We start from the raw sequence: 57,671 nt of genomic DNA, 5'->3' as shown, positions 1-57,671 counted from the left end.
ATGATGCCCGTCTCGCGACGGCGGCTGTAGGCGCTCAGTCGGATCGTGTTGCCGATCAGCAGTGCCGCGGCGGCCAACTGCACCAGGGCGACGGTGAGGGCGGCCCACTTGAGGCCATCCAGCAGCGCGAAGAACTGGTCGAGCACGTCCTGGTCGTTGGAGATGCTGTCGACCCCGGCCCGGTTCTCCACCGCGCTCTGCACGGCGTCGTACTGTTCGGGATCGGCGAGCTTCACCCGGAAGTTGTCCGGGATGTCGCCCTCCTGGGCCGCCTCGACCAGAGCGTCCTGGTTGGAGAAGCGCTCCTGGAAGTCCTTCCACGCCTCGGCCTGCGTCACATAGGTGACCTCGGAGACCTGGGTCATGCCTTCCAGGTCGGCCTGGATGGCGGCCCGGTCCTCGTCGGTGGCGGGCCCGTTCTCGACACAGTGGTTGCTCTGCGAAGTGTCGGTGCACAGGTAGACCGTGATGGAGAGCCGGTCGTTCCAGAACCCGCGCATCTCCGAGACTTGCTGGTTGATCAGCATTCCCGCGCCGAACAGGGCCAGCGAGATGGCCACCGTGATGATGACCGCGATGGTCATCGTCAGGTTGCGTCGAAGGCCGATCCAGATCTCAGAAAGTACGAACTGTGCACGCATGATGTGTTAAGGGTCCATCCTTGTGGGGCCGCACCGTGCTGGCCGACCAGCACGGATTGATAGAGCCGCTAGGCAGTAAGTGTCGCTGCACAGGCTCCATGAGCCCGAGGTTCACGAGAAAGCGGGACCTAGTACGCCTGGCCGTAGACGCCGCGCGACTGGTCGCGCACGACCTCGCCGTCCTCGAGTTCGATGACGCGCTTGCGCATCGAGTCGACGATCGCGGCATCGTGCGTTGCCATGACGACGGTGGTGCCGGTCCGGTTGATTCGGTCGAGCACCTTCATGATGCCGATCGAGGTCGCGGGGTCGATGTTTCCGGTGGGCTCGTCGGCCAGCAGGATCTGCGGCCGGTTCACGAACGCCCGGGCGATCGCCACACGCTGCTGCTCGCCACCCGACAGTTCGTCGGGCATGCGGGTCGACTTGCCTTCCAGGCCGACCAGTTCGACGACCTCGGGCACCACCTTGCGGATGAAGCGCCGGGGCTTGCCGATGACCTCCAGGGCGAAGGCGACGTTCTCGAACACGTTCTTGTTCGGGAGCAGCCGGAAGTCCTGGAAGACGCAGCCGATACGGCGCCGCAGGTGCGGCACCTTCCAGTTGGACAGTCGGGCGAGGTCCTTGCCGGCGACGTGGACCCTGCCCTTGGTCGGCTTCTCCTCTTTGAGGACCAGCCGCAGAAACGTTGACTTACCCGATCCGGACGGACCGACCAGGAAGACGAACTCTCCCTTGTCGACGTCGATGGAAACGCCATCGAGAGCAGGGCGTTTCTGGGTCGGGTAGACCTTGGTGACGTTATCGAAGTGAATCACAGGCGCATCACAAGGATCTCGAAGGTTGGGGCCCCGAAGCGGTGGATCCGCTCAAGGCAGTACCGGCCACAGGGCCAATCGACAGTGTAGGGGGGAAAGCAACCCGGAATGTCCAGATCCGCACGCGGCAACTTCTGACGACTCTGAGTCGGTCATTGCCGGTCATTGCCGGGAATAACGCGTTCCCGCAGCCTCCACGGCCCCGCCGACTCAGCAGTAACATGAGCCGGCAGGCATGAGCATATCGGAACTGTCAAGCGGTGATAACGTTCACATATACCTAATCGTGCCGTGATCTCCGGGAAACGCATTTCGCCCCCTTGCCCCAAGCTGGATCCACCCTGCCTGACCAGTACAGACGGCCAAACGTGAAAATACCGCGTTTCGCGTCCGGGCAGGGGGTCTAGGCGTCGGTGTCGCGCTCCCGACTGCGCAGCCAGCGGATCTCGGCATCGATGAACTCATCGATCTCACCGTCGAGAATGGCTCCGGTGTTCCCCGTCTCGACGTTGGTGCGCACGTCCTTGACGCTCTGGTACGGCTGGAGGACATAGTTGCGCATCTGGGTCCCCCAGCTGCTCACCGAGTCGCCGCGCAACTCGTTGATCTCCGCCTTTTCCTCCTGGCGCTTGCGCTCAAGGAGTTTGGCCTGCAGAACCGACATCGCGGTCGCCCGGTTCTGCAGTTGGGAGCGCTCGTTCTGGCACGACACGACAATGCCGGTGGGCAAGTGGGTGATACGCACCGCGGAGTCGGTGGTGTTGACCCCCTGGCCGCCGGGTCCGGAAGAGCGGTAGACATCGATGCGCAGTTCGGTCTCGTCGATGTCGATGTGGTCGCTCTGCTCCACGACCGGCACCACGTCCACCCCGGCGAAGGAGGTCTGGCGACGGCTCTGGTTGTCGAAGGGCGAGATGCGCACGAGCCGGTGCGTGCCGTGCTCGCCGCGCAGCGTGCCGTAGGCGAAGGGCGCGCGCACCGCGAAGGTGGTGGACTTGATCCCCGCCTCTTCGGCGTAGGAGGTCTCGTAGACGTCGGTGGGGTAGCCGTGCCGCTCGGCCCAGCGCAGGTACATGCGCTGCAACATCTGCGTCCAGTCGGCGGCGTCCACTCCCCCGGCCTGCGCGTTGATGCTGACCAGCGCCTCGCGCTCGTCGTAGGGGCCCGACAGCAACGTGCGGACCTCAAGCTCGCCGATGTCCTTGCGCAGGGACGCGAGCTCTCCCTGGGCCTCGGTCAGCGTGTCGGCGTCGTCCTCGGCTGCGGCGAGCTCGAAGAGCACCCCGATGTCCTCAAGGCGCCGTCGAATCCCTTCGACCTTGGTGATCTCGGATTCCAGGAAGGACAGCCGACGCGTCACCTTCTGCGCGTTCTCCTGGTCGCTCCACAGTTCGGGATCACCCGCCTGCTCGCGAAGCTGCTCGATCTCGGTCCGCTTGGCGTCGAGGTCCAAAACGGACTCGACGCTCGCCAGCGTGGACGAGAGTTCCTTGATCTGCTCTGCGGGGTCTAGGTCAGCCACGCCCCAAGTCTAGGGCGTGACGGGGCGGCTGCCCGCCTACAGGCCCGCAGCGAGCCGTGCGGCCTCGGCCCTACGGCTCACCTCGGCCGCCGCGGGGGCGGCGTCTCCCAGGTCACGCACACCGCGGAGGCGGGCCAGAGCGAACGCGGCATCGGCGATCCGCCCCAGCCGCAGTTGCGCCTCGATCAGCTCGATCAGCGGCCAGGGGCCGCGCGAGCCGCTCCAGTGCGCGAGGACCAGCCGGGCGCACTCCTCGTCGAGTCCGGCACCCGCGAGGGCGCGGGCCGCGCGCAGGAGCGGCTCCGCTCTCCTGGGGGCCCGGTCGCAGGATCGCTCGAACAGTTCCAGGGCGGCGTCGGTACGGCCGTGGTGCAGCGCCCGCTCGCCGAGCATGAGGCCCGCCCGCCAGCCTGCCCCACTGCGGTCGGCCAGCCACTGGTCCGCGTGCTCGCCCCCGTCCTCGTGCTGTCGGGACTGGAACTTCCATCCCCAGGTCAGCGCGTCGGCGTGGTCGGGGTCGTGGAGCAGGGCATTGTCCAGGGCGGTGTTGACGTCGTTGACGCTGCCACGCCAGGAGGCCAACGGGGCCAGGGCGAACCACAGGTCGGCGCGCCCACCCCGGGCCTTGACGTGGGCGATCAGGATCTTCTCGGCCTGCTCGTGCCGGGCGCAGCCGCGCAGCGCCAGGGCGTAGAGCAGGACGCCGCGATCGAGGTCTGGGTCGATCTCGCGCACCCGGCGCGCCGCGGGCAGGATCTCGGCGCCGAAACCGTCGTCGAGCGCGTCGTGCACCAGTGCGCGCAGCCGTGCGGGGTCGCGCCAGGCGTCCTCAACCCTGGCCAGCAGCTCGTCGACGGTCGGGCGGTCCTTCTTGGCGTCCACGCCCTCATCAGACCAAGCCCGGCGTCTGCGAGCAAATCACCGTGTCCTCGCCCGAACCCCTCGTACGGTCTGCGCCGTGCCCGCACGGCCTCCGGGACGCCGGGTTCCCCGGACAGGGCCGAGGGCCACCGGGCGCCGAAGCTCCCGGTGGCCCTCAGGGGCGCGGCTAGTTGCTGGCGGCGACCAGCGAGCGGATGGAGCGGACCGCCACCGAGAGAGTGGAGAGGTCGAAACGCTCGGCCTCCCAGATCTCGGAGAGGATCTCCCCCGCCCTCTTGACCGAGGAGCGGTTCTGCTCGGTCCAGTGGGCGCGCAACTCGTCGGGGGTCTCCCCCGAGTGTCCGGACCGCAGGATGGTGCTGGACATGTCGGCCTGGGCGGCGTAGAGGTCGTCGCGCACCGCACCGCGTGCCATGGTGTTCCACCGGTCGTCGCGGGGCAGCGCGATGATGCGCTCCCGTAGCCGGCTCAACTGGAGCTGGTCGGCGAGGTCGAAGTAGACCTCGGCGACCTCCCGCAGGGGGCGGTCCGTCTCGGTGGAGACCCGGACGAGGTCGAAGGTGGAGTAGGCCGGCACCATCCCGGCCACCTGCTCCGCCAACTCCTCCGGGACGCCCCGGGCGATGAAGGAGTCGCGCCGCTCGACGAAGGCGGCGAGGTCGCGGCCCTGGAGCATCGCGGGAAGCTGCGGGACGATCAGCTTGACCCCCTCGGCGAACCGGGCGATCTCTGCGCCGAGGTCGGGCAGCGAGGACCGGTTGCGCATGAGCCAGCGGGCCGTGCGCTCGACCAGCTTGCGCGACTCCAGCAGCATGGCGAGCTGGGTGTCGACGTCGACCCGGTGTCCCAGTTCCTCGACCGCGGTCCAGAAGTCGCGCAGCCCGAAGACCTCGCGCACCATCAGGTAGGCGCGGGCGATGTCCTCCGCCCCGGCCCCGGTCTCCTCGTTGAAGCGGAACGCGAAGGTCGATCCGCACCGGTTGACCAGGTCGTTGACCACCTGGGTGGTGATGATCTCGCGGTGCAGCGGGTGCTGGGGCATGGCTTCGGCGAACCGCTCGCGCAGCTCGGTCGGGAAGTACTCGGTGAGCGCGCCGCGCAGGAACGGGTCGTCGGGGAGGTCGGAGGCGAGGATCTCCTCGGCCATGGTGATCTTGGTGTAGGCGATCAGTGTGCCGAACTCCGGACCGGTGAGGCCCTGTCCGGCGGAGCGCCGGGCCGCGATGGTCTTGTCGTCGGGCAGGAACTCCAGCTTGCGCTTGAGCTTGCCGCTGCGTTCCAGCCTGCGCAGGTAGCGGGTGTGCACGTGCAACATGCTGGTGGTCTGTTTGCGGGCCGCGGCGATGACCGTGTTCTGCTGGTAGTTGTTGTACAGCACCAGATCGGCGACCTCGTCGGTCATTCCGATGAACAGCTTGTCGCGGTCCTCCTTGGTCAGGCGGCCGGCACGGACCTCGCGGTCGAGCATGATCTTGATGTTCACCTCGTGGTCGGAGGTGTCCACCCCGGCGGAGTTGTCCACGAAGTCGGAGTTGACCCGGCCACCGGCGAGGGCGAACTCGATGCGGGCCATCTGGGTCAGTCCGAGGTTGCCGCCTTCACCGACGACTCCGCAGCGCAGGTCGGAGGCGTTGACGCGCACCGGATCGTTGGTCTTGTCGCCCACCGCGGTGTGGGATTCCGTCGACGCCTTGACGTAGGTGCCGATGCCGCCGTTCCACAGCAGGTCGACCGGGGCGCGCAGGATGCACTGGATGAGCTCGTGCGGGGTGAGCGAGGACACCCGTTCGTCGATGCCCAGCGCCTGGCGGACCTGCGCGGTCACGGGGATGGACTTGGCGGTGCGCGGGTGCACTCCGCCTCCCGCAGAGATCAGCGAGGTGTCGTAGTCGGCCCAGGAGCTGCGGTCGAGCGCGAACAGCCTCTGGCGCTCGGCGAAACCGGCGGCCGCGTCGGGGGCGGGGTCGAGGAAGATGTGCCGGTGGTCGAACGCCGCGACGAGGCGGATGTGCTGGGACAGCAACATGCCGTTGCCGAAGACGTCACCGGACATGTCGCCGATGCCCGCGACGGTGAAGTCGGTGGTCTGGACGTCCAGGCCCGTCTCCCGGAAGTGGTACTTGACCGACTCCCAGGCGCCGCGCGCGGTGATGCCCATGGCCTTGTGGTCGTAGCCGACCGACCCGCCGGACGCGAAGGCGTCGCCGAGCCAGAAACCGCGTTCGGCGGCGATGGAGTTGGCGATGTCGGAGAAGGTCGCGGTGCCCTTGTCCGCGGCGACCACGAGGTAGGAGTCGTCGGCGTCGTAGCGCACGACCTCCTGGGGGTGGGCGACCTCGCCGTCAACCAGGTTGTCGGTGACGTCGAGGAGCCCGCTGATGAAGTGCTTGTAGCAGGACACGACCTCGGCCATCACCGCGTCGCGGTCCCCGCCCGCGGGCAGGCGCTTGCAGACGAACCCGCCCTTGGCCCCGTTGGGGACGATGACGGCGTTCTTGACCATCTGCGCCTTGACCAGTCCGAGGACCTCGGTACGGAAGTCCTCGGGGCGGTCGGACCAGCGCAGGCCGCCGCGCGCGACCGAGCCGAAGCGCAGGTGCACGCCCTCGACGCGGGGCGAGTAGACGAACATCTCCAGCTTGGGCAGCGGGGCGGGGAGGTCGGGGATGCGCTGCGGGTCGAGCTTGTAGACCAGGTAGGGCTTGCCGCCGGTCGCGGCGTCCTGGAAGTAGTTGGTGCGCAGGGTCGCCTCGATGGAGGCCAGGAACGAGCGCAGGATGCGGTCGGAGTCGAGGCTGGCGACCAGGTCGAGTTCGCTGCGGATCTCTTCGGAGATGCCCTCGGTGCGCTCGATGCGCGCCACTTCGAGGGTCGGGTCGAACCGCGACTCGAACAGCCGGACCAGCAAGCCGGCGATGTGGGTGTGCGAGACCAGCACGTCGGCGAGGTAGGCCGGGCTGAAGGTGCTTCCGGTCTGGCGCAGGTACTTGGCGTAGGCGCGCAGGATGGTGACCTGGCGCCAGGTGAGGCCGCCCCGGACGACCAGGGCGTTGAACCGGTCGGATTCGACCCGGCCGTCCCACAGGGCGACGAACGCCTCTTCGAAGAGGTCCTTGACCTTGGCGGTGGTGTTCTCGTCCACCGGGAGGTCGGCCAGGCCGAAGTCGTAGATCCAGGCCCACTCGCGGCGCACGCCCGTTGCGTCGGGGCGCTCCAGGCCGTAGGGCCACTCGTCGACGATCTCCAGGCCCATGTGCTCCAGGAGCGGCAGCGCCTTGGACAGCGAGATGGGCGAGCCGGTGCGGTAGACCTTGCAGCGCCACGCCCCGGATCCGCCGTCGTCGGTGCGGTAGAGCTTGATGGAGAGGTCGTCGGCGCCGAGACGGTCGATGTGGTCGAGGTCGTCCACGGCGGTGGACGGGAGGACGTCCACCTTGTAGCTGTTGGTCAGGTTGTCGCCGTAGGCGGCGAGCAGGTCCGTGGCGCGCCCGGTGCCGAAGCGGGCGGCGAGCTCGTCGACGAGGTCGTCGTCCCAGGAGCGGGTGGCGCGCACGACCTCGGTCTCCAGCGCCGCGTGGTCGACGTCGGCGAGCGAGCTTCCCCGCTCGGCGCGCACCACGAGGTAGAGGCGGGCCAGGGGCGCGGAGCCGATCATGACGCTGTGGTCCATGGTGGCGCCCTTGAACGCCTCGGACAGGACCTTCTGGATGTCCAGGCGCACCTGCGTGCTGTAGCGGTCGCGCGGCATGTAGACCAGGCAGGACATGTACCGGCCGTAGGAGTCGCGGCGCAGGAAGAGCTTGGTGCCGCGGCGCTCGCGCAGGCGCAGGACGCCCAGCACGATGTCGTAGAGCTCGGGCACGTCCATCTGGAACAGCTCTTCACGGGGGAAGCCCGCCAGGATCTCGGCGACCTCCTTGCCGTCGTAGCTGTCGGCGTGGAACCCGGCGAGTTTGAGGACCTCGTGCTGCTTGCGCTGGAGGATCGGGATCTGCGAGACGGGGCCGGTCATGGCGTCGTGCGTGAACAGGCCGAGGAAGCGGCGTTCGCCGACGACGTTGCCCTGGGCGTCGAACTTCTTGACGCCGACGTAGTCGAGGTACTTGGGGCGGTAGACGGTGGCCTTGGAGTTGGCCTTGGTGAGCACCAGGACGTGGGGCTCACGGGCCTTGGCGACTCCGGCGGGGGGCAGCTGCGCGAAGCTCTGCCCGCTCTGGACGTCCATGCGCAGCAGGCCCAGGCCCGTGCCGGGCTTGGGGCGCAGTCCTTCGACGCCGTCCTCGCCGGTGGCGAGGTCGTACTCCCGGTAGCCCATGAAGGTGAAGTGCTTCTCGGCGACCCAGCGCAGGAACTGGGCGCTCTCCCCGATCTCGGCCCAGGGCACCCCGCCCGAGGCGAGGGTCTCGGCGGAGCCGGTGACCTCGTCGGCCAGCACGATGGCGCTGTGGCGCATCTTGGCGGCGTCCTCGTCGACGTAGCGCACGTCGGCGAGAACGTTCTCCAGGACGTTCTCGATTTCCTTGATCCGGGTGGGGTCGGTCTGACGGTCGATCTCGATGTGCATCCACGACTCCGCCAGGGGGCGCAGGGTGAACTCGTCGGGGTCGATGGCCACGATGGTGCCCATGAGGTCGCGTTCCACCCGCAGTTGCGGGTGGATGACCAGGTGCACGCGGATGCCGAGTTCGGCGAGCTGCATCGTCACCGAGCTGACGAGGTAGGGTGCGTCGTCGGTGACGATCTCGACGATGCTGTGCCCGATGTCCCAGCCGGCGGAGTTCGCGTCGGGGGTGTGCACGCGCACCTTGGCGCGGCCCTGGGGCCGTTGCTCGCCCAGTTCCCGGTGCCAGAGCGCAGGCCCGCAGATCTGGGCGGGGGTGCGCTGTTTGAGTTCCTCGGCGGCCACGTGGCGGTAGTAGAGCCGCAGGAAGTGGTCGATGCGCTCCTGGTCGGCCGCCTGGTCGGAAAGCTCCGACCAGTGGGTGACCGCGTCGCTCAGCATGTGGTCTTTTGCGGCGTCAGACTGCCCTGACATTGCGATCTCACTCCCTTGTGAGTCGTCGGGGGTACATAGGCGCCCGGGGCGGGGCCGTTACGTCGGATCATGTGAACTGTGCGGGCCTACTGGCGGCCGGGGGCGCGATGCTCTGCAATCGCCCAACGACCCGCTACCCGCGCACACGAGTCAATGCGTGTCAGAGGACTTCGTTGTCCTCTTGTGCACGCGTCCAAGGCTACTGGGATTCGTGGAACGGCACGGCGAGTGGCTCAGTCAACAGTGTGTTTCACCTGTTAAGAGTGGGTTGCACGGCGGGATTTTGCGCCCATAGGCAATAAACGCCAGTAAGTTTCACGAGCATGTCACTGACCGTATCCAGACGGCCCTCCTCGTGGGATCGACGCGCCGAGCAAGGCGAGATTACGTCGGGTCGGGACCGCGCGTCCAGCCTTGCCGGCGGTCCCGTGAGGTGGGGGAAGATCAGCCGGCGTCGGCGGTGGCCGCCTCGATCGCGGCGACCAGGGTCATGGGTTCGCCGAGATCCTGGAGGACGTAGCGGGCACCGGCCGCCCGGAGCTGCGACTCGGTGGAGGATCCGCTGGCCACCGCGACCGGACGGGCGCGGCCGATCAGGGCCGCCTCCACGTCGCGGGCGTCGTCGGTGACGTAGACGGTGGCGGCCTCGGGGAAGGGCCTGCCGTGCGCCTCGGCCGCACGCATGCGGGTGAACTGGATGAGGCTGGCCTTCGGGTAGTACTCGGAGCCGAACCCGCCGATGCTGAGGTCGAGGCGCCGGTCCAGGCCGAACGCGGCCAGTTTGGCCAGGGCGTTGGGCATAATCGTGCCGGTCACCACCGTCTGCACGGTGTCGGGCAGTGCCCGCACCGCGTCCAGGGCGGCGTCGGCGCCGGGCATCATGCGCCCCCGTGCAACGAGCAGGTCCCTGCGTGAGGCGAAGGCGTCGCCGAGCGCCTCGATGTAGCGGGGAAGCAGACTGTCGTCGGGGTCGTCGACGTCGTTGCGGGCGAGGAAGTCGAAGAAGATCTCGGAGTCGGTGCGTCCGGCGGTGGCGGCGAGGTACACCAGCGGTGTCCCCGTCACCTTCTCGAACGCCTCGGCATAGGCAGCGCGCGTCACCTGGGCGACATCGACGAGGGTGAGGTCGATGTTCCACAGCACCAGTCGGCTGATGGTGGACTCCTTCACGAATGGGCACGCGGGTTCGTCCTTTGTCCGACTATATTGCCGCACTTGGTGGAACCCATGGCCCCTTTTGACCGTCAGTCCTGACTGATGCCCGACCGGCAGTGCCCCGCGGAAGGCGGCACGACACGAGGGGGACGACGTGGACTGGACCGACTACCGGCAGAACCGCGAGATCGAACGGCTGAACGAAGAAGTCGGCCAGGCCATGGCCAGTGCGCACGCGCAGAGTTCGCGGCTGCGCTCGGAGCTGAGCCGGATCAGGGGCACGCTGGAGCAGCGGCTGGACCGGATCACCGCGAGTTTCGACGCCTTCGTCGAGCTCAGCGACGTGCGTGCGGGTCTACTCCCCTTCGGCGACCAGGCCCGGGTGCGCCACCAGGTTCGCCGGATGCTGGAGGGTCCCCGGCCGGGGCACCTCCCCCTCGACGACGTCCCCGGCTACTGGCTGGCCCCCGCGGCGAAGGGATTGCGGGCGGCGCTGGCCGAAGACGTCTCCGGTGCGCAGCGGCACTTCGCCGAGGCTGCCCAGCTCGACGCGGCCCGCAGCGGGGTGTTCGCCCTGTTGGCGACGGCGACCGCCGGGCAGGAACCGGACCGTGCCCGCGCCGAGGTCCACGCCGACTGGATCCTGCCGACCCTGATGCCGGAACTGCCCGCCCGGGTGTCGCGCCAGGAGCGCGCGCTGTGGCTGCTGGCCGCCGACGGGCTGTTGGGGGCGGGCGCACGCGACCACCTGCTGGGCTGCGCGCGGGCCGCCTTCCGGGCGCACCCCGACAGCGGCAGTGCCGCAACCGTGTGGGAGACGTTCCAGGGCGGGGCCGGGCCCCGACGCAGGGCCAGGAGCAAGGAGAGCCTGACCGGCACCGCGGCGGCGGAGGCCCAACTGGAGGCCGCGGCCAGGCTGGGCGCGCTGCGCGCCTGGCTGGAGGAGGGGGCCGCTTCCGCGTCCCCGGCGGATCCCGACCCCTACGCCGTGGAGACGCTGCGCCTGCTGGTGGAGGAGGGCAGCCCCGAGGAAGCGCCCCTCATCCACCGGGTCGAGCAGTTGCGCCGGGTCGTGGAGAGCAGCGGATCGGCCTCCTCCGAGGCCGAGACGGCCGGCTGGAGCGAGCCCGCGGGGGACCTCGTGGAGCTGCTGACCTCCGACGCGACCGGGGCCGAGACCACTCCCGGACGCCGGTCCTTCGCCGTCGAGGTGCTGTCCGATCAGGTCCAGGCGGGCGCGGCGCGGTTGGCCGAGCGGGCGACGGCGCAGCCCGCGGACGAGGCGCGTTTCCTCCACCGCCGCAGCGAGGTGGTGATCACTTCGCGCGGGGCCGACGAGCGCGACCTTGCCGCGGTGGACGCGCAGTTGGCGCTGGGGTACCCGGCGGACAACAGCGGCCGGATCGGAGCGCTGGCGTGCGCGGGTGGGGCGGTGGCCCTACTGGCGACAGGGGTGTTCCTGGGGTCGTTCTGGGTGTTCCTGGTGCTGGCGCTGGCCGCCGCGGGGGCCGGCGCGTTCGCCTTCGTCAAAGGGCGGCGCACGGCCGCCGAGCGCGCGCAGGCCCTGGCGGCCGACCGCACGCGGATGCGCGAACGGGCCGACGGGGCGGTGCGGGAGTGGCACGCCCTGGTCGGCCGCTGCGCGGAGGCCGGCCCCACGGCCGAACGCGACCTGGCGGCGATCCGCTCCCTGCTCGCGGGGCACGCGACCCGCTGAGCACGGAACGTTTCGGGGGCGGTGCGGCTTCTCGCGCCGCCCCTGCGGGAGCGCGGATCGCGGGCGCCCCGTGCGCGACATCCTCGATTATGAGGACGCCCCTCAGGGGTCAGGACCGGTCGACCAGGTAGCGCAGTTCCTGGGTGGCGTACCACATGAGCTCGTGGTCCTCCGTGCGGCCGGCGGCCACGTCGTCGGCGGCGGCCTCGTCGTCGACGTGGGCGGACGCCACGCGCTTGAGGGGAATCGCCGCCTCCACCAGGACCAGGGCCGGCTCGTCGGCGGACTCCCCCCGGCCGACGACACCCTCGGGGACCTCCGCGGCGATCACGACGCGACGCGCACGCTCGCCGGGCTCCGCGGCCAGCAGCCGCCGGGAGGCGTCGGCCGCCGCGCTCAGCGCGGCGTACTCCAACTCCTCCTCGTCGTCGCCGTGGCGTGCACGCAGGGCGGGGGTCACGGCGTAGGCGGTCAGCGGGCCGCCCCGGAAGGCGCCTTCGTCGAGGGCCCGGGCCAGGGCGCCGATCGTGCTCGGCAGGTAGATGCGCATGGGTCACTCGTCAGTTCGGTGGGGCGGGCGGACGTGGTCGGACAGCTCTAGAGTCTGCCAAACAGCGGGGCCGGCGCGTGCACCGCCACCGCGCCTGCGCCGCCACCCCGCTGCGTGCCGGCCACCGCTACAGCAGGGCCGTCAGGTCGACCCCGCACTCCTCTTCCAGCCGCTTGCGGGTCAGTTCCGGATCGGTGTGCACGATCCCGACCATGCCGAGTTCCTGGGCGGCGGTCACGTTGTGCTCGATGTCGTCGATGAACACGCACTCCTCGGGGGGCAGTCCCACGAGTTCGAGGGCGTGGGCGAAGATCTCCGGCTCGGGTTTGCGCATCCCCACCTCGCCGGAGATGACGACGGCGTCGAAGGTGTCGGCGAACCTCTCCTGCGGGTAGCCGTTGCCCCAGGAGTTGGAGAGCAGGCAGGTGCGCACCCCCTGGGCACGGGCCTCGCGCAGTGCCGTGTACATCTCCTCGACGGGCAGGAAGCCGGCGAACATCCGCTCGATCAGCCCGGCCGCGGGCACCGCTCCGCCGTCGAGGAGCCGCAACTGCCCGGCGAGGCTCTGCTCGAACTCACCGGTGTCGACCTCGCCGCGCTCCAGGGCGTGGACGAGGTTGCGCTCACCGCCGGCGTACGCGGCGTGCAGCCAGTCGCGCATGACGGTGAGGTAGGCGCTGCGGTCGATCCGCTCGGTCTCCAACCACGTCTCGATCGCCACGGGCAGCGGGCTGGTGAGCACGCCGCCCCAATCGGTGATGATGCCTCGACAGATCTGCGTCATTGCCATTGCCTCCTGCAGGTGTCCACCGCGCCCGGCGGGGACGGACGTCTCTTCCGCTCCATTCTGTTCCGGTTCGGGGGCGGGGACGCCCGGAACGGGGCGGCCGACCGACCCGCCAGCAAAGTACCGACTGGTCGGTCTGATGAGATGATCGGGGGCATGGACTTCGACCTCAGTTCCACGGCCCGCGCGTACCTGGCCGAGCTCCACGCGTTCATGGACGGTCACGTCTACCCGGCCGAACCCGTCTACCACGCGTGGCGGCAGGCCGCCGGGCACGACAACCACGACCTCCCCCCGGTGATGGAGGACCTCAAGGCCGAGGCCCGCAGGCGCGGACTGTGGAACCTCTTCCTGCCCGACGTGGGCGGCCTGAGCGTGACCGACTACGCCCCTCTCGCCGAGGTGACCGGACGATCCCACCTGGCGCCCCAGGCGCTGAACTGCTCGGCCCCCGACACCGGGAACATGGAGGTGCTGCACATGTTCGGCACCCCCGAGCAGCGCGAACGGTGGCTGGCCCCGCTGCTGGACGGCCGCATCCGGTCGGCGTTCGCCATGACCGAGCCCGAGGTGGCCTCCTCCGACGCCACCAACGTCGCCACCTCCATCACCCGCGACGGTGACGACTACGTGGTGAACGGCCGCAAATGGTGGGTCAGCGGAGCGGCGGACCCCCGTTGCGCGGTGTTCGTCGTCATGGGCAAGACCGCCCCCGAGGGGGCGGCGCACCGGCAGCAGTCGATGATCCTGGTCCCCCGCGACGCCCCCGGCCTGGAGATCGTGCGCACCCTTGCGGTGTTCGGCTACCAGGACCAGGAGGGCCACTGCGAGCTGCGCCTCACCGACGTCCGGGTCCCCGCGGCGAACCTGATCGGCGGGGAGGGCGACGGTTTCACGATCGCCCAGGCCCGGCTGGGCCCCGGGCGGGTGCACCACTGCATGCGCGCCCTGGGCATGGCCGAACGGGCGCTGGAGCTGATGGTGGACCGGGCCGTCTCCCGAGTGGCGTTCGGCGGGCCGCTGGCGAGCCAGGGGGTCGTGCAGCAGCAGATCGCGGAGTCGCGGCTGGCCATCGAGCAGGCCCGGCTGCTGGTCCTGAAGACGGCGTGGCTGATCGACAACCACGGCGCGCGGGCCGCGCGCACCGAGATCGCGGCCATCAAGGTGGCGGCACCGCGTGCCGCCGTGCAGACCATCGACCGCGCCATCCAGGTGCACGGCGGGGCGGGGGTCGGCGACGACTTCCCGCTGGCGCAGATGTACGCCTCGGCCCGGGCCATGCGGATCTTCGACGGCCCCGACGAAGTCCACCTGCGTTCCCTGGCCCGCCGGGAGATCGCGCTGCGCTCCTGACCCCACCCTCAGACGCGTCCACCGGCGCCCCTGGTCACGGACCAGGGGCGTTTTCGGTGTCCGGTCTCGGCCCCCGAACCGAGCCGTGTATTTTGGTAATAGAAACGATTTTCATTCACATAAGGAGTGACATGCGCAGATCGGCGCTTGTCGTCCCCCTGCTCCCCCTCGCGCTGATGGCAAGCGCGTGCGGTGCCGGACCGGACGAGACCCCCGAAGAATCCGCTGCGACCCCGGCCGTCGACGCCTCGTGGGAGGAGCGCACCGGTTCGCACGGCGCGGTGCTGCCCCGGCTGCTGCTCTCGGACGCCGGCAGCGGGGCCGTGACGGTCCTGGACGTCAACACCGGTGCGACCGCCGGGACCGTGGAGGCCACCGGACCGGCCCGGTTCGCCACGGTCACCACCGACGGCGGACTGGCGTTCCTGGTCCAGGGCGACGACGACACCGTCCAGCTCCTGGACGCCGGCATCCGCTACGAGGCGCACGGCGAGCACAGCGACCCCAAGCACGTGGAGCCCGCCATCGTGGAGGGCTCCATCGACGTCCCCACCCCCTCCCACGTGGTGACGCACGACGACCACGCCGCGATCTTCGCGGACGGCGACGCCGGCGTCTCCCTCGTCCACCTGGACGGGGAGGAGGCCCCCGCGAAACTGGCGGCCGAGGCGAAGGTCGAGGCGGGCGACCCCCACCACGGCGTCTCGGTGCCGCTGGGCCACGACCTCGTCACGAGCCTCGGCGACGCCGACGGCGAACGGGTCGGCGTGCAGGTGCTCACCGAGGACGGCACAGTCGAGGAGACGTTCGAGGAGTGCCCCGGCCTGCACGGCGAGTTCACCCCCGACGACGACACGGTGCTGTTCGGCTGCGCCGACGGCGTGCTGAAGGTCCACAACGACGGCGGGAAGTGGGCGACCACGAAGATCGCCAACCCCGACGACACCGAGGACGCCAAGGTCGGCACGATCCGTGGCCGCGCCGGGGAGGAGGTCGTCCTCGGCAACTACTCCGACGGGGCGGTCGTGCTGATCGACACCCATGACGACTCGATGACCCGGGTCGAGGTGCCGGGCACCGTGGCCTCGATCGCCTGGGACCCGTACTGGGGCACCGGCCTGGTGCTGACCACCGACGGGACCCTGCACACGGTGGACCCCGAGTCCAAGGAACTGGGTGCGAGCGTGCAGGCCACCGACGAGTTCCGCACCGACAGCGAGGACGGCGGGCGCGCCGTGGTCGTGGCGGGCGAGAACTACGTCTACCTGGTCAACCCCACCACCCGCGAGCTGGTGGAGGTGGCGGTCTCGGGCGAGGGCCTGGCGGTGGAGCGCAACAAGGTGCTCGACTTCGTTCCGCGCGACCTCGCCGTGGTGGGCCTGGCCGCCCTGGAGTCGCCCGGCCACGACGACGGGCACGAGGAGGAGCACGACCACGCGGAGGACGAGGGGCACTCCCACGACGACGGTCACGACCACGACCACTAGGGGAACCGGCCCGATGCCGTGACCGGGCGCGGGCATCGGGCCCGGACACCGGCGGCGGCCGAAGGAGCACACGCCCCGCACGGGGGCCGCCGGGGCGCGTGCCCCGGCCCCCGGAAGCGCGCGTTCGACGGGACCGCCTACCGGGGACCGTGCACCCAGGCCGACGGGCGGTAGACGTCCAGGTCGCCCACCCCGCCCCAGGTCTCCCTGATGCCGGAGAACGCGAACGTGACCTTGTAACGACCGCGCTCGGTCGTCCAGTGGTTCTGGTTCACCGGGACCTCCTTGATCGACCCGTGGAGATCCCTGAACTCCTGGTAGTGCTCTTCGGGAAGATCGGGCACGTCAAGAAGGATCAGTTTCTTCTCCGCCCTGCCCGCCACGCTCTCCCCCATTGGTAGTGGTGCCCTGTCACGGCCGTGCGGATCGCGCACCGGACCCTCAGGGACGTGACCCCAATCGCAGCACCGGGACCGCGCCCGGGCATCCCAAAAGATGGGGAGAAGGTGGCCGCAGGTGGACAACGGCGGCGCAGGCGTCCAAGGGATTCGCCCGGACGCCTCCGGCCTCGCGGGGGCGCCCGGCCGGGATGGCCCCGTCGGGCTGCCGGCAGGGCCGGCTGTGGGTCGGGAAGGGCCGTGGGCTCCCCGTGTCACGGGCCTCGGCGAAGCGGTTCGACGGACCGGCGCCCCGAGGCCACGCATCGAGACGTTGACGGGACCGGGAGCGGGCGAAGGCCGGGATCGGGCCCAAACCGGCGGGCCCTTCGGGAGGCGCGGCTCCCGAAGGGCCCGCGAGGCGGTCACGGCCCCGGTGCGCGACGGGGGAACGGGGTCCGGGGCGGGCCCGCCCCGGCGGCCGTCACTCCCCCTCGATCCTGGCCTTGGTCGCGTCGTCCATGTAGTCCTCGATGTCCTGGTTGCCCAGCGCCAGGTTGACCACCAGGTTCCCGACCTGGTCGGGGGACAGCCGGAAGGCGCACCCGATCCGCTCGTCCAAGGACACGACCAGGACGGGACGGCCGGGGTCGCGCATGGTGACCCCGTCCGCGATCATCACGACGTCCGCGGTCAACTGCTCGGAGTCCTCCGGAGCGTCGCGCAGCACCGCCATCACCTGTTCCAGGGAGGCTCCCTCGAACACCGGGTCGTCCACCACGTCGATGTAGTCGTCGAAGTCGTCGATGGGGCCGCCGTTCTCCGGACGGTACGCGGCTGCGAGGAACGCCGCCCAGGCGGCGTCGTCGCCGAAGTCGGTGCGCACGATCAGGCCGTCGTTCTCCTGGGTGAGCGGGGGCAGGGCCCGGGCCGGGGGAGTGTAGCGCGGGACGGGGTCCTGCCCGTCCAGGTAGGCGCCCACGGGCTCGGGCAGGCCCGCTTCCCATTCGTCGAGGTCCTCGTCCTCCTCGGGCTCCCATTCGGAGGCGATGGGGGACCACTCCTCGAAGTACTCGAAGGTGGTGTCCGGGTCGAGGCGGTGCAGCACCAGGTAGGTGAGGGCGGCCTGGAGGGGCGTGATCCGGAACAGGGTGACGTCGTCGTTGTCGTCGTCGACGCGAAACGCCCGCAACGGGCGCAGGTCCGGGGTGGCAGCGGTCCTGTCGGTGGCCAGCAAGACCAGGTCGGGGACCCAGGTGTCCTCCCCGCGCAGGGCTTCGCCTACCTCCTCGGGGGTGGCACCCCACCAGGCGGGGTCGTCCACCACGACCAGGAGTCTGGGGATGTCTCCCGGTTCCGGGGCCGGGGGCTCCTCGCCGGGGCGCGTGGCGACCAGCCCGGGCAGCTCGCCCATGCGGTGGAGGACGTCGCGCCAGGCGTCGTCGTCGCGGTCGGTGCGGATCAGCAACATGCCGGGCACATGCGAGTCGTCGTCGACCGGGGGCAGGGGCAGGGCAGGGCGCATCAGGGGTACCTCGCGAGGATCGCCGTGGATTGTCGGTTGCCCGGTTATACCAGTTCTTCCGGACAGGACCGTTTCCTCCTGCCCAGCCCCACGTCATGGGTTCGGGACGCACCGTTGCGGATCGTCCGCGCGCCGCCTGCGCCCTTCCCTGTCCCCACGCGTGTTTCGACGGACCCATCTGGTCCATCCCCACGTGCGTGGGGCTCACCTCAGTTTTCCAATGAGCAGCTTATGGAACGTCGGTCCATCCCCACGTGCGTGGGGCTCACGGGCAGACGTCATCGTCGCCAGCGTCCAAACCCGGTCCATCCCCACGTGCGTGGGGCTCACGCCAGCGCGGCCTCCCACAGGTCGGGCGTGTACGGTCCATCCCCACGTGCGTGGGGCTCACGCCAGCGCGGCCTCCCACAGGTCGGGCGTGTACGGTCCATCCCCACGTGCGTGGGGCTCACCTGCCACGGCCGGGCTCAGGGCTCCCTCGGGCCGGTCCATCCCCACGTGCGTGGGGCTCACCTGGCGCCCTAGGCATCAACCGAGCATCCATCCGGTCCATCCCCACGTGCGTGGGGCTCACGCGGGCGGCGTCCACCGATTCTTCCGACTCGCCGGTCCATCCCCACGTGCGTGGGGCTCACGACCCGCTCGCACCGGATGCCCACATCCATGACGGTCCATCCCCACGTGCGTGGGGCTCACCCCGAGATACTGGTCCGCGAGCTTCTCGGCAGCCGGTCCATCCCCACGTGCGTGGGGCTCACATGGAGAAGACGGAGCAGCAGAGGCAGGAGACCGGTCCATCCCCACGTGCGTGGGGCTCACCGATCGGCTGCATCGGCGCGGCCGCCGTCGCCCGGTCCATCCCCACGTGCGTGGGGCTCACCTGAGATGGTCGGACGCCGCGGGAGGATTTGACGGTCCATCCCCACGTGCGTGGGGCTCACCCGACGCCGAGCTGCACCGCCGCCACCGCGACCGGTCCATCCCCACGTGCGTGGGGCTCACCACGTGGCCGGGTACTACTCGCAGACGCCGGGCGGTCCATCCCCACGTGCGTGGGGCTCACCCCAAGATAGTGAGTGCCGGGAGAGAAAGTGCCGGTCCATCCCCACGTGCGTGGGGCTCACAGTTAATGACCTGGCACTTTGCGAGCCGTTACCATTATGAGACCTTCGGTGAGACGTCCAGCATCCCTATTATCCAACCACTCCCACCCCCTGTCCGACCAACCACTCCCCCACCCCTACCAGGCACTACGCCCACGACATGCGGCCAAGCAGGGCTTCAGAACAGAGACCTCCAACAGATGCGACGATCCGACCGCGCGGGAAAGGCGGAAGCGATTGCGGAAGGAAACCGTCCGCGTTGCCTCTCGCGACTTGTCGATCACCTGCGTTGGGCAGGCACCAACACCCACTCCCCCGCTCAGAGTTGGTAGGGGTGGGCGGCGTGGAAGAGGTCGTGGAAGTGGGCGAGGTAGTGGCGGGTGTCGGTGATCGGCAACGCCAGGGGGAAGGGGATGGCTTCCACGGTGGTGGCGTTCTCGGTCAGGGTGAACCCGCAGGACCAGATCACCGGAGGGTCCTGCTTCTCGGGCAGGACACGCAGGGTGACGTGCGCCAACTCGGCCAACGCCAGGAGCAGCAGGTGTTGTTCGGTCATGGTCTCCACCCCACCGATAGGACGACGCAGCGCCGTCTCGGTCACCACGTAGGTGCGGGGGTGTTCGGCGTCGATCAATAGGCGCTGGCGGCGCATCCGGATCGCCACGACCTCTTCCACATGCTCAGGCCGTAACAGCCCTGAAGCGGTCAGGACCGTACGGGCGTAGGTAGCGGTTTGCAGGGGGGCGGGCACGACCGAGGGTGCGAAGGCGCGGATGTGGCCGTGGGGTTCGTCCAACGCGAGGTTGCGTTGGTGTTTGACGAGCGCGCCGGAGACGTCACCACCCATCAGGGAGTGTCCGGCCGGGAGAGTCCGCGTGGCCCAGCGGGCCGGTGTGGTTGACAGAGCTAGTGCGCGGGGTTTCGCGCAGCAGGTCGTGGAACTGGGCTGCGGGGTAGCGGCGCGCTCCGCCTGGGGTGTTGACGTAGGTGATGAGGCCCTTGTTGGCCCAGCGGGCCACGGTGGAGGCGTCCACCCCGAACAGGGTCGCGACCTGGCGATTCATCAACAGGCCGCCGTGGACGCCTTCCAACGCCGTATCCGGGTCGGGGCCGGTGGGGGTGGGGTCGGTGCAAGACATGAGGGAATGGAGTCCGTTCGGGCAGAACCGGCACCCGCCGCGAGAGGGCAGGCGCACACCTGGTGGTCGAGGGGTGGGAGGGGCCGCGTGTCGGGGTGAGCGAACGCGCGGCCCCCGCTTGACGTCCGGTCGGTCACCGGCCGAAGTGGTCCGAGGAGTAGGGGTGGTCGTCCAGGGCCCGCTGTTCGGCGCCCAGCTGGGCAAGGAGGGCGTCGAGGGTGGGGGCGTGCAGGTGACGCTTGCGCCCGCTGCTGTGTTCGGCCCGGGTCAGGGGTGCGCGCCGGTGGGCGCTCCACATCCGTTGGGGGTCGGTATCGGAGGTGTGGGTGATGGTCCAGGCCGGGAAGTCCCACCGCACCCGGGCCAGGGCCGCAGTAACACTGTCGGGGATGCACACCGCGCTCACCGGCCCGGCGGGCACTGCGCCGAAGCCTGGGCGTAGGCGCGTACGCGCGGTGCGGTGTAGGCGCGCAGCGGTGAGGGCGGCTCGTAGACGTGCAGGCAGTGATCCAACAACTCCACGTCGGAGACCGCGAGCACGTGGGCGGTGACCCGGTTGCGCGCGGAATAAGGCGCGGCCTCGCCGTAACGGTAGGTCACCTCCCACAGAGCCGAATGCGACTCCGCCACCTCAGCGAAACGCGGATAGTCCGGAATACGCGGCACCACCCGCGCCTGACGCATCGGTGCGGACTGCGCCCCGGGCACACCCGACACGGCTTCGGGGGCACCGGCGCAGTGACGGCCCACCCGCCGAGCGGGCATCACCGCCGCCACCAACAACACACTCGCCAACGCGAGCAGGGAAAAGAAACGCATGAGGGTCCCCTCCCGGGGGTGCACGGCCGCTGGATGAAGGCGGCCCATCGAATGAATACACTCCTATGATTAACTTAGGAATCTAAAGTTTGCAAGCAAACGAACAGAATCCGATATCAGAATTCCGAAAGATGCCCACTTGGGAAGATCGGCCTACGATCAAGGCCCAGTCCCCCACGAGGAGCCGTGTTGAGCAGGAGAATCAGCCCCACCGTCCGCAGGCGTCGCCTCTCCGCACTGCTCCGGCACCTACGCACCGAGTCCGGCAAGACCCTGGAAGTGGCAGCAAGCGCGCTGGAATGGTCACGCGGCCGCCTGGCGCACATGGAGGGCAACAAATGGTCGCGCCCCGACCTGGGGAACTTGAAGCAGCTACTCGACCTGTACGAAGTCACCGACCCCGCGCAGCGAGAAGCCGTACTCACCCTGGCCCGCCAATCCCGAGAACGCGGCTGGTGGGCAAAGTTCAAAGACGTCTTCGGCGAATCCAGCTTCGTAGGATTTGAAGCCGAAGCAGCCGTCGTCTGGACATACCAGCCCCTTGTCGTACCCGGACTTCTCCAGACCCGCGACTACGCACAAGCCTCGGCGCAAGCCGCACTCACCCGCCCCTCCCCCGAAGCCGTCGAACGAGCAGTCGCCGCGCGAATGGCCAGGCAAGACGTACTCTCCGCAGATTTCCCACCGACGATCTGGGCAGTCATCGACGAGGGAGTCCTGCGACGCCTCCCAGTTGCCAACGGTGTAGCCGAACAACAACTACAGCACCTGATCGCCTTGTCCGAACGCCCTGACAACGCCATCACCGTCCAGGTGCTGCCCTTCTCCGCAGGCTTGCACCCTGGCCTGAGCGGACCGTTCGTGATCATGGACTTCCCAGAAGAACTCGACGCACCGATGGTGTTCCTGGAAACCCGGACAGACGGACTCTTCCTCGAAGAGGACGACGACATCGCCGAGTACCGACACGTCTTCGATCACCTCCAAGTGACCGCACGGTCCCAGTCGGAGTCGATCGAACTCATGAAAGACATGCTCGCCAACCTGTAGGGAGAACCTGTGGATTCATCTGCCGGTCTGACGTTCCGCAAGAGCAGCTACAGCAGCACCAACCAGGACTGTGTGGAAGTGGCCGGACTACTCAACGGCGCAGCCGTCCGCGACACCCAGAACCGGCCCCTGGGCCACATCGAATTCGGCGACACCGAGTGGTGCGCACTGCTCGGCGCAATCCGCACCGGCCACCTCTAGACCCCTGAAAAACGCGAAGGGCCCCGGAAAACCGGGGCCCTTCGGTGTATTCATCCAAGGCCGAGCCTACCTCTTACAACGACGCCAGGCGAGAACTTCCCACCAAAGCAGAACCACTCCCGACCCACCGCAAAGGCATACCGCCACACCTGGCCACCGCCCAGACGAGGTACACGGCAGGCGACTGTCCACTGGATATGAGGCGAAACAACCATCCCCGCATACGCGGGGAGCACATCCTCGATGCGTATTTGAAAACGAATGGTCGCGGACCATCCCCGCATACGCGGGGAGCACCACACAGTCTTGGACCTCGACGCAGTTGTCATTGGGACCATCCCCGCATACGCGGGGAGCACCGCATCCACGCCCACACGACGCTGATCGCGAACGGACCATCCCCGCATACGCGGGGAGCACTCTTGTTGACCTGGGACTCTACCAGCGGGTAACCGCTTTTTCATTCACTTGTGGAGAAACGGACTCCGCAAACAAAAAGTGCATAACAGGCAATCCCCTGGTCGCGGCCGCGAGGCAGCCTCCCCGCCCGGGCCCGGGTGGCCGGTGGGGAGGTGCCGCCCCTGTGCCGTCCTAGTAGGTGAGGCCGTCGCCGAACGCCAAGTCCGTGCCCGGGATGTCCACCGGGAGGCGACCCGACGGGTTCACCTCTCCGGCGATCACGCGGGCCGCCGCAGCGCGGGAGACGTCCACCGACGAGTACGTGGCGAGGTAGCCGTCCAGGCCGGGCAGCTCGCTGATGTCGTACGGATTGCCCTGGGCCACCACGACCACCGGGACGCCCGCGTCCTGGGCCTGGGTGACCAGGCCCTTCTGCTCGGCGTCGCCGCGCGCGCCGTTGGTGCCCACCACCGCCACGTCGGCGTCGGCCGCCGAGGCCGCGAGGGTGAAGCCCATGCCTTCGAGTTCCGCGCCGATCTCCTCCGAGCCGGAACCGACCACCCGCACCGACGCTCCCTCCCGCAACGGCAGCACGCCGCCCTCGTTGCGCAGCAGCGTCACCGAGGAATCCGCCACCTGCTGGGCGGCGTCCTTGTGCTCGGCGGACCCCACGACCTCGGCGGCCTCCCCCGGGTCGACCGGGGCGGCGTCGAACAGGCCGCGCCGCAGCTTCAGGCGCAGCACCCGCAGCACCGACTCGTCCAGGCGCTCCTCGGTGATGCGCCCCTCCTCGACCGCCGACACGACGGCGGCGTGCGCGGTGGCCAGGTCCGGGGGCATCAGCAGCTGGTCGGCGCCAGCGAGGACCGCCATGACCGCGATCTCTCCGTCGTCGTGGGTCTGGCGCACGCCCTCCATGTTGAGGGCGTCGGTGCTGACCACTCCGTCGTAGCCGAGCTCCTCGCGCAGGATGCCGGTGACGATCCCGGGCGAGAGGGTCGCGGGCTCGCCGGAGTCGTCCAGCTCGGGCATGAACACGTGGGCGATCATGATCATGTCGATGTCGGACTCCACGGCCGCCACGAACGGCGGGAGGTCCACCTCCTCCCACTCCGCGCGGGTCTTGTCGATGACGGGCAGGCCCGTGTGGCTGTCCACGTCGGTGTCGCCGTGGCCGGGGAAGTGCTTGGCCACGGGCACCACGCCGCCGGCCTCGAACGCGTCGGCCTCGGCGGTCATGAGCTCGCTGACCAGCGCGGGGTCGGAGCCGAAGGAGCGGATGCCGATGACGGGGTTGTCGGCGTTGATGTTGACGTCGGCCACCGGCGCGTAGTCGAGGTTGATGCCCAGCGCCGACAGCTCCGCGGCGGTGACCGAGGCCAGCGAGGTCGCGGCGTCGGGGTCGCGGGTCGCACCCACCGCCATCGCGTCGGGGAACCGCTCGCCGACGGGCAACCGGGAGACCATGCCCTGCTCCTGGTCGATCCCCAGGAACATCGGGACCCCGGAGTCGTCCACCGCGCGGTCCTGGAGACCGTTGGACAGCGCGACGATCTGCTCGGTGTCCTGGAGGTTGTCGGGGAAGTAGATGAAGCCGCCCGGGTGGTAGGCCGAGATCACCTCGGCGCTCTCCTCGGGGGTGGTCCCGGTCAGGGTCGGCACGAACAGCTGGCCGACCTTCTCCTCCAGGCTCATGTCCGCCAGGATCTCGGCCGCGCCCTCCCCCGGGTCCGACGCCGCGGGCGGGTCGGCGCGCGGCGCCGGGGCGACCTCACCCCCTTCGGAACAGGCGGTGGTGAGCAGGAGGGTCCCCGCACAGAGCGGCGCGAGGAGACGTCGAAGGGACATGGTGGTGGCTTTCGGTCGGCGGATCGGGGGGTTCGGCGCCCACCCTAGCCCGCCGCCGGCGGGAGTTCGCCGGGTTCGCCCGAGCCGGGCGCCGCACCGCCCGGCGCGCGGGGGGGGCGTCGCGCCCGCGCACCCGGTTCAGTCGCGGGTCGAGCCCCTGCCGCGCCGGACCGGGCGCGGCCGGAGGGTGTCCAGGGCCACGGTGGGTCACTCCGGTCCCCGGTGCGTCACACCCCCAGCGCGGTCACGCCCGGCAGGGCGTCCCGCGCGGCCTGCTTGGCCTCGGCGGCCCCGCGGGCGGCCAGGGCCGCCTCGGCCGCCGCCCGGCACTGCGCGAGGCTGGAGGCGGCCAGGGCCGCGCGCACGAGGGGCAGCGCGGTGGCACCCATCGACAGGCTGTCGACCCCCATGCCCACCAGGACGCAGGCCAGGAACGGGTCGGCGGCGGCCTCGCCGCAGACCCCGCAGGAGCGCTCCGCCTCCCGGGCGGCCCGCGCGGTCATCGCCACCAGTTCCAGCACCCCCGGCTGCCAGGAGTCCTGGAAACGGCTCAGCGAACCCGCCTCCCGGTCCGCGGCGCAGGCGTACTGGGTGAGGTCGTTGGTGCCGATACTGAAGAACGCGGCCGCATCCGTGAGGCGGGCGGCGCGCAGGGCCGCGGCCGGGACCTCGACCATGACCCCCGCGGTGGCGAGTCCGGCCGCGGCGGCCTCTGCGGCGAACCACTCGGCGTCCTCGACGTCGGTGACCATCGGCGCCATCACGTGCAGGTCGGCCTCGGTGTCGCGGTGGGCGTCGGCCAGGGCCGCGAGCTGGGCGCGCAGGATCTCGGGGTGGCGGCGCATCATGCGCAGGCCCCGTTCGCCCAGTGCGGGGTTGGGCTCGGGCGCCCTCGGGGGCAGGAAGGCCAGCGGCTTGTCCGCGCCGGAGTCCAGGGTACGCACCACGACCTTCGCGCCGGGGAACGCCTCCAGGACGGCGCGGTAGGCGGCGACCTGCTCGTCGTGGGCCGGGGCGTCGGCGCGGTCGAGGAAGAGGAATTCGCTGCGGTACAGGCCCACCCCTTCCGCTCCCAGTTCCAGGGCAGCGGGCAGGTCCTGAGGACCGCCGATGTTGGCGAGCAGCGGAACCGGGTGGCCGTCACAGGTCCGCCCCGGACCGGTGCTGCGCGCGGCGGCCTCGGCGCGCACCGCGGCACGGGCCTTGGCGCGCTCCACCTGTTGGGGATCGGGGCGCACCGCGACCTCACCGGTGGCGCCGTCCACCAGTACCGGGGTGTGCTCGGCGATCAGGTTCGACCCGGCGCAGGCGACGACCGCCGGCAGCCCCAGGGAGCGGGCCAGGATGGCGGTGTGGCTGGTGGGGCCGCCCTCCACGGTGACGAAGGCGAGCACCAGGTCGGGGTCCAGCAGTGCGGTGTCGGCCGGGGCGAGGTCGTGGGCGAGCAGGACGAAGGGCACGTCCGAGTGGGGCACGCCCGGGACGGGGAGCCCCATGAGGGTGGCGACGACCCGGTCGCGCACGTCGTCGAGGTCGGCGACGCGCGCGGCGAAGAAGGCGCCGGCCTCGGAAAGCAGTGCGCGGTAGCCGACGAAGGCGTCGTGGACGGCGCGGGCCGCCGAGGCGCCCCCGGCGATCCGGCGTTCGACGTCGGCGGCCAGCCCCGGGTCGCGGGCCATGAGGGCCTGGGCCTCCAGGACCTCCTGCGCTTCCCGGCCGGCCCGCTCGCCGCGTTCGGTGAGTTCGGCGGCGGTCCCCTCCAGCGCCGCGCGGGCAGCGGCCGTCTCCGCGTCCGCGTCGCCGGTGTGCGATTCACCCTCGGCGGGAATGGGCGCCGCACGGCTCAACCGGAGGGCGGGGCCGTATCCCGTCCCGGTGCTGACTCCGACGCCGGACAGCGCCACCGGCCCCTGGGGGGCTACTGGATCGGTCATGGGCAATCCTGACTGGTCGGTGGGAGGAGGGGCCGGGCGGGCGGGGCGTCCCGGTGCGGGGGAACCGTGCGCACCGGGACGCCCGTGCGGTCAGTCGGCGTTGGCGATCTCGGCGAGGGTGTCCAGCAGCGCCTCGGCGCCCTCCCCCTCGGCGGTGACGACGATCTCGTCGCCGTGCTTGGCCCCCAGGCTCATGACCCCCAGGATGCTCTTGGCCGACACCGGTGCGGCGTCGCCCTTGGCGACGTGCACGTCGCCGTCGAACGCGGATGCGGCCTTGACGAACAGGGACGCCGGACGGGCGTGCAGCCCGACCTTGGACTCGATCTTCACCCGGCGCTCGGCCACGGTGCTACCTCGCTTCGATGTCGTCGGCCCCGCGACGGGGCCGTGGTGCGAGACGCGGACGCACCGCGCCGCACCAGGGGATGGGGATGTCAGGGGGTGGGCGGTCAGGTTCGGGCGGCCAGGCGCGGCCAGTCGACCTCGGTGAGATGGTCGACCACCAGGTCGGCCTGTCCCAGTACGGAGCGGGCGTGGGTCGTGGTGATGCCCACGACCCGCATTCCCGCGCTCTTGCCGGCCAGGATTCCGGCCGGGGTGTCCTCGAAGACCACGATGTGCTCGGGGGCGTAGCCGAGGATCCGCGCGCCGTCGAGGTACCCCTGCGGGTGCGGCTTGCCCTCGGTGACGTCGTCGGCCGTGACCAGCCCCCGGAACAGTTCGCGGACGCCGAGCTGCTCCAGGGCGAGCTCCGCCCAGTCGCGCCCCGCCGAGGTGACCAGGCCGAACGGCACTCCCTCGGCGTGCAGGACGCGCAGGAACGCCACCGATTCGGGAAGGTGCTCGACGTCGGGGAGCCCGGGCGCCTCGCCGTGCCGGCGGATCTCGCCCCTGAGCTCGGCGAGGCTGAGCCCGGGGAACAGGTGCGGCTGCTCGGCGAGGACGTCCACCCCGCGCCGCCCCATGAAACCGTGCAGGACCTGGTCGTCGTGGGGAACACCGTAGGCGGTGAGCAGCCTGGACCACACGGCCATGCTGCGGGGTTCGCTGTTGATCAGGGTGCCGTCGAGGTCGAACAGGGCGGCACGCGGTCGGGTGTCATCGGTTATCAATTCGCTCACGCCCACTGAAACAGCAGTGCTCCCCGATTCACTTCCCCGGTGACCGGGCGCGAGACCACGTCCCCGACCGCGTCCAGGGCGATGACCGGAACGATCGGCGACAATCCGCCTTCGAGGACATCGGTGGGGTTCCATCGGATCAGGTCCTGGCCGGCGACGACGTCGTCCCCCTCCGCGACCAGGGCGGTGAAGCCCTTGCCGTCGAGCCGGACGGTGTCGATGCCCAGGTGGACCAGGACACCCTTGCCGCCGTTGCCGTTCCCGTCGGCCGCGCCGACGACGACGAAGGCGTGCGGATGCAGCTTGACCACCCGTCCGTCGACCGGGGAGACCGCGGTCTGGAGCCCCGGTTCGGGCCGGATCGCTGTTCCCGGCCCGACCATCCCTTGGGCGAACACCGGATCGGGGACCTCTTCGAGTCCCACCGCCGTACCTGTCACGGGCGAAAGCACGGAAAGCACTGTCGTTGCCTCCTCGGCCGGGGAGACGGCGCCGGGCGGCTCCCACCTGCTGGGAGCCGGCCCGGCCGGACCGCCCTGCCCGGAGTTGATGCGGGTGAGATCAGTCGAGCAGGTCGTTGATGTCGTCGGTGAGCGAGTCCGCCTCGGGTCCGACGACGACCTGCACGATGTTGCCGGAGACCAGCACTCCGTGCGCGCCGGCCGCCTTCAACGCGGCCTGGTCGACCTTGGCGGCATCGGTGACCTCGGTGCGCAGACGCGTGATGCAGGCCTCGATGTCCTCGATGTTGCCGGCGCCGCCCAGTCCGGCGACGATCGCGGCTGCCTTGTCGGCCATCTGTTCCTCCGTGGCTAGCGCGGGCCCTGACGCCCACGCGAACGATGTGTGGTGTGCTTGCCGAGCTTAAGGGGCGTGTGGCGCCTGGGCCTAGGAGGTCTGGGTGACCTTGTTGAGGCTGCGCGGCGCGTCGGGGTCGTATCCCAGCCCGCGCGCCAGCTTCTCGGTGATGATCTGCGCGGGAACGATGAGGCTGATCGGGGCCAGCCACTCGGGCAGGTCCGGAATCCCGGTGGACAGGTCGCAGGCACCCGCCAGGGCCGCGCCGCCGCCGATGGCGTAGGCGGGGGCTCCCGCCGCGCGCACCCGCTCGGCGAGGGCGACGGTGCCGGCCAGGGTCGGGCCCGAGTTGGCGGCGACCAGCAGCGCGGGGGTCAGGCCGTCCACCACCGCGATGGGGCCGTGCAGCAGGTCCGCGTAGGAGAGCCCCATCGCGTGCAGGTAGCACGCCTCCTTGAGCTTGAGGGCCGCCTCAAGCGCGGTGGAGAAAGCCATCCCGCGCCCGGAGACCACGGCGCCGGAGACACCGATGAGGCTCTCCACGATGGCGTCGATGGAGTCCTCGGGGCCGGCCAGGGTGGCCCCGATCGCGTCGGGGACCGCGCGCAACTCGTCCTCGGAGAGGTCGGCTCCCACGCCCAGGGCCAGGACCGCGAGCGCGGCGAGCTGGGCGGTGTAGGTCTTGGTCGCGGGAACGGCGAACTCGTCGCCGGCCTGCGTGACCAGGGCGACGTCGGCGATCTCGGCCATGGGCGAGCCCGCACCGTTGGTGATGCCGACCGTCCGGGCGCCGCACCGGGCCGCCCAGTTCATGGTCTCCACGATCTCCTCGGTCTTGCCCGACTGGGAGATGGCGACGGCGAGCACACCGGACAGGTCCACCTCGGCGCCGTAGGTCGTGGCGATGGAGGGCGACGCCAGGGTGGCGAGCCGGCCCGAGTGCGCCTGGAGGAGATAGCTGCCGTAGACGGCGGCGTTGTCGGAGGAGCCGCGCGCGATGAACAGCACTTGGCGGGTCTCCTTGGCCAGCGCCGCGATCTCGGTCGTCTGGGGCAGGAGCACGTCCAGGGTCCGGCGCAGCGCCGCGGGCTGCTCGTTGATCTCCGAACGCATGACGCTGGTCGTAGTACTCATCGGCTTCTTCCTACTCGATACCCATTTGCCGCGCCCCACCAAGCCGGGCACCCTCTCTGAACAGGCAGGACGACACGCCCCCGAGGGGGCTGCACAAAGCGTCGACCACGAGCGTTGACACGTCGGGAGCACCTGTGGTCTAGTCCGGCCTATACCAGTACGCACCATATCCGACCGATCCGCAAGAGAAGCGAACAGGCACCCGCGATGAGCATCGACCCCACGAGCCCCGTCCCCAAGTACGCACAACTCAGGGACCTCCTGCTCGAATGGATCGACGAGACACAGCTCGCGGTGGACGGCGCGGTGCCCTCGGAGCGCGAACTCGGCCTGCGCTACGGACTGTCCCGGATGACGGTGCGCCAGACCATCGACCACCTCGTGGCCGAGGGCAAGCTGTACCGCGTCCCCGGCAAGGGCACCTTCCTGGCCAGACCCAAGATCGAGATGTCGCTGCGGATGGCCTCCTTCACCGAGGACATGCGCGCCCGCGGCTTCGAGCCCGGCGCCCAGGACCTGGCCCGCCGGATCGACCCGGCGCGCGGGCACGTCGCCCGGATGCTCGACATCAGCCCGGGCAGCCCCGTGCACCACATCGAGCGCCTGCGCACCGCCGACGGCGAGCCGATGGCGATCGAACGCTCCAACATCCCGTTGTCGGTGGCCCCCGGGCTGAGTGAGGAATCACTCTCCGGGCGCTCGCTCTACCAACTCCTGGAAGACGACTACGGGCTTCTCCTCGACTCCGGCGAGCAGACCATCGAGGCCGGGCTGTGCGACCCCACGGACGCCCGGCTCCTCGGACTGCCCACCGGTAGCGCCGTTCTGCTCCTACAGCGGCGCAGTTTCGTCAACGGCACCTGTGTCGAACTGGCGATATCCACCTACCGTGCCGACCGTTACCAGCTGCATTCCACGCTGGACCCCCGCCAACGCGGCTGATGGCACCGGCCGCCCCCGGGCCCGTACCATCGAGCGCTGACACTCCCACCACTCCCACGAGCCACGAGCTCACCACGTGATCAGGAGGACCAACGATGAGTTCCTCATCGACGGTCAGCGACGGCCTCCCCGCCGCACCGAAGAAGTCGTCCCCGATACTGGGCATCCTGCAGCGCATCGGGCGCAGCCTGATGATGCCCATCGCCGTCCTACCCGCGGCGGCCATCCTGCTGCGTCTGGGACAACCGGACATGCTCGGCAGCAACGGCCCCGAGCCGGGCGGCTTGGCCGACGTCCCCGGCTTCGCCTGGATGAACGCCGTCTCCCCCGTGATCGGCACCGCCGGTGACGCGATCTTCAGCGCGCTGCCCCTGTTGTTCGCGGTGGGCGTGGCCATCGGTTTCGCCAAGCGCGCCGACGGCTCCACCGCTCTGGCCGCCGTCGTGGGCTACCTCGTCTTCGACCGGGTGTCCAAGTACCTGTTCTTCGAGCAGGGCGGCGAGCTCGCCTCCGGCATCACGCTCGAACTGGCCGACGGCTCCACCGCGATCAACTGGGGCGCGAAGAACCCCACCGACGTACTCGGCGGCATCGTCATCGGTATCGTCGCGGCCCTGCTGTGGCAGCGCTACTACCGGATCAAACTGCCGAGCTGGCTCGGCTTCTTCGGCGGGCGACGGTTCGTGCCGATCGTGACCGCCCTGGCAGCGATCGTCGTCGCGCTCGTCTTCGGCCTGGTCTGGCCGACCGTGGGCGGTTGGATCAACGACCTCGGCAACTGGATCATCGGCTCCGGGGCGGTGGGCGCGGGCGTCTACGGTGTCGTCAACCGGCTGCTGCTGCCCTTCGGCCTGCACCACATCGTCAACTCCGTGGTCTGGTTCGTCTTCGGCAGCTACGAGGGCGCCGACGGCGCCATCGTCAACGGCGAGATCAACCGCTATCTTGCCGGCGACCCCACGGCCGGGGGCTTCCTCTCCGGCTTCTTCCCCGTCCTGATGTTCGGTCTGCCCGCAGCGGCACTCGCGATCTGGCGGGCGGCGCACCCGAGCCAGCGTGCGGCGGTGGGCGGCATCATGATCTCCGCCGCGCTGACGGCGTTCGTCACCGGCATCACCGAGCCGATCGAATACGCGTTCATCTTCATCGCGCCGGTGCTGTTCGCCGTGCACGTGGTGCTGACCGGCGTCTCCATGGCGATCCTGAACGCGCTGGAGGCCCACCTGGGCTTCGGGTTCTCGGCCGGCCTCATCGACCTGCTGCTGAACGCCTTCAAGTCCAACACCACGAACCTGTGGATGATCATCGCGCTGGGTCTGGTCTACGCCGCGCTCTACTACGTGATCTTCTACTTCGCGATCACCAAGCTGAACCTGCCCACGCCGGGCCGCGAACCCGCCGACGAGCAGCCGACGGTGGCCGCCGGCACGCCGGCCGAGGCACCGGCCGAGGCCGCACCCTCGTCGGCGGCGACGATCGCCGACGCCGAGGCGGCCAAGGGCACGGACGCGGGAACCGCGACGTAGCCCCCCGAGCCTGATCCGCACCGGTGGCCCGGAGCCCTTCGAGGCTCCGGGCCACCGGTCTTGGCAACCGGGGAACAACGACGAGGGCCCCGGGAGGGCGGCTGTTGCCGCTCTCCCGGGGCCCTCCAGAATCCTCCCCGGTCAGGGCCGGTTCTTGGGATCCCCGTGGCACTTCTTGAACTTCTTGCCCGAGCCGCAGGGGCAGGGCGAGTTACGCGCGGCGTTGGCGTACTGGCCGTTCGTGGACTCGGTGTGGCTCTCCGCCTCGCCCTCCTCGTTGGGAGCGCTGTACTGCAAGCGGTCGGGCCGGTTCTCGGTCAGCCCCGGGACGACCACCTCCGGGGTAGAGCCGCCCTCGCCCTCGGCCTCGGTCTCGGCCGCCGGCTCCCCGACGGCCGACTCGTCCACCGCGGGCTCGACCGCGGTGGGAGCGTCCGGCTGGGCCGTGGCCGTGGCTCCCTGCACCAGCGGCACCGCGGCAGCCGTGGCCGCCGCTCCGGCCGCGGTGATGCCCTGGCCCTCCTGCGGCCGGTTCACCTGGACCTCGACGTTGAACAGGAAGCGGACCGACTCCTCCTTGATGCCCTCGAGCATCTCCTGGAACATGTCGTAGCCCTCCCGCTGGTACTCGATCAGCGGGTTGCGCTGGGCCATGGCACGCAGGCCGATGCCCTCCTGGAGGTAATCCATTTCGTAGAGGTGCTCGCGCCACTTGCGGTCCATGACGCGCAGGATGACCGTGCGCTCGACCTCGCGCATGGTGTCCGGGCCGAGCTCCTGCTCGCGACGCTCGTAGGCGGCGTGGGCGTTCTCCACGACACGGTGCGAGATGAGGTCGGGGGTCAGTACCGTGACGTCGCCGCCGTTCTCCTCGATGAGCTGGTCGGCGGTGAAGTCCACCGGGAAGACCTCAGCGAACGCCTTCCACAGGCGCTCCAGGTCCCAGTCGTCGCTCTCGCCCTCGGCCGTCGCGGAACGGACGTAGCCCTCCAGGACGTCCTCGATCATGCCCTCGATCTGCTCGCGCAGGTCGGCGCCCTCCAACACCTTGCGGCGCTCGGCGTAGACCACCTTGCGCTGGCGGTTGAGGACCTCGTCGTACTTGAGGACGTTCTTGCGGATCTCGAAGTTCTGCTGCTCGACCTGGCCCTGGGCGCCCTGGATGGCCTTGGAGACCACACCGGACTCGATGGGCTGGTCCTCGGGGATGTTCAGGCGCTCCATGATGATCTCGACGCGACCGCTGTTGAACAGCCGCATGAGGTCGTCCTTGAGCGAGAGGTAGAACCGGGACTTGCCGGGGTCGCCCTGGCGTCCGGAACGACCGCGCAGCTGGTTGTCGATGCGGCGCGACTCGTGCCGTTCGGTGCCCAGGACGTAGAGGCCACCGGCCTCGACGACCTGCTTGTTCTCCGTCTCGACGTCCTTCTGGGCCTTCTCCAGCGCCTCGGGCCACGCCTTCTCGTACTCCTCGGGGGTCTCCAGCGGGGTCAGGCCGCGCGTCTGGAGCTCCTCGTCGGCGATGAAGTCGGGGTTTCCGCCCAGCATGATGTCGGTACCGCGACCGGCCATGTTGGTGGCGACCGTGACGGCCTTGAGCTTTCCGGCGCGGGCCACGATCGACGCCTCACGCGCGTGGTTCTTCGCGTTGAGGACCTCGTGGGCGACACCGCGACGCTTGAGCATCTTCGACAGCAGCTCGGACTTCTCGACGCTGGTGGTGCCCACCAGGACCGGCTGGCCGGCCTCGTGGCACTCCGCGATGTCGTCCACGACCGCGTCGAACTTCGACTCTTCGGACTTGTACACGACGTCACGCTGGTCATCGCGGATCATGTCGCGGTTGGTCGGGATCGGCACGACACCGATGTTGTACGTCTGGTTGAACTCGGCCGCCTCGGTGGAGGCGGTACCGGTCATGCCGCCCAGCTTCTCGTAGAGGCGGAAGTAGTTCTGGAGGGTGACCTTGGCGAGGGTCTGGTTCTCGTCCTTGACCTTCACCTTCTCCTTGGCCTCGATGGCCTGGTGCATACCCTCGTTGTAGCGGCGACCGCGCAGGACACGACCGGTGAACTCGTCGACGATGAGCACCTCGCCGTCCTTGACGATGTACTCCTTGTCGCGGCGGTACAGCTCCTTGGCCTTCAGGGAGTTGTTGAGGAAGCTGATCAGCGGGGTGTTGACGGCCTCGTAGAGGTTCTCGATCCCCAGCCAGTCCTCGACCTTGGCGACACCGGACTCGGTGATGCCGACGGTGCGCTTCTTCTCGTCGACCTCGTAGTCGGTCTCCTTGCGCAGCCGCGGAGCGATCTTGGCGAACTCCCCGTACCACTTGGAGTTCTGCTCGGCCGGACCGCTGATGATCAGCGGTGTGCGCGCCTCGTCGATGAGGATGGAGTCGACCTCGTCGACGATCGCGAAGAAGTGCTCGCGCTGCACGCAGTCGTCGATCGACAGCGCCATGTTGTCACGCAGGTAGTCGAAGCCGAACTCGTTGTTGGTCCCGTGGGTGATGTCGGCCTGGTACGCCTTGCGGCGCTCCTCGGGCGACATGTCGGGGCCGATGACGCCGACCTCCATGCCCAGGAACTGGTAGACGCGCCCCATGTTCTCGGCGTCGCGGCGGGCGAGGTAGTCGTTGACGGTGACCACGTGGACGCCCTTGCCGGCGAGCGCGTTGAGGTACACGGCGAGCGTGGCGGTCAGGGTCTTGCCCTCACCGGTCTTCATCTCGGCGATATTGCCGCGATGCAGCGCCGCACCGCCCATCAGCTGCACGTCGAAGTGCCGCTGCCCCAGCGTGCGCTTGGCCGCCTCGCGCACCGTGGCGAACGCCTCCGGCAGCAGGTCGTCCAGCGTTTCGCCGTCGGCGAGGCGCTGTTTGAACTCGTCGGTCAGCTCACGCAGTTCGGCGTCGGTGAGATCGACGAAATCATCCTCGATCGAGTTGATCTGGTCCTTGAGCTTCTTGAGCTGGCGCAGGATCTTGCCTTCACCCGCGCGCAGGACCTTGTCGAGTATGCCTGGCACTTCTAATGCGCTCCTCGCGATCGTGGCCCGCATCCGGAGATGGGACGGACCCATCCCCTAGCCTTCCATCGTAGAAGACCCTATTGCCTTCACGGTCAAATCCGTGTGCGGCGAGGCCAAGAACCTGTATCTGCCGGATGCGGGGCCGTGTGCTCCGGTACTCACTCGCCGTCCGCGTCGAGGAACTTCTCCCGTATCGCGTAGACCGCGGCCTCCGTGCGCGAATGCAGCTGGAGCTTCTCCAGGATGTTGCGGACGTGGTTCTTCACGGTGTTGTCGGAGATGTACAGCTCCTCACCGATGTCCTTGTTGTTGAGGCCGCGGGCGACCAGTCGCAGGACTTCCTTCTCCCGTGCGGTCAACCGCGGGGCGGGCAGGGACTGCGGCCGCCCCTTCTCCTTCTTCGCCAGGGTCGCGAACTCGCCGATCAGCTTGGTGGCCATGGAAGGGTTGATGAAGGACTGTCCGCCGGCGACCGCGCGGACGGCCTCCGGGAGCTCCACCACCGAGATCTCCTTGAGGAGGTAGCCGGTGGCGCCGGCCTTGATGGCCTCGAAGAGGTCCTCCTCCTCGTCGCTCATCGTCAGCATCACGATCTTCGCACTGGGAACCATGTTCTTGATCCCCGTGCAGGCGGCGATACCGCTGGTCTTGGGCATCCGGACGTCCATCAGGACCACGTCGGGGAGAAGGTCGCCGGCCTGGGTCACCGCGTCCTCACCGTCGGCCGCCTCCCCGACGACGTCGATGTCGGACTCCTCTGCGAGCACGGACACGAGTCCGCGGCGGAAGAAGGCGTGATCGTCCACGACCAATACCTTGATCGGGTCCACTCGATTGGGGGGAGTCAAGCTCACAGCCTGCGTTCCTTCCTCCCACGCGGCGAAATCACCCAGACGCGGACGGATTGTTTCGTCAAGCGCACCCGCCTCGGAAGAGGCACCACGCTTCGGTCGCGGTTTTCCAGCTAAACGGGGAATTTCTCTGGAAAAACCGTCTTCGGACGCCTTACCCCACAACGCGCCGTGCCCGGTATCAAGACCGGACACGGCGCGCCAGGACGGCTATTCAGTTGTCTCTTACTTTATTCCATGAGCCGCAGAACGCCGTAGTTGAAGCCCTTCCGACGGTAGACCACGCTCGGGGCGTCGCGCTCCTCGTCCCGGAAGAGGTAGAAGTCGTGGCCGACGAGTTCCATTTCCATAAGGGCCTGGTCAATGGTCATGGGTTTGGCGGAGTGGAATTTTTCGCGAACGATGACCGGAACGTCGCCCTGGGTGTCGAGCTCGACGAAGTCGTCGGCGAACTCGTTGTCGACTGCGGCACCGTCGAATTCCGGGGAGTCGGGGGTGTCCGGGGCGATCGGGGGTTCGACCACGGAGCCCATGGGGCCGCCGGCGGCGAGGTGGGCTGTCGCGGCAGCGACGGAGACAGGGGCACGGTTGCTGCCCTTGTGCACCTTGCGACGGTCGGCGGCCTTGCGCAGCCGGGACTCGATCCGGTCCAGCGCGAGGTCGAGGGCGGTATAGCGGTCATCAGCGGAGGCTTCACCGCGAATCACCGGACCGCTGGAGTGGACGGTCAGCTCAACCCGCTCGCGATGCTCGGCGAGCTTGGGGCTGCGCTCCTTGGACACCTCCACATCGACGCTCATGATGTCCTTCTGCTCCCACTTGTGGAGCCGGGTCAGCTTCGTTTCGACATGCTGCCGGAACTTGTCGCTGACACCTGTGCGCCGACCCTTGACGATGATGTCCACAAGACCCCCTTCGTGGCGTGACCGCCCTTTTCGGCGGCCAACTGATCGGTGTGCGCCGCGCCCGCTGTGAGCGTCGGGCTAGCTTTCACAACCTCCTCTCCCGCCACAGTGGTCGTGGCCCACGTTGCTGCCCGTATACCCACAAGAACCGCCCTCATCACTTGCCGAAGGCCTCGCGTCGCAGCAGTTCGTCCGAGAAGAGCCACAGGGCGGTGAAACGCGGGGAGAAGTCCCGAAAACGACATCAGGCACGAGGTGCGTGCCCTCGTGCCTGATGTCGCGCGGTGCCTGGGCACCATGTGCGGGGGTCGCGCCCAAGAACGGCGCGATCCACGCGGAGAGGATGTCACCCGTCCGGCCGACCTGGTCTTCGTCCCCACATCCGCCTGCTGAGGGGCTCGCGGCGCTCGTGCACCACTACTGCCCTTCTCCCTTGTCCGGAGGACATCTGGACCTCCGAAGGGGCAGGGCTTACCTCTAAGCCGCACCGTGATCGGTCGACGAAAAGTCGCCTTACGTGGGCCGTTTCGCCTGCGGCTGGCATCGGCTTGTCGAGCCGCCGCCCTCGCAGGGAGGACGCCATGCCCGACGCAACCACGGACCCGGACGGGTGCCATATCTGGAACGCTAGCCCTAGATCCGCCACTTGTCAGGTACTGATTTGAGCGGCTGTCCACGGAAGCGTTCCAGCAACCCCGAAAATCTACCGGGAGCGGCGAAAAAGACACACGGGTAAAGGTTCTTTGTCCGTCCGAAAATCTCGCCTGGGGTATCCCCGGCCCCATGAGCCTACTCGCGTTCGGCGAGCACAGCAGCGCAAGCGACCGGCACGCCGCCCTCACCGAGGGCCCTGGCGGCCTCTGCGAGGGTCGATCCGGTGGTGAGAACGTCGTCGACGAGCACCACCGACCCGGTGCGGAACCGGCCCCGTGCACCGGTCCGCAGCCGCATGGCACCGGACAGGTTGGTGCGACGCTCGGCGGCTCCGAGACCGACCTGGTGGCGGGTGCGGCGGGCGTAGGCCAGGATCGGCGTCGCCCTGGCGTCGACCATGCCCTCCCGTAATCGGGCCGCGGTAGCCCCTGCCAGGAGCCGGACCGGATCGTAACCCCGCCGGCGCACCGACGCGGCTCGCCCCGGAACCGGGACGAGCCGGATGTGACGGGCGGCACCCGAACCGGACAGCACGGCCGCGGCCAACGAACCGGAAAGCTGGTCGGCGAGCCCACGCCGACCGCGGTCCTTGAAGGCCAGAAGCACGTCACGGCAGCGGCCGGCATACGGCCACGCCGCCCACGTCACCGGGCAACCGGGCCTGGCCGGGCAACGCCGTGCCCGACGGCGCAGGGCGTCGGAGCAGGCGGCGCAGACCTGCGCGCCGCCCAGGCCGCACCCGGCGCAGCACTGACCGAGCACGAGGTCCAGCAGCTCACCGGCCCACCCTTCGAGCATTCCCATACCGGCGAGTCTGTCCTGCCCGGCGGGGGCGTCCCGGAAGCGGATCCGCGTCTGTGGACAAGCGGATCTCCAGCGGTTCGGCGCCCGATGGGAGAAGTTTGCACGGGACCGGCGCACAGCAGCGCGGGTCGGGAGCGTCAGCCCGGGTAGACGGGGTTCGTGCCGTCAGCGACTTTGCGCCACATCAGGCGGTCACTGGACATGAAGATGTAGTCCTCCTCCGTCCCCGACAGCAGCGGCTGGCCCGGACCGGCGGCGATGCTGGTCATGTCCGAGCCCGCGGAAACCCCCGCGCTGGTGGAGTCGGCGCTCCCGTTGATCGGGACAAGGTAGGCCTGAAGGGCTCCGCGGGCCTTCTGTCCCAAAACGGCGAGCTGGTCGGCGCCCCGCCAGGAAAGGTCGGTGACGTTGTCGATGTCGGAGGCCAGCGGCAGGAAGCCCTGGGCGCTGACACCGGACTCGTCGTAGACGATCCGGCCGACCGAGACCCTCCCCTCCCCGCCGACCTCGGTGAGGATCGCGACCCGGGTCCCGTCGCGGGACACCTGGAGCTTGGTGACCTGCTGCGACCGCAGCTCGGGAATGTCCACCTCGACGGGATCACCGCCATCGGGCAGCAGCCAGATCCGGGCGGACCGGGAGTCGGCCGCAGGGCGGCGCTCCTCCTCGACGGGCGGGTCCCCGGGCTCGGTGTCGTCGAGCGCCTCGCCCTCCGCCCGGGCGTCGCTGGGGTCCTCCAGCACCCAGAGGTTGCCGTACCCGTCCCAGGACAACGAGGCGTAGTCGGCACCGTCGAGCACGGTGGTGTACTCACTGCCCTCGTTGAGGGACGCCACCTGGACCGAGTTCCCGCCGGGCGCGATGCCCGCCACCCGGTCCTCTGCGAGGGAGACGGCGTGCAGCTCCAGTGGGGTCGCGCCGGTGCCCGGCGCCCCCTCCGTGCGGGCTTCCTGCTGGTTGGAGTCCAGCGACCACAGCACGCCCTCGCGCATGAAGTACGAGCGCAGCTGGCCGTTGGTGCCCGAGGGGTTGACCCCGCTCCACGTCTCGCTGTTGGCCTGAAGGTTCTCGCTGCCCTCGCCGGCCAGTTCCGACTCGTCACCGTCGATGCTGAGGATGAGTTCCTGGATCTCGGGGAGCTGTCGGAGCGTCCACACGAGTTGGGCGCTCATCCCCCAGCGCGCCTCGGCGTCGACGCCGTCCGCCTCCGGGCTCAGGGCGACGGTGACCCGGCCGGAGTCGTAACTGACGTCAGCACGGGTGCCTTCGGGGAAGGCTGAGTGCACGGCGGGCGCCAACCAGTCGGTGGGGCCGTCGACCAGCATCCGGGCCAGCATCCGCGAGAGCTGCTCGGTCACGTCGCTGGTGGGCTGCACCGGCAGGAACACGGGGTCGGGCACGAGAGTGCTCTCGTCGCGGTTGAAGTAGTAGAGGTTGAGCGGACGGTAGACCCGGTCCACGGCGCGCCGGCTGAGCAGCAGTTCGTCGGGGAGGTCGGAGATGCGCCACCCCTCCTCGACCTGGACGAGGTCGAAGACGGTGTCGACCGATTCCCCCTCACCGGCCGCGACGTACTGTCCGTCGGTGCCGATGGTGGCGACCTGGGCCGCGCGCATCCGCACCTTGGCGCTCTCGCCGTCGTCACCGGTCTCGACGTCGAGGGCGACGTCGTCCTCCTCGTAGACCAGTACCTGGCTGCTGGGCTTCCAGACGACCTGCTCGTCGGAGGTCATGTAGAGCCTGGCGGCCTTGTAGTCCTCCTCGAAACTCCCCATGTCCTTGAGGAATCCGCGGACCAGGGTCTTCTCGTCCACACCGGGCTGGGGGCCGGCGGGAAGCAGCCGGGTGAAGGTGTCGACCTGGCCGGCGGCGTCGTCGCCACGACCGGAGAAGGGCGGGCCGCCGGTGGGCACCGTGGCGCAGCCGGCCACGAGGGTCACGAGACAGGCCGCCCAGGCGGTGGTGCGCAGTGCAACGGCGTTCTTGCTCATTGGTCCTCCCCCGGTCCGCTGATCCAGATGCCTTTGCGGTCGAAGTCTCCTTGCATGCTGCTGAACGCCGAGAGCGTGCGGCCCAGGGTGATCTCGGGCGGCGCCAGCGGCAGCGGCGAGCCGCGCAGTTCACCGCCGGACTTGCGCGGGAGCGAGAGGCGGAACTGCGATCCCTTGCCGGGCATTCCCCACGCCTGGAGCCATCCGCCGTGCAGGAGTGCGTCCTCCTTGGAGATGGACAACCCCAGGCCGGTGCCGCCCGTGGTCCGGGCGCGCGCGGGGTCGGCACGCCAGAAGCGGTCGAAGCAGAGGTGCTCCTCGCCCTCCTTCAGGCCGACACCGAAGTCGCGGACCGCCACGGCCACGGCGTCGCGGTCCCCGGCAGCGGTGACGATGACGTCCTTGCCTTCGCTGTGCTCGATCGCGTTGACCACGAGGTTGCGCAGGATGCGGTTGATCCGGCGGGCGTCGAACTCGGCCACACAGGGGTCGACCGGCAGGCGCAGGACCACTTTGATGCCGCGTTTCTCCGCGATCTGCTCCGCCTCACCGACGGCCTTGAGGACGGAGTCGCGGATGTCCACCGTCCCGGTCGCCAGTGTGGCCGCCCCCGCGTCGTGCCGGCTGATCTCCAGCAGGTCGGCGAGCAGTTCCTCGAAGCGCTCCAGCTGGCTCTGTAGGAGCTCCACCGAGCGGCGCATGGTGGGATCGAGGTCGTCGCGGTCGTCGTAGAGCAGGTCACCGGCCATCCGGATGGTGGTGAGCGGGGTGCGCAGTTCGTGGGAGACGTCCGAGACGAACTGGCGCTGGAGCTTGGACAGCTCCTCCAGTTCCTGGATCTTCTCCTGGAGGCTGCCGGCCATGTCGTTGAAGGACATGGCGAGCCGGGCGAGGTCGTCCTCGCCGCGCACCTTCATGCGTTCGGAGAGGTCGCCGGAGGAGAGTTTCTCCGCGGAGCTCGCGGCCTGGCGCACCGGCGTGACCACCTGCCGGGTGACCACGTAGGCGACAGCGGCGAGCAGCAACGTCAACGCGATGGCGACCAGGACGAGCGTCTGCTGGACCAGGTTGAGCATCTGCTGCTCGTGGTCGAGCGGGAAGAGGTAGTACAGCTCGTAGGTGCTGGACAGCTGGGCGCCCACGGCCAGGCCCGGTTCCCGCTGGGTGCCGCGGATGATCTCGGTGTAGTTGCCGTAGGGCAGTTCGCCGTTCTTGCGGACGTCCTCGCGCAGCCGTTCCGGCACGCTGGCCTCGTCCACACCACCGCTCACCCGCCCCGTCATGCCACCGACCGAGGGCATGATCACGACGTCGTAGAGGCCGGTGGAGCCGCTGCGCGCGCTGAGGTCCTCGATGATCTGGTCGAGTTGGCGGTCGGGGTCCTGCTGGTCGCTGTCCTGGATGATGTTTCGCGCGGTGCTCAGCCCCGCGTAGTGGTCGTTGAACGCCGACTGCGTCTTGGCGTCGAGGAGCCCGGTCTGGACCTGGTGAACCAGGAAGAAGCCGAGCACGGCGGTGACCAGCACGGAGAAGAGCAGGGTGCTGGTCACCACGCGCAGTTGCAGCGACCGCCGCCAGCGGGAGTGCACTCCCCTGACCAGCGAGCGCGCCTTGCGCTGGGCGACCAGATACCCCTTCTGCACCGCCGAACCCGCCCGTTGCAGTCGCGAAGCCGCGGCGTCCCCGCTCTCGAGCGGGCGCGCCGCGTCCGCGTCCAGGACCAGTCCTGGCGACCGCTGCTTCACCAAACCACTCAGGCGGTTCCGGCTTTGTAGCCGACACCGCGAACGGTGACGACCACCTCGGGATGCTCCGGGTCCTTCTCGATCTTGGCCCGGAGACGCTGCACGTGCACGTTGACCAACCGGGTGTCAGCGGCGTGGCGGTAGCCCCACACCTGCTCCAGCAGCACCTCGCGGGTGAAGACCTGGCGCGGCTTGCGCGCGAGCGCAACGAGCAGGTCGAACTCCAGCGGGGTGAGGCTGATGGGCTGGCCCCCGCGGCGCACGGAGTGCCCGGCGACGTCGATGGTGATGTCGCCGATCTGGAGCACCTCCGGAGCGGGCTCCTCGGTGCGGCGCAGCCTGACCCGGACCCGGGCCACCAACTCCTTGGGCTTGAACGGCTTGACGATGTAGTCATCGGCGCCCGACTCCAGGCCGAGCACGATGTCCACGGTGTCGCTCTTGGCCGTGAGCATCACGATGGGCACGCCGGACTCGGCCCGGATCTGGCGGCACACGTCGATGCCGTCGGCGCCGGGCAGCATGAGGTCCAGCAACACCAGGTCTGGCTTGGTCTCGCGAAATGCTTCCAGGGCCTTGTCGCCGTCGTGTACGAACGATGGCTCAAAGCCCTCGCCTCTGAGCACGATGCCCAGCATTTCGGCGAGAGCGAGGTCGTCATCGACGACCAGTACGCGTCCCTTCATCGATTTTCCGGCGTCGGTCGGCGTCCCCGTTCTGGGGGCGACGGTCCGGTCGCCTTCTCCTTTCCGGACACTCATGCGGCAAAACTGCGAACTCTTCTGCCGGTTTCTCCCCGTGGCACGGCTCTCCGATCATCGGAGGCGCATCGGGCGACACTTCCTAACCTTGCCATCAATCGGCGCGACATCGCACAAGGTCAACCCTGCGGCCGCGCACCGGTCGGCACGGGCGGCCCGGTCCCCCCTTTTCGGCCCCTGCCACAGCCTGCCGTCCGACCGGACGTCTCGTCCAGTGTGAACAGCGGCGATCCCCGGCCGGGAGCCAGTCGTTTGGATAACGAAAGCATACAAAAAGAATGAACAGCGTCGGGTGGGTGATACATGACGAATGCGACCTGCGGCGTGGATCCGTTACCAGTAGGTTGAAGTCGCATAGCGTGGATGAACACGACCATCCGTTCAAGCACCCGTCGAAAGCCCGTTCGGGCACTCGGTTGACGCACAGGAGGATTGATGTCCCAGGAGGACGGCCAGGCGTGGCGGGCCCCGGGCGACCGCCAGGAACCGGCCGACACCCCGCAGGACGGCCCCTGGAGCGGTCCCCAACCGGCTCAGCCTCCCAACGGCGGCTGGGAAGCACCCCCCGGCGTCGGACAGCAGCCTTTCGGCGCACCGGTCCAGGGCTGGGGCGCGCCCCCCGGGAACCAGGGGCAGTACGGCCCTCCCCCCGGCGGCCAGGGACCGTACGGCCCTCCCCCGGGCGACCAGGGATGGGGGGCGCCTCCCGGCGGCCCCGCACAGCCCGGCTACGGTCCGCCTCCCGGTGCCGGTGCCCCGCACGGCTGGGGGCCGCAGGGCCCGTACCCATGGGCACCGTACTCCGCACCGCGCCCCGGGGTGATCGCGCTGCGTCCGCTCTCCCTCGGCGACATCTTCAACGGGGCGTTCGGTTACGTGCGCCACAACCCCGGCGCCACCATCGGGATCGCCTTCATCGTCATGGCGGTGTCGGGGCTGATCTCGACGCTGGGCACCGGGTCGCTGCTGTCGGAGGCCATGTCCTTCGAGATGGCACCCCCGCCGTCCGACGAGGTGGTCTTCCCCTTCTCCCTGGGCAGCATGGTCAGCCTGTTCGCGGGCCTCGTCGTGCAGCTGGTGGCCGGTTCCGTCCTCCTGGGCCTGCTCACCGGGGTACTGGCCCTGTCGGTGCTGGGCCGCCGGGTCTCCTTCAAGGAGGCCTTCTCCACCGTGCGCGGCCGGGTCGGGGCCATCCTCGGCCTGACCGGTCTGACCTTCGTCTTCGCGATCGCGGCCATGGCGCTGTTCTTCGGGGTGATCGTGCTCGCGGTGGCCCTCGGCATCACCCAGGCCCCGGTGGCCGGCATCCTGGCGGGACTGCTGGGCGTCGTCCTCGCCGTGGCACTCACGGCCTGGCTCGCGACCAAGATCTCCCTGGCCATGCCCGCGATCGTGCTGGAGCGCATCGGCCCGTTCCCCGCCCTGGCCCGCTCCTGGCGGCTGACCTCGGGAAGCTTCTGGCGCATCCTGGGCATCCTGCTGCTGGCCAACCTGATCATCAGCTTCGTCTCGGGCCTGTTGCAGACCCCGTTCACGATCGTCGGCACCGGACTGCAACTGGTCCTGGCCGACCCCACCGCGATCGTCATCGCGACCCTGGCCACCAATTTCGTCGCGACGGCGGTGGCCACCGCGCTGACCACGCCCTTCTCCGCGGGGGCCAGCGCGCTGCTGTACCTGGACATGCGGATGCGGCGCGAGGGTCTTGACCTGCGGCTGCAGCAGGCGACTCAGTCCGGCCACCAGGTCGGACCCGAGGTCTACCTCACCGGCGACCGACCTGGAGCCCCCTTTTGAGCGATCCGGTCGGCCGGGGGGAGGCTGCACGGGCCGCGCAGGAGGAACTGGCCAAGTCGATCTACCGGGAGCAGGAACCCTCCCTGATCGACCGCCTCTACAGCTGGGCCATGGGCTGGCTGGATTCCCTCCTCAACCAGGTCGCAGGATCAGTGGCCGGGGGCTGGTGGGTCGTGGGACCGCTGCTGCTGCTCCTCGCGGTCCTGCTCGTCGTCCTCGTCGTCTACCTGCGCCCGGCCCGCCGGGCGAAGCGTGCGGCCGTGGTCGACGGCGGCACGGTCCTGACCGCCTCCGGGCACCGCGACCGCGCCGAACGCCACGCCGTCGCGCAGGAGTACGCCGACGCCATCCGGGAACGGCTGCGCGCCATCACCCGCGATCTTGAGGAGCGCGCCCTGATCACCCCACGCCCGGGCCGTACCGCGACCGAGCTGGCCGCGGAGACCTCGGGCCCGCTCCCTGAGCTACGCGCCGACCTCGACCGGGCCGCCGTCGTGTTCAACGACGTCTGGTACGGCGAGCGCGCGGCCACCGCGGAGGGCTACCAGGCCCTCGTCGCGGTGGACGACGCGGTGCGCGCCGCCCGACCAGTCAAGGACGCGGAGCCGACCCGATGAGCACGGACACCACCGGCGCGGCGCAGTCCCCGCCGACGGACCCACCGGCCGGTTCGAGCGCCGTCTCGGTGGGCGTTGCCGGAGTATGGCGCCGAGTGCGCGGCCCGTTGGCGTTCCTGGTCGGGGCGAGCGTGCTCGGGGTACTCGTATCGCTGAACGCCGTGCCCTCCCCCATCGGCGACCTCGACCCCGAAGGCGCCAATCCCGACGGGTCGCGGGCACTCGTGCAGATCCTGCGCGACGACTTCGACGTTCCGGTCACCATCGCCCGCGACACCGACGAGGCCGTCGCCGCCGCGGGTGCGGACTCGGTGCTCGTCCTGGTCAAGTCGCACCGGCTGACCGCGGGGGAACTCGACCGGCTCGCCGGGCTCCCCGGCGACCGGCTGCTGGTCCAGCCGACGACCCAGGCGATCAAGGCCCTCGCACCGGGCGTGGAGGTGACCGGCCGCGGCGACGACCGCGACGTCCTCTCCCCCGAGTGCACGCTGGAGGCGGCGCGCACCGCGGGCGACGCGCGCACCGGCGGGGAGCTCTACAGCGGCGCCTCAACCGCCTGCTACCCGGCCGAGGGCGGAAGCGCCCTGGTCAGGACGGACAGCGGCGACGCGACGGTGACGATACTGGGCTCCGGCGACCCGATGCGCAACCGCTTCCTCGCCTACGAGGGCAACGCGGCGCTGATGATCAACCTGCTGGCCGGCGACGGCGTGGTGTGGTTCCTGCCCGACGTCCCCTCGACCGGTGGGGCCTCCGATCCGGTCGACCTGCTGCACCCGGGCTTCCTGCCGGGCGCGGGCATGCTGTTGGCGGCGCTGCTGCTGCTCGCGCTGTGGCGCGGACGCCGACTGGGACCGCTCGTGGCCGAGCGGCTGCCGGTCGTGGTGCGGGCCTCGGAGACCACCGAGGGACGCGCACGGCTGTACACGGCGCGACGGGCCCGCCCGAACGCGGCGGAGGCGCTGCGTTCGGGCGCCCTCAGCTCTGTGCGTCCCAGGCTGGGACTGGGCACCGAAACCGCTCCCGAGGCGGTCGTCGAAGCGGTGTCCCAGCGCAGCCCGCGCGACCCCGAACAGATCCGCGCCCTGCTCTACGGTGGGCCGAGCGACCCCTACACCGCCGACGACACGGCGCTGGTCCGGCTCGCCGACGAGCTCGACGCGCTCGATCGGGAGGTGCGGGAGTGACGCGGAGCCCCAGTCCCGGCCCGTGCCGTCCCCTCCCCCGCTTCCGGACTTCGATATGGAAAGAGGTACCCCAGTCGTGAGCGAGTACCACCCCGAGCAGCCGGTGTCCCCCGATGCCGCGCGGACCGCGCTGACGGCGCTGCGCTCCGAGGTCGGCAAGGCCGTAGTCGGCCAGGAGGAGACGGTGACCGGCCTGGTCATCGCGCTGCTGTGCCGCGGCCACGTGTTGTTGGAAGGGGTGCCGGGCGTCGCCAAGACGCTCCTGGTGCGTTCCGTGTCGGCGGCTCTGTCCCTGGATCACAAGCGGGTCCAGTTCACCCCCGACCTGATGCCCGGCGACGTCACCGGCTCGATGGTCTACGACGCGCGCAGTGCCAAGTTCGAGTTCCACGACGGCCCCGTCTTCACCAACCTGATGCTGGCCGACGAGATCAACCGCACCCCGCCCAAGACGCAGGCGGCGCTGTTGGAGGCGATGGAGGAACGGCAGGTGACGGTGGACGGCAAGCCGTTGGCGCTGCCGGACCCGTTCATGGTGGCCGCCACGCAGAACCCCGTCGAGTACGAGGGCACCTACCCGTTGCCCGAGGCACAGCTGGACCGGTTCCTGCTGAAACTGATCGTGCCGCTGCCGCCGCGCGACGCGGAGGTCGAGATGCTGGACCGGCACGCCGCCGGGTTCGATCCTTCGGACCTGGAGGCGGCCGGGGTACAGGCGGTCGCCGGAGCGGCGGAGCTGGTGGCCGCCCGGGCAGCGGTGAGCTCCGTGCGGGTGGCCCCTGAGGTCCTGGCCTACATCGTGGACCTGTGCCGGGCCACCCGTTCCTCCCCGTCGCTGCAACTGGGCGCGTCGCCGCGCGGCGCCACCGCGCTGCTGCGCACCGCCCGGGCTTGGGCGTGGCTGTCCGGTCGCGACTACGTCACCCCCGACGACGTCAAAGCCCTGTCCAAGGCCACACTGCGCCACCGGATCGCGGTGCGCCCCGAGGCCGAACTGGAGGGGGCGACCACCGACGGCGTCCTCGACAGCGTGCTCTCCTCCGTTCCCGTTCCCCGCTGACCCCGTGTCCTCGCGGTCGGCTCCGCCTCGCGCGGTCCGACCGCGGTCGGGACAGTGGGCACGACACGATCAGCGGCCCCCAGCAAGCAAAGGCGGATCTGACCCATGGCGATCACTGGCCGCGCGGTGTTCCTGGCGTTCGTCGGGGTGCTGCTGGTGTTCCTCGCCGCACCCGCGGGCACGTGGGTGCTGTGGGCGGTGCTCGGCGCGCTCGCGGCACTGCTGCTGACCGACCTCGCCCTTGCCGCGAACTCCCGGCGGGTGCGGCTGGAAGCCGGGGGCGCGACGTCGGTCCGGCTGGGCGAGGACGCGGCGGTCTTCCTGATCGTGGCCAACCCGGACAAGCGCACGCTCCGGGCGACCGTGCGCGACGCGTGGGCGCCCAGCGCCGTGGCCGGCCCCCGCGTCCACGACCTCGTGGTTCCGGCGGGCGAACGTCGCCGGGTGGAGACCACGCTGACCCCCGTCCGCAGGGGCGACCAGCATCGCGCACACGTCACCGTGCGCAGTTACGGCCCCTTGGGGCTGGCCGCACGCCAGTCCACGCACGCCGTGCCGTGGAGTGTGCGGGCGCTGCCGCCGTTCCACAGCCGGCGCCACCTCCCGGGCAAGCTGTCCAAGCTGCGCGAGCTGGACGGCCAACACCGCGCGATGATCCGCGGACAGGGCAGCGAGTTCGACTCGCTGCGCGAATACGTCCCTGGTGACGACGTGCGCTCCATCGACTGGCGCGCGACCGCGCGCCGCGAAACCGTCGTGGTACGCACCTGGCGGCCCGAGCGGGACCGGCGGCTGCTCGTGGTCCTGGACACCGGCCGGACATCGGCCGGGCGCGTGGGCGACACTCCTCGACTGGACCATGCGATGGACGCCGGCCTGCTGCTGACCGCGCTGGCCGGCAAGGCCGGCGACCGGGTGGAACTGCTGGCCTACGACCGCCGCGTCCGCGCGCAGGTGCGCTCCCAGGGGCGGGGCAGCACGCTCCAGGCGATCGTGCGGGCGATGACACCATTGGAGCCGGAACTGGTGGAATCCGACTCCGCCGGGCTGGTGGCCACGATCCTGGGGCGCCAGAGCCGGACCCGGCAACTGGTGGTGCTGCTCACCGACCTCAACGCCGCCGCGATGGAGGAGGGGCTGCTGCCACGACTGTCCGCGCTCACCGCTCGGCACATGGTGCTGGTGGCCGCGGTCGGCGACCCCAAGGTGGCCGAGATGGCGGCACAGCGCGGGGACGCACAGTCGGTCTACGGTGCGGCGGCCGCCCAGAAGACCCTGGCCGAGCGCCGCCGCATCACCGCGGAGCTGCGCCGCCACGGCGTCGAGGTCGTGGACGCCGGCCCCGAGGAGATCGCGCCGGCACTGGCCGACGCCTACATCTCGCTGAAGGCGCAGGGACGGCTGTAGCGCTCTTCGTACTCGGGGAGGGAAAGCGGCACGGCGTCAGCCGGAGACCGCGACCGTCTGCGGGGAGTCGCGGATGTCGCCCGTCTCCCCCTGCTGGACGGCGCGGCGCCCCAGGGTGAACACGTAGAGGAAGAACAGCACCTCCGCCACCACCCCGATACCGATGCGCAGCCAGGTGGTGTGCACCCAGCCGGTGACGAACCCCTCGATGAGCCCGGAGACGAACAGGACCACGACCAGCCCCAGGACGACGCCCATCGCTGAACGGGCTTCCTCGCCCATGGCCCTGATCCGGGTGCGGTGGCCCGGCGCGATGAAGGTCCAGCCGAGCTTGATCCCCACTCCGCCGGCGACGAAGACCGCGGTCAGCTCCAGGAGACCGTGCGGCAGGATCAGGCCGAAGAAGACGTCGGCCTTGCCGTTGGCTGCCATCAACCCGCCGGCCTGGCCCAGCCCGATGGAGTTGGTGGCGAGCACGTAGACGGCCGGCAGGCACAGGAACGCGCCGAACACGATGGCCTGGGCGGCCACCCAGGCGTTGTTGGTCCAGACCTGGGCGGCGAAGGACGCTCCCGGGTTCTCGACGTAGTAGTTCGCGAAGTCGTTCTCGACGTAGGACCGGATGGTTTCGGGCGTGCCCATCGCGGCCTGGACCTCCGGGTTGGCCGCGACCCACCAGCCGACCCCGAAGGCGACGGCCGTGCAGGCCAGCGCGGTGAGCATCCACCACCAGCGGAGCCGGTACAGCGCGGCGGGGAAACTGCGGGTGAAGAACCTCCCGAAGTCGCGCCAGCCCCCCGACTGCGCGCCGGTCACGACGGAACGGGCCCGCGCCACCAGCCCCGACAACCAGCCGGTCAGGGCCGGGTCCTGGCCCGAGGAGCGCAGCACCGACAGGTGGGTGGCTGCCCGCTGGTACAGCTCGACGAGTTCGTCCACCTCTGGCCCGTCGAGCTTGCGGTGCCGGCGCACCAGCGTTTCCAACCGGTTCCAGTCGGGACGGTGTTCGGCGATGAAGAGATCGAGGTCCACGCTTTGACTCTACTGACCCCCCGAGGGCGAAAGGCAGGGCGGAACCCGGGGAACCGTACCGGGCGTCGGGCCATCAGAGCACCTGACAGACTTGGTGTGTCGGTGCGGTGTGCGAGCGATGGGAGACGACGGTGGCGAACCAGGGCGGCCAGTTCGAGCAGACCCGGTTGGTGACCGGGGACGCGGTCGTCCTCGACCTCAATCCCGCTGGGTTCGCCAGCCGGATGGTGGCACTGTGTATCGACGTCGCCCTCCAGGTGAGCGTCCTGATCGGCGCGACCCTGCTCCTGGCGCTGGTCGAGGGCGCCATCGACACGGCCATGGCCGCGGCACTGGCGGTGGCGACGATGGTGCTGGTGATCGTCGTCTACCCGGTGGCCTTCGAGACGCTGAGCCGCGGCCGGTCCCTGGGCAAGTACGCGCTGGGCCTGCGGGTCGTCAGCGAGGACGGCGGACCGGTGCGGTTCCGCCAGGCCCTGACCCGCGGGCTGACCGGGTTCGTCGAACTGTGGATGACCTTCGGCGTGGTGGCGGTGGTGGTGTCGATGCTGAACCGGGACGGCCGCCGGGTCGGGGACTTCCTGGCCGGGACCATGGTGGTCCAGGAACGGGCGGGGCGCCGCCCGAGCACAGCGATCGAGATGCCCCCGAGGATGGCCGAGTGGGCCCAGCACGCGGAACTGTCCGGACTGCCGGCCGAGACCGCGTCGATGGCGCACCAGTACGTGCTGCGCTACGACGAGCTCACCGAGGCCACCCGCTACGAGATGGGGGTCCAGGTCGCCAACACCGTCGCCAGGTACGTGGCTCCCCCGCCGCCCCAGTGGGCGAGCCCTCCGGAGTTCCTGTCCGCGGTCCTCGCCGAACGCCGCCGCCGCGAGGAGGCCCGCCGACAGCACGGTTCCTCCCAGTGGTCGTAACGCCTCGCGCACGGGCACGGTGTGAGCGGGACGAGGCCGCGACCGGCGTGCGGTGTCGGCTCAGACGCGCCAGGACCTGAGGTAGTCCTCCTGCTCGGGGGTCATCGCGTCGATCCGGATGCCCAGCGCCGCGAGCTCCAGCCGCGCGACCTCGGTGTCGATCGCGGCGGGGACCTCCACGACCCCCGGGGCGAGGTCGGCGTGGTGCTCGGCGAGCCACGCCACGGTGAGGGCCTGGACGGCGAAGGACATGTCCATCACGGCGGCCGGATGTCCCTCGGCCGCGCCGAGGTTCACGAGGCGGCCTTCCGCCAGCAGGATCAGGCGACGTCCGTCGGCGAGGACGTACTCGTCGGCCTGGGGCCGGACCTCGCGTCGGACCTCGACGGCCAGTGCTTCCAGGGCGACGAGGTCGATCTCGACGTCGAAGTGACCGGAGTTGGCCAGGATCGCCCCGTCCTTGAGCACGGCCAGGTGCTCTGCGCGGATGACGTCGCGGTTGCCGGTCACGGTGACGAACACGTCGCCGATCGTCGCGGCCTCCGCCATGGGCAGGACCGGATAGCCCTGCATGGCGGCGTCCAGCGCCTTGACCGGGTCGACCTCGGTGACGACGACGCGCGCACCCATCCCGCGGGCACGTTCGGCCAGGCCGCGTCCGCAGTAACCGAAACCGGCCACGACCAGGGTCCGTCCGGCCAGCAACGCGTTGGTGGCGCGCATGATGCCGTCGATCGTGGACTGGCCGGTGCCGTAGCGGTTGTCGAACATCCGTTTGGTGGCGGTGTCGTTGACGGCGACCATCGGGATCTTGAGTACTCCCTCGGCGCTCATCTGGCGCAACCGGATCACGCCGGTGGTGGTCTGTTCGCACCCGCCCAGGGTCTCGGCGAGCAGGTCCGGACGGTGCAGGTGTGCCAGGTTGACGAGGTCGCAGCCGTCGTCCAGGAGCAGGTGCGGACGGTACTCCAGCACCGTGGCGAGGTTGCGGTCGTAGGTGGCGGTGTCCATCCCGGAACGGGCGTGCACACCGACCCCGTACTCCATGACGAGCGCGGCGGCGGTGTCGTCCTGGGTGGACAGGGGGTTGGAGGCGGCCAGCGCCACCTCGGCCCCGCCCGCGCGCAACGCACGCAAGAGGTTGGCGGTCTCGGCGGTGACATGCATGCATGCGGCCACCCGCAGGCCTTCCAGCGGCCGGCGCTGCGCGAATCCGTCCCGGATTCGACGCAGTGCCGGCATGGAACGCTCGGCCCACTCCACCCTGCGGGCCCCGGCCGCGCTGAGGCCGGGGTCCGCGATGTCGTGCTGGGGAAGGGACATCGGGTCGGCTAGTAGCGGTAGTGGTCGGGCTTGTACGGCCCGGCGACGTCCACGCCGATGTAGCTCGCCTGCTCCTTGGTGAGCTCGGTCAGGCGTACGCCCAGTGCGTCCAGGTGCAGACGGGCCACCTTCTCGTCGAGGTGCTTGGGCAGCACGTAGACGTCGGTGGGGTACTCGCTCTGCTTGGTGAACAGCTCGATCTGGGCGATCACCTGGTTGGTGAAGCTGTTGGACATCACGAAGCTGGGGTGGCCGGTGGCGTTGCCCAGGTTGAGCAGGCGGCCCTCGGACAGCACGATGATCGAGTGGCCGTCGGGGAAGCGCCACTCGTGCACCTGCGGCTTGATCTCGATCTTCTCGATGCCGGGGATCGCGGCGAGGCCCGCCATGTCGATCTCGTTGTCGAAGTGGCCGATGTTGCCGACGATGGCCTGGTGCTTCATCCGGGCCATGTGGCCGGCCATGATGATGTTGAAGTTGCCGGTCGTGGTGACGAAGATGTCGGCGGTCTCGACGACGTCCTCGAGCGTGGCGACCTGGTAGCCGTCCATCGCCGCCTGGAGCGCGCAGATGGGGTCGATCTCGGTGACGATCACCCGGGCGCCCTGGCCGCGCAGCGACTCGGCGCTGCCCTTGCCCACGTCGCCGTAGCCGGCGATGACCGCGACCTTTCCGCCGATGAGGACGTCGGTGGCGCGGTTGATGCCGTCGACCAGGGAGTGGCGGCAGCCGTACTTGTTGTCGAACTTGCTCTTGGTGACCGAGTCGTTGACGTTGATCGCCGGGAAGAGCAGCTCGCCGTTGCGGTGCATCTCGTAGAGGCGGTGCACGCCGGTGGTGGTCTCCTCGGTGACGCCCTGGATCTGGGCGGCGACCTTCGTCCACTTGCCGGAGTCGGCGGCGATGCTGCGCTGGAGCAGCTCCAGCACGACGCGGAACTCCTCGGAGTCGGCGGTACCGGGGTCGGGGGCCGCACCGGCCTTCTCGTACTCGGCGCCCTTGTGGACGAGCATGGTGGCGTCGCCGCCGTCGTCGAGGATCATGTTCGGGCCGTCGGCGCCGGGCCAGGTGAGCGCCTGCTCGGTGCACCACCAGTACTCTTCGAGCGTCTCGCCCTTCCAGGCGAACACCGGGACGCCCTTGGGGTCCTCCGGCGTGCCGTCACGGCCGACGACGACCGCCGCGGCGGCGTGGTCCTGGGTGGAGAAGATGTTGCAGCTGACCCAGCGGACGTCGGCGCCCAGGTCCACCAGGGTCTCGATCAGGACCGCGGTCTGAATGGTCATGTGCAGGGAACCCATGATCCTGGCGCCCTGGAGCGGCTTGGAGTCACCGAACTCCGCGCGCGTTGCCATGAGGCCGGGCATCTCGTGCTCGGCGAGGCGAATCTCGTTGCGACCGAACTCCGCCAGCGACAGGTCCGCGACCTTGAAGTCGAATGCCATGCTTCTTAACTCCTCCTGTGGGTGCGTCCCGAGTCTAGAGGCGCGCGCCCCGACCGGACACGACCAAACGCGCAAAGTTGACGATGGTTTGTTAGATTCGTGGGCATGGAGCGCGATATTCCGATCTCGGCTGCTGCCGATCGGCTCGACACGACCCCCCGTATGCTGCGCTACCGGGAAGGGCTGGGCCTGCTCCCGGTGACCAAGGAACAGCCGACCGGACGCGGCCACCGGCACCGCCGGTTCACGGAGGCCGACGTGCAGACGGTGGCCGCGGGCCTGGAGCTGGAACGCTCCTACGACATCACCCCGGCGGCGCTGTCCTTCGCGTTGCGCGTGCTGGCCGAACCCGCGACCCGGGTACGGGTGCGCGCCTACGGCGAGCGGCTGGGCCGGCTGACCCCACCCCCTGCCCGGGCCCTCGACTTCGAGCAGCAGAAGGCGCTGCGTCTCCTCAAGAGCGCACCACCGCACCCGCTGCCCTGAGCCGGGCCCGGCGTGCCTGACGGCACACCGGGCCCGAACGGGGACTCTCAGGCCATGACGCTGGTCAGATGGCTGACCGCGCGGGAGACGACCTCGTCGGTCAGGTCGGCCACCGCGGGCCAGCGTTCGTCGGCGCTGTCGGTGGACAGCAGTGTCACGCAGTCCGTGGAGGCCAGGTCGAGAACGTCCTGTGACTCGTTCAGCGATTCGAGGCGGGCGTCGGCGGTGACCGCGAGTACTCCTGTGGCCGGCCCCCCGACGTCCTGGACGGTGAGCAGCAACCGCAGGGTCGTCCCTTCGGTCTCGGCGTTGAGACAGACCCACCACGAGGAACCGCCGCGCGCGAACAAGGCACGTTCGGCCGCCGAGTCCATGCGTTCCCGGTAGGGCTCGTCACCACCGAGATCCCCGGAGTCGACCCCGACCCGGGCCGCCGGATCGAGCTCGCGCAGCACCAGGGAGAGCGAGGAGGCCCGCTGGCGCAGATGGGTGAGGAGGCGCCGGTACACCGCCCTGGCCAGTGCCGTTCCCCCTGTCTCCGGAGCCGGTCGCTCCGCGGCCCAACTGAGCTCGCCGCGCAGCGCGGCGATCTCCAGGTCGGCGAACAGACCGGTCAACCGGACCAGCCGGTCCTGGTCGGCGGCACCGACCAGGGCACCGCGAAAAGCCGCGGCCGTTCGGTGGTCGGCGATCAGCGGCGGGTGGTTCGCCCGCATCAGCGCCATCGAGGCGAGCGCCCACGGCAGTGCGATACGGCCCTCCTGTCCACGGGCCGCGAACTCAGCAGTGGCCTGCTCCGGAACGATTGCGCCGGAGGATGCCTGCTGCGCCAGCGCGCCGGCGCAACACAGGTAGACCACGGCGGCACGGACGACGGGATGGGTGCACACCGAGGCGGCCTCGGCCAGGCAGCCGCCCAGCATCTCCACCGGCGGGACGTTGTCCTCCCCGCCCAGGGCGCGGGCGAGCCCTTGCAGGTACTCGGGGGTGAACCGGTGGCCGGCCAAGCAGTCGGCCGCCAGCGCCACGAGCGCCTTCTCCTCTCCGCGCAGTTGCTCGCGCAGGTCTGCGTCGAGGTCGGCCGCGTCCCACCCCTCGGCCGTCAGCGCCTCGACAGCGAGCGGAGCGGGCATGGCGTGGCCGGAGAGCGCGCGCATCTCCAGGATGTGTCTACGGAACAGTCGAACGCGGTCGTCGGCCCATTTCCGGGCCGGACGAAGTACCTGTCGTTCCGCCCAGACCTGGCGGAGGCGGTCGAGTTCGGCGAGCCGGTTTCGCACGTCAGCGGGCAACCGGTCCGGGGCGAGTTCAAGGCCACGCATGAAGTTCACGAAACTCACCGTAACCCGCGCGCACCCGGCGAAAACCTGCGATCCCCCATCCGGACAGGGCAGGCCGGATGAGCACGGGCACAGTGCGGCACTCTGTTGTGACTTTTCGCTACCGCCACGCTGTGTATGAAAACGAACCGAAAGTCCGAAGAGGTGAAATCCGCATTTTCCGCACCGATGGAGTTTTCGTCGAACAGGCCCCCACCCCTAGGCGTGGCACACGGTTCAACCTGGGTTGGCCAACGGATTAACCCGTCGTAACCGCGATAACCGACGATGTCTCGATATCGCTGACCCATCCAGCCGGCCGCTACCTCTTCCTGGCTCTTCGCAGAGACGACATCCTCATGCTCAGCAATCCCACCGCCGTCACGCCCGTCCCCGGCGCGGGGGAGCGTCCGAGCAGAGCCGTCGACGACGCCCGTCGACCCGAGATCGAGGGACTGCGCGCGGTAGCCGTGCTGCTGGTGGCCGTCTACCACGTGTGGTTCGGCCGGGTCTCGGGCGGCGTGGACGTGTTCCTGCTGATCACCGGGTTTTTGATCACCGGTTCCCTGGTGCGCTCGGTGGAGCGCACCGGCCGGATGAACACGGTCGCGTTCTGGACCCGGCTCTTGGGCAGGCTTTCCCCTGCCGTCGGAGTGACGCTGCTGGGTGTGCTGGCCGCGACCCTGGTCTTCCTTCCCGCTGACCGGTGGCGCGCCGCCCTCGCGGAGACCGTGGCCGCCGCCCTCTACTACGAGAACTGGCTCCTGGCGCTGAACTCGGTGGACTACCTCGCGCAGAACGCGCAGGCAAGCCCGGTCCAGCACTTCTGGTCACTGGCCGTACAAGGGCAGTTCTACCTGCTGTGGCCGCTGCTGGTGGCAGGCGCCGCGATACTGGCCGTACGGCTGGGATGGCCGCTGCGCCGGGTGGTGCTGGCCGCGGTCTCCGGCGTGTTCGCCGTGTCACTGGCCTACTCGGTCCGCATGACCGCCACCGACCAGCCCTGGGCGTACTTCGACACCGGTGCGCGGTTGTGGGAGTTGGCCCTTGGCGGCCTGCTGGCCGTCGTGCTTCCCCACCTGAGGCTTCCGGCGGCGATGCGCGCGGTCATGGGCTGGACGGGGCTGGTGGCCCTACTGGCCTGCGGCGCACTCGTGGAGGTGTCCACGGTCTTCCCCGGCTACGCGGCGCTGTGGCCCACCGGCGCGGCGGTCCTGGTGATCGCGGCGGGAACGACCGGGTACCGGTTCTCCGCGGACCGGCTGCTCTCGCTGCGCCCACTGCACTTCGTCGCGGGCGTCTCCTACTCCTTCTACCTGTGGCACTGGCCGGTCCTGGTCTGCTACCTGGCGGTGACCGACCGGAATTCGGCGAGCCTGCTCGGTGGAACGTGCGTCCTGGTCCTGGCCCTGTTGATGGCGGTGGCCACCAAGCGACTGGTGGAGGACCGGGCACGGGAGCTCACCCTGACCAGGCCCGCACCGACGTGGTCGCTGCTGCTGGCCGCCGGTTTCCTCCTTCCCGTGCTGACCGCGGCGGGCGGCTGGACGGCGCACCTGGACGCGCGGGATCGCGCCCAGGAGGCACTGGTCGCCGACCCGGCCAACTACCCGGGGGCCGCGGCCGGCCCGATGGGAAGCGCGCCGGACCTGCCGATCTACCCTGCTCCGGCGGACGCCGCGACCGATGTGGCGCAGACCTATGCCGACGGCTGCAACCAGGGGATCGCCGACAGCACGGTGCTGGAGTGCGTCTACGGCTCCTCGACCCCCGAGCGCACCGTGGCACTGGTGGGCGCCTCGCACGCCGCCCACTGGTTCCCCGCCCTGCTGGCCGTCGCCGAGCAGCGCGACTGGCAGGTGGTCAACCTGGTCAAGGGGGCGTGCCTGTTCACCGACGCCCCGCAGACCTACAAGAAGGCCGCGTACACCTCGTGCGCGCAGTGGAACGCCTCGGTCATGGACCGCCTCGCCGAACTGCGACCGGACGCGGTGTTCACCACCGCCACGACCACCAGTCTCGACACCGGCGCCGGCTTCGGGTCGGAGACGGTCGTCCAGGGCTACCTTGACCGCTGGGCGGAACTGGAGGCACTGGGCATCGCGGTCATCGGGGTACGCGACACCCCGCGGCTGGACGTCAACGTGCCCGAGTGCGTGGCTGCGAAGGGCCCGTCGGGATGTGTGGGGGACGCCGCGAACTCGATGGCCGAGCAGTCCCCCTTGGAGGAACTGAGCGGGGTTCCCGGCAACGTCGCCCTCATCGACCTCACCGATTCGCTGTGCCGCTCCGGCCGCTGCCCCACGGTGATCGGCAACGTCCTCGTCTACTGGGACAACGCGCACTTCACCGCGACGTTCTCGCGTACCCTGGCGCCCGTGCTGGGCGCCGAGCTGGACCGCGTCACCGACTGGTGAGGACGCCTGCGCCTACTGGATCGCGGCCAGCAGCAGGAGCAGCATCAACAC

The 57,671-nt window shown here is 69.8% G+C and carries 48 protein-coding genes and 1 CRISPR repeat array (2 of these 49 only partly in view); of the genes, 15 read left to right on the top strand and 33 right to left on the bottom strand.

Going from position 1 to position 57,671, the window contains the following annotated elements; genetic code table 11:
* From ftsX to QSJ59_RS19935, 6 genes are all read right to left on the bottom strand, one after another.
* Positions 1-641, bottom strand: the 5' portion of a protein-coding gene (ftsX, locus tag QSJ59_RS19960) for a permease-like cell division protein FtsX (protein ID WP_285761235.1). Its footprint begins 268 nt before the window's first position; 641 of the gene's 909 nt are visible here — the first part of the coding sequence; it begins with the start codon at positions 639-641; its stop codon lies off the left edge, out of view.
* A gap of 128 nt (positions 642-769) precedes the next feature.
* On the bottom strand, positions 770-1,459 hold the full coding sequence (ftsE, locus tag QSJ59_RS19955; RefSeq protein ID WP_285761234.1) for a cell division ATP-binding protein FtsE: 690 nt from the start codon (positions 1,457-1,459) through the stop codon (positions 770-772).
* A gap of 403 nt (positions 1,460-1,862) precedes the next feature.
* Positions 1,863-2,981 (bottom strand): peptide chain release factor 2, encoded by a 1,119-nt coding sequence (prfB, locus tag QSJ59_RS19950; protein ID WP_285761233.1) that lies wholly within the window; start codon positions 2,979-2,981, stop codon positions 1,863-1,865.
* Positions 2,982-3,017: 36 nt separating this feature from the next.
* Positions 3,018-3,863, bottom strand: coding sequence for a hypothetical protein (locus QSJ59_RS19945; RefSeq protein WP_285761232.1), 846 nt, complete (start codon positions 3,861-3,863; stop codon positions 3,018-3,020).
* Positions 3,864-4,029: 166 nt separating this feature from the next.
* Entirely contained in the window at positions 4,030-8,898 is a 4,869-nt protein-coding gene (locus tag QSJ59_RS19940; RefSeq protein WP_285761231.1) for an NAD-glutamate dehydrogenase, read from the bottom strand.
* Positions 8,899-9,342: 444 nt separating this feature from the next.
* Complete coding sequence (locus QSJ59_RS19935; protein ID WP_285761230.1) at positions 9,343-10,068, bottom strand: HAD family hydrolase; 726 nt, start codon at positions 10,066-10,068, stop codon at positions 9,343-9,345.
* Between the two features lie 139 nt (positions 10,069-10,207).
* On the opposite strand from QSJ59_RS19935, the gene QSJ59_RS19930 reads away from it, so the two are divergent.
* Positions 10,208-11,770, top strand: a complete 1,563-nt coding sequence (locus QSJ59_RS19930) for a hypothetical protein (RefSeq protein WP_285761229.1) — start codon at positions 10,208-10,210, stop codon at positions 11,768-11,770.
* A gap of 109 nt (positions 11,771-11,879) precedes the next feature.
* Here QSJ59_RS19930 and QSJ59_RS19925 read toward each other — a convergent pair whose 3' ends face one another.
* Together QSJ59_RS19925 and QSJ59_RS19920 are read right to left on the bottom strand one after the other, a co-directional pair.
* Complete coding sequence (locus tag QSJ59_RS19925; protein ID WP_285761228.1) at positions 11,880-12,320, bottom strand: DUF6912 family protein; 441 nt, start codon at positions 12,318-12,320, stop codon at positions 11,880-11,882.
* Between the two features lie 127 nt (positions 12,321-12,447).
* Positions 12,448-13,104, bottom strand: coding sequence for an HAD family hydrolase (locus tag QSJ59_RS19920; RefSeq protein WP_285761277.1), 657 nt, complete (start codon positions 13,102-13,104; stop codon positions 12,448-12,450).
* A 159-nt stretch (positions 13,105-13,263) separates the two neighbouring features.
* On the opposite strand from QSJ59_RS19920, the gene QSJ59_RS19915 reads away from it, so the two are divergent.
* Positions 13,264-14,460, top strand: coding sequence for an acyl-CoA dehydrogenase family protein (locus QSJ59_RS19915; protein WP_285761227.1), 1,197 nt, complete (start codon positions 13,264-13,266; stop codon positions 14,458-14,460).
* A 131-nt stretch (positions 14,461-14,591) separates the two neighbouring features.
* Entirely contained in the window at positions 14,592-15,947 is a 1,356-nt protein-coding gene (locus QSJ59_RS19910) for a hypothetical protein (RefSeq protein WP_285761226.1), read from the top strand.
* Positions 15,948-16,084: 137 nt separating this feature from the next.
* Here the strand turns inward: QSJ59_RS19910 and QSJ59_RS19905 are convergent, their stop codons facing one another.
* The 6 genes from QSJ59_RS19905 to QSJ59_RS19880 form a co-directional block, all read right to left on the bottom strand.
* Positions 16,085-16,330, bottom strand: a complete 246-nt coding sequence (locus QSJ59_RS19905; protein WP_285761225.1) for a hypothetical protein — start codon at positions 16,328-16,330, stop codon at positions 16,085-16,087.
* 478 nt (positions 16,331-16,808) lie between these two features.
* Positions 16,809-17,849 (bottom strand): DUF6924 domain-containing protein, encoded by a 1,041-nt coding sequence (locus tag QSJ59_RS19900; protein WP_285761224.1) that lies wholly within the window; start codon positions 17,847-17,849, stop codon positions 16,809-16,811.
* Positions 17,850-18,028: 179 nt separating this feature from the next.
* Positions 18,029-18,973: a CRISPR direct-repeat array (repeat unit 29 nt; unit sequence CGGTCCATCCCCACGTGCGTGGGGCTCAC).
* 298 nt (positions 18,974-19,271) lie between these two features.
* Positions 19,272-19,799, bottom strand: a complete 528-nt coding sequence (locus QSJ59_RS19895) for a Scr1 family TA system antitoxin-like transcriptional regulator (protein ID WP_285761223.1) — start codon at positions 19,797-19,799, stop codon at positions 19,272-19,274.
* Entirely contained in the window at positions 19,789-20,091 is a 303-nt protein-coding gene (locus QSJ59_RS19890; RefSeq protein ID WP_349497224.1) for a helix-turn-helix domain-containing protein, read from the bottom strand. The genes QSJ59_RS19895 and QSJ59_RS19890 overlap by 11 nt, the downstream gene beginning before the upstream one ends.
* Before the next feature lie 133 nt (positions 20,092-20,224).
* Positions 20,225-20,512, bottom strand: coding sequence for a hypothetical protein (locus tag QSJ59_RS19885; RefSeq protein ID WP_285761222.1), 288 nt, complete (start codon positions 20,510-20,512; stop codon positions 20,225-20,227).
* Positions 20,494-20,910, bottom strand: coding sequence for a hypothetical protein (locus QSJ59_RS19880; RefSeq protein ID WP_285761221.1), 417 nt, complete (start codon positions 20,908-20,910; stop codon positions 20,494-20,496). The genes QSJ59_RS19885 and QSJ59_RS19880 overlap by 19 nt, the downstream gene beginning before the upstream one ends.
* A gap of 186 nt (positions 20,911-21,096) precedes the next feature.
* On the opposite strand from QSJ59_RS19880, the gene QSJ59_RS19875 reads away from it, so the two are divergent.
* Positions 21,097-21,960: a helix-turn-helix domain-containing protein gene (locus tag QSJ59_RS19875; RefSeq protein WP_349497223.1), complete on the top strand. Its 864-nt coding sequence runs from the start codon at positions 21,097-21,099 to the stop codon at positions 21,958-21,960.
* Between the two features lie 9 nt (positions 21,961-21,969).
* On the top strand, positions 21,970-22,161 hold the full coding sequence (locus QSJ59_RS19870; RefSeq protein ID WP_285761219.1) for a DUF397 domain-containing protein: 192 nt from the start codon (positions 21,970-21,972) through the stop codon (positions 22,159-22,161).
* A 591-nt stretch (positions 22,162-22,752) separates the two neighbouring features.
* Here the strand turns inward: QSJ59_RS19870 and QSJ59_RS19865 are convergent.
* From QSJ59_RS19865 to QSJ59_RS19835, 7 genes are all read right to left on the bottom strand, one after another.
* Positions 22,753-24,408: a glycoside hydrolase family 3 protein gene (locus QSJ59_RS19865; protein WP_285761218.1), complete on the bottom strand. Its 1,656-nt coding sequence runs from the start codon at positions 24,406-24,408 to the stop codon at positions 22,753-22,755.
* A 227-nt stretch (positions 24,409-24,635) separates the two neighbouring features.
* On the bottom strand, positions 24,636-26,342 hold the full coding sequence (ptsP, locus tag QSJ59_RS19860) for a phosphoenolpyruvate--protein phosphotransferase (RefSeq protein WP_285761217.1): 1,707 nt from the start codon (positions 26,340-26,342) through the stop codon (positions 24,636-24,638).
* Between the two features lie 90 nt (positions 26,343-26,432).
* Positions 26,433-26,690, bottom strand: coding sequence for an HPr family phosphocarrier protein (locus QSJ59_RS19855; RefSeq protein WP_285761216.1), 258 nt, complete (start codon positions 26,688-26,690; stop codon positions 26,433-26,435).
* 104 nt (positions 26,691-26,794) lie between these two features.
* On the bottom strand, positions 26,795-27,466 hold the full coding sequence (locus QSJ59_RS19850) for an HAD family hydrolase (protein ID WP_285761215.1): 672 nt from the start codon (positions 27,464-27,466) through the stop codon (positions 26,795-26,797).
* Positions 27,463-27,927, bottom strand: a complete 465-nt coding sequence (locus QSJ59_RS19845; protein ID WP_285761214.1) for a PTS sugar transporter subunit IIA — start codon at positions 27,925-27,927, stop codon at positions 27,463-27,465. The genes QSJ59_RS19850 and QSJ59_RS19845 overlap by 4 nt, the downstream gene beginning before the upstream one ends.
* A 100-nt stretch (positions 27,928-28,027) precedes the next feature.
* The gene (locus QSJ59_RS19840; protein WP_285761213.1) at positions 28,028-28,264 is read right to left on the bottom strand and encodes a PTS sugar transporter subunit IIB; all 237 of its coding nucleotides are present in this window, start codon (positions 28,262-28,264) and stop codon (positions 28,028-28,030) included.
* 90 nt (positions 28,265-28,354) lie between these two features.
* Positions 28,355-29,398 (bottom strand): SIS domain-containing protein, encoded by a 1,044-nt coding sequence (locus QSJ59_RS19835; protein WP_285761212.1) that lies wholly within the window; start codon positions 29,396-29,398, stop codon positions 28,355-28,357.
* 207 nt (positions 29,399-29,605) lie between these two features.
* Between QSJ59_RS19835 and QSJ59_RS19830 the strand changes: the two genes are divergently transcribed.
* Complete coding sequence (locus tag QSJ59_RS19830) at positions 29,606-30,340, top strand: GntR family transcriptional regulator (RefSeq protein ID WP_285761211.1); 735 nt, start codon at positions 29,606-29,608, stop codon at positions 30,338-30,340.
* A 95-nt stretch (positions 30,341-30,435) separates the two neighbouring features.
* Positions 30,436-31,866, top strand: coding sequence for a PTS transporter subunit EIIC (locus tag QSJ59_RS19825; protein ID WP_285761210.1), 1,431 nt, complete (start codon positions 30,436-30,438; stop codon positions 31,864-31,866).
* Positions 31,867-32,007: 141 nt separating this feature from the next.
* Here QSJ59_RS19825 and secA read toward each other — a convergent pair whose 3' ends face one another.
* The 7 genes from secA to mtrA all read right to left on the bottom strand — a co-directional run bounded on the left by secA (position 32,008) and on the right by mtrA (position 42,535).
* A complete protein-coding gene (gene secA, locus QSJ59_RS19820; RefSeq protein WP_285761209.1) occupies positions 32,008-34,896 on the bottom strand; it encodes a preprotein translocase subunit SecA in 2,889 nt (962 codons plus the stop codon).
* Between the two features lie 161 nt (positions 34,897-35,057).
* The gene (locus tag QSJ59_RS19815; RefSeq protein WP_285761208.1) at positions 35,058-35,753 is read right to left on the bottom strand and encodes a response regulator; all 696 of its coding nucleotides are present in this window, start codon (positions 35,751-35,753) and stop codon (positions 35,058-35,060) included.
* 227 nt (positions 35,754-35,980) lie between these two features.
* Positions 35,981-36,655 carry a ribosome hibernation-promoting factor, HPF/YfiA family gene (hpf, locus tag QSJ59_RS19810; protein WP_285761207.1) on the bottom strand — a complete coding sequence of 225 codons (675 nt, stop codon included), beginning with the start codon at positions 36,653-36,655 and terminating at the stop codon, positions 35,981-35,983.
* 789 nt (positions 36,656-37,444) lie between these two features.
* The gene (locus QSJ59_RS19805) at positions 37,445-38,113 is read right to left on the bottom strand and encodes a ComF family protein (RefSeq protein WP_285761206.1); all 669 of its coding nucleotides are present in this window, start codon (positions 38,111-38,113) and stop codon (positions 37,445-37,447) included.
* A 137-nt stretch (positions 38,114-38,250) separates the two neighbouring features.
* Positions 38,251-40,104: an LpqB family beta-propeller domain-containing protein gene (locus QSJ59_RS19800; protein ID WP_285761205.1), complete on the bottom strand. Its 1,854-nt coding sequence runs from the start codon at positions 40,102-40,104 to the stop codon at positions 38,251-38,253.
* Positions 40,101-41,849: an MtrAB system histidine kinase MtrB gene (gene mtrB, locus QSJ59_RS19795; protein WP_285761204.1), complete on the bottom strand. Its 1,749-nt coding sequence runs from the start codon at positions 41,847-41,849 to the stop codon at positions 40,101-40,103. Before mtrB ends, QSJ59_RS19800 begins: the two co-directional genes overlap by 4 nt.
* A gap of 8 nt (positions 41,850-41,857) precedes the next feature.
* Positions 41,858-42,535, bottom strand: coding sequence for an MtrAB system response regulator MtrA (gene mtrA, locus QSJ59_RS19790; RefSeq protein WP_285761275.1), 678 nt, complete (start codon positions 42,533-42,535; stop codon positions 41,858-41,860).
* Between the two features lie 510 nt (positions 42,536-43,045).
* On the opposite strand from mtrA, the gene QSJ59_RS19785 reads away from it, so the two are divergent.
* The 5 genes from QSJ59_RS19785 (at position 43,046) to QSJ59_RS19765 (ending at position 48,678) form a co-directional block, all read left to right on the top strand.
* The gene (locus QSJ59_RS19785; protein ID WP_285761203.1) at positions 43,046-44,407 is read left to right on the top strand and encodes a glycerophosphoryl diester phosphodiesterase membrane domain-containing protein; all 1,362 of its coding nucleotides are present in this window, start codon (positions 43,046-43,048) and stop codon (positions 44,405-44,407) included.
* On the top strand, positions 44,404-45,024 hold the full coding sequence (locus tag QSJ59_RS19780) for a DUF4129 domain-containing protein (protein WP_285761202.1): 621 nt from the start codon (positions 44,404-44,406) through the stop codon (positions 45,022-45,024). The genes QSJ59_RS19785 and QSJ59_RS19780 overlap by 4 nt, the downstream gene beginning before the upstream one ends.
* Complete coding sequence (locus QSJ59_RS19775; RefSeq protein WP_285761201.1) at positions 45,021-46,211, top strand: DUF4350 domain-containing protein; 1,191 nt, start codon at positions 45,021-45,023, stop codon at positions 46,209-46,211. Before QSJ59_RS19780 ends, QSJ59_RS19775 begins: the two co-directional genes overlap by 4 nt.
* 76 nt (positions 46,212-46,287) lie before the next feature.
* Entirely contained in the window at positions 46,288-47,271 is a 984-nt protein-coding gene (locus tag QSJ59_RS19770; RefSeq protein WP_285761200.1) for an AAA family ATPase, read from the top strand.
* A gap of 105 nt (positions 47,272-47,376) precedes the next feature.
* A complete protein-coding gene (locus QSJ59_RS19765; RefSeq protein ID WP_285761199.1) occupies positions 47,377-48,678 on the top strand; it encodes a DUF58 domain-containing protein in 1,302 nt (433 codons plus the stop codon).
* Positions 48,679-48,714: 36 nt separating this feature from the next.
* On the opposite strand, the gene QSJ59_RS19760 is transcribed toward QSJ59_RS19765, so the two are convergent.
* Complete coding sequence (locus QSJ59_RS19760) at positions 48,715-49,710, bottom strand: stage II sporulation protein M (RefSeq protein ID WP_285761198.1); 996 nt, start codon at positions 49,708-49,710, stop codon at positions 48,715-48,717.
* Between the two features lie 131 nt (positions 49,711-49,841).
* Between QSJ59_RS19760 and QSJ59_RS19755 the strand changes: the two genes are divergently transcribed.
* Positions 49,842-50,630, top strand: coding sequence for an RDD family protein (locus QSJ59_RS19755; RefSeq protein ID WP_285761197.1), 789 nt, complete (start codon positions 49,842-49,844; stop codon positions 50,628-50,630).
* Between the two features lie 60 nt (positions 50,631-50,690).
* Here QSJ59_RS19755 and ahcY (QSJ59_RS19750) read toward each other — a convergent pair whose 3' ends face one another.
* Together ahcY (QSJ59_RS19750) and ahcY (QSJ59_RS19745) are read right to left on the bottom strand one after the other, a co-directional pair.
* Positions 50,691-51,953 carry an adenosylhomocysteinase gene (ahcY, locus tag QSJ59_RS19750; RefSeq protein WP_285761196.1) on the bottom strand — a complete coding sequence of 421 codons (1,263 nt, stop codon included), beginning with the start codon at positions 51,951-51,953 and terminating at the stop codon, positions 50,691-50,693.
* A gap of 8 nt (positions 51,954-51,961) precedes the next feature.
* Positions 51,962-53,398, bottom strand: a complete 1,437-nt coding sequence (gene ahcY / locus QSJ59_RS19745) for an adenosylhomocysteinase (protein ID WP_285761195.1) — start codon at positions 53,396-53,398, stop codon at positions 51,962-51,964.
* Between the two features lie 105 nt (positions 53,399-53,503).
* Here ahcY (QSJ59_RS19745) and QSJ59_RS19740 point away from each other — a divergent pair, with 105 nt between their 5' ends.
* Entirely contained in the window at positions 53,504-53,884 is a 381-nt protein-coding gene (locus tag QSJ59_RS19740) for a MerR family transcriptional regulator (RefSeq protein ID WP_285761194.1), read from the top strand.
* A gap of 47 nt (positions 53,885-53,931) precedes the next feature.
* Here QSJ59_RS19740 and QSJ59_RS19735 read toward each other — a convergent pair whose 3' ends face one another.
* Positions 53,932-55,206 carry a hypothetical protein gene (locus QSJ59_RS19735; RefSeq protein ID WP_285761274.1) on the bottom strand — a complete coding sequence of 425 codons (1,275 nt, stop codon included), beginning with the start codon at positions 55,204-55,206 and terminating at the stop codon, positions 53,932-53,934.
* 356 nt (positions 55,207-55,562) lie between these two features.
* On the opposite strand from QSJ59_RS19735, the gene QSJ59_RS19730 reads away from it, so the two are divergent.
* Positions 55,563-57,620, top strand: a complete 2,058-nt coding sequence (locus QSJ59_RS19730) for an acyltransferase family protein (RefSeq protein WP_285761193.1) — start codon at positions 55,563-55,565, stop codon at positions 57,618-57,620.
* 12 nt (positions 57,621-57,632) lie between these two features.
* On the opposite strand, the gene QSJ59_RS19725 is transcribed toward QSJ59_RS19730, so the two are convergent.
* A protein-coding gene (locus tag QSJ59_RS19725) for a serine/threonine-protein kinase (RefSeq protein ID WP_285761192.1) crosses the window boundary here: on the bottom strand, positions 57,633-57,671 show its 3' end. The gene runs 1,218 nt beyond the window's last position; only the last 39 of its 1,257 coding nucleotides appear in the window; its start codon lies off the right edge, out of view; the stop codon is at positions 57,633-57,635.

It is taken from the genome of Nocardiopsis ansamitocini, assembly GCF_030268225.1.
GTDB lineage: Bacteria > Actinomycetota > Actinomycetes > Streptosporangiales > Streptosporangiaceae > Nocardiopsis_D > Nocardiopsis_D ansamitocini.
This window is presented reverse-complemented; position numbering and strand designations above follow the sequence as displayed.

What these genes read in the sequence shown, in the direction of transcription:
- QSJ59_RS19940 (WP_285761231.1), bottom strand. Translation starts at nt 8,898, where the DNA reads ATGTCAGGGCAGTCTGACGCCGCAAAAGACCACATGCTGAGCGACGCG.
- QSJ59_RS19925 (WP_285761228.1), bottom strand. Translation starts at nt 12,320, where the DNA reads ATGCGCATCTACCTGCCGAGCACGATCGGCGCCCTGGCCCGGGCCCTC.
- QSJ59_RS19920 (WP_285761277.1), bottom strand. Translation starts at nt 13,104, where the DNA reads ATGACGCAGATCTGTCGAGGCATCATCACCGATTGGGGCGGCGTGCTC.
- QSJ59_RS19915 (WP_285761227.1), top strand. Translation starts at nt 13,264, where the DNA reads ATGGACTTCGACCTCAGTTCCACGGCCCGCGCGTACCTGGCCGAGCTC.
- QSJ59_RS19910 (WP_285761226.1), top strand. Translation starts at nt 14,592, where the DNA reads ATGCGCAGATCGGCGCTTGTCGTCCCCCTGCTCCCCCTCGCGCTGATG.
- QSJ59_RS19900 (WP_285761224.1), bottom strand. Translation starts at nt 17,849, where the DNA reads ATGCGCCCTGCCCTGCCCCTGCCCCCGGTCGACGACGACTCGCATGTG.
- QSJ59_RS19895 (WP_285761223.1), bottom strand. Translation starts at nt 19,799, where the DNA reads ATGGGTGGTGACGTCTCCGGCGCGCTCGTCAAACACCAACGCAACCTC.
- QSJ59_RS19890 (WP_349497224.1), bottom strand. Translation starts at nt 20,091, where the DNA reads ATGTCTTGCACCGACCCCACCCCCACCGGCCCCGACCCGGATACGGCG.
- QSJ59_RS19880 (WP_285761221.1), bottom strand. Translation starts at nt 20,910, where the DNA reads ATGCGTTTCTTTTCCCTGCTCGCGTTGGCGAGTGTGTTGTTGGTGGCG.
- QSJ59_RS19865 (WP_285761218.1), bottom strand. Translation starts at nt 24,408, where the DNA reads ATGTCCCTTCGACGTCTCCTCGCGCCGCTCTGTGCGGGGACCCTCCTG.
- ptsP (WP_285761217.1), bottom strand. Translation starts at nt 26,342, where the DNA reads ATGACCGATCCAGTAGCCCCCCAGGGGCCGGTGGCGCTGTCCGGCGTC.
- QSJ59_RS19840 (WP_285761213.1), bottom strand. Translation starts at nt 28,264, where the DNA reads ATGGCCGACAAGGCAGCCGCGATCGTCGCCGGACTGGGCGGCGCCGGC.
- QSJ59_RS19835 (WP_285761212.1), bottom strand. Translation starts at nt 29,398, where the DNA reads ATGAGTACTACGACCAGCGTCATGCGTTCGGAGATCAACGAGCAGCCC.
- QSJ59_RS19830 (WP_285761211.1), top strand. Translation starts at nt 29,606, where the DNA reads ATGAGCATCGACCCCACGAGCCCCGTCCCCAAGTACGCACAACTCAGG.
- QSJ59_RS19825 (WP_285761210.1), top strand. Translation starts at nt 30,436, where the DNA reads ATGAGTTCCTCATCGACGGTCAGCGACGGCCTCCCCGCCGCACCGAAG.
- QSJ59_RS19805 (WP_285761206.1), bottom strand. Translation starts at nt 38,113, where the DNA reads ATGGGAATGCTCGAAGGGTGGGCCGGTGAGCTGCTGGACCTCGTGCTC.
- QSJ59_RS19800 (WP_285761205.1), bottom strand. Translation starts at nt 40,104, where the DNA reads ATGAGCAAGAACGCCGTTGCACTGCGCACCACCGCCTGGGCGGCCTGT.
- mtrA (WP_285761275.1), bottom strand. Translation starts at nt 42,535, where the DNA reads ATGAAGGGACGCGTACTGGTCGTCGATGACGACCTCGCTCTCGCCGAA.
- QSJ59_RS19785 (WP_285761203.1), top strand. Translation starts at nt 43,046, where the DNA reads ATGTCCCAGGAGGACGGCCAGGCGTGGCGGGCCCCGGGCGACCGCCAG.
- QSJ59_RS19775 (WP_285761201.1), top strand. Translation starts at nt 45,021, where the DNA reads ATGAGCACGGACACCACCGGCGCGGCGCAGTCCCCGCCGACGGACCCA.
- QSJ59_RS19765 (WP_285761199.1), top strand. Translation starts at nt 47,377, where the DNA reads ATGGCGATCACTGGCCGCGCGGTGTTCCTGGCGTTCGTCGGGGTGCTG.
- ahcY (WP_285761196.1), bottom strand. Translation starts at nt 51,953, where the DNA reads ATGTCCCTTCCCCAGCACGACATCGCGGACCCCGGCCTCAGCGCGGCC.
- ahcY (WP_285761195.1), bottom strand. Translation starts at nt 53,398, where the DNA reads ATGGCATTCGACTTCAAGGTCGCGGACCTGTCGCTGGCGGAGTTCGGT.
- QSJ59_RS19740 (WP_285761194.1), top strand. Translation starts at nt 53,504, where the DNA reads ATGGAGCGCGATATTCCGATCTCGGCTGCTGCCGATCGGCTCGACACG.
- QSJ59_RS19735 (WP_285761274.1), bottom strand. Translation starts at nt 55,206, where the DNA reads ATGCGTGGCCTTGAACTCGCCCCGGACCGGTTGCCCGCTGACGTGCGA.
- QSJ59_RS19730 (WP_285761193.1), top strand. Translation starts at nt 55,563, where the DNA reads ATGCTCAGCAATCCCACCGCCGTCACGCCCGTCCCCGGCGCGGGGGAG.